The sequence below is a fragment of the uncultured Streptococcus sp. genome (genome assembly GCF_963545685.1).
In the GTDB taxonomy this organism is placed as follows: Bacteria; Bacillota; Bacilli; order Lactobacillales; family Streptococcaceae; genus Streptococcus.
Map to the genome: position 1 here is coordinate 1 of NZ_CAUUKN010000010.1, position 53,768 is coordinate 53,768.

The following is a 53,768-nucleotide window of genomic DNA, read 5'->3' on the forward strand; positions in this document are numbered from 1 at the left end:
CGTCAGTATCATTGGGGCTTGTGCCGTCTTTGTAGCCAATCTCTTCTTGAATTTTTACCTTGATATCGAGCAGTTGGAGATTGCTAAAACCAATCCGATGATAACGACCTACTATGATGCCCAGGTTTCGCTATCTTGGATGGTGGCCATGGTTAGTGGGGTTGTCTTGTCCTTGACATCTATTCTCCTCATGTGTTTTTATATTAAACAATTTGTCGATGACCACAAGGAACAATTAGGAATTTTAAAGGCTTTGGGCTACAGTAATGGCCAGTTGGCTAAACGATTTTGGGCCTTTGGGCTCAGTTTTGGAGTCGGGGCGCTTCTTGGCTATTTAGCTTCTTTTCTCATGATGGGACATTTTTATGACTTTCGTAATGAGAAGGGGATTTTGCCAGAAATCACCATTCATTTTCATTGGCAACTCTTCCTTGCTTTGGTCATGCTGCCAACGACCTTCTTTATGGTTCTTGCAGTTGGCTATGCTAGAAGACAACTACAAACGCCGGCACTTCGCTTATTGAAAAAATCTCCAACACCAATCAAGGTCAAAGGGAGAAAGAGTGCTCCTAAGAAAGAGAAATCCTTCCTAAACGAGCTGTCTTCGTCGCTGATTTGGGGGAGAAAATCGATCTTGTTTTTTGTGGTCTTTGGCTCCATGTGTTTTGCGGCCATGGTTCAATTGTCCTTTGGACTAAGGGACTACACAGATGATATCATCCAAACCATGATGATCATGATTGGCTTGATCCTTTCTTTCTCTATTCTCTTTTTGTCATTGGGGATTGTGGTCTCAGAAAGTCGCGAAACCTTGGCTCTTATGAAGGCTTTTGGCTACACCAATCGTGAATGCCAAAGTCATATTCTCGCTCCCTATCGATTCTGGGCCTATCTAGGATTTGTTCTTGGGACGGTTTATCAATATGGCATCATGGAAATTTTGATCGGTGTGATCAAAGACACGGTTCCTGAAAAGATTGAGCATGACTTTGATTGGAACGTTTGCTTTTGGACTTTGATCAGTTTTGCTGTGGTTTACGAAAGCCTCTTTTATCTATCCAACAGAAAACTCCAAAAACAAACGATTAAAGAAGTGCTCTTAGCAGAATGATTTAGTTATAATCAATCATACAGAGTCTATAATTCTAAGGAGCAAAAGATAGTACTATGAAAGAAGATCTCTTTAAGAGGTCTTTTTGTCTTATAAAAACTCTACATAAGAAACCAAAACCACTATCACAATCTTGTGATAGTTTACATCTTATTAACATTGTCCCAGAATCCTTGAATTCTCTATTCTAAAAGCGTAAGATAGACTCTGTTTTAATTTTAGTGCATTGAAACACGTCTTGTGATTATTTTCATGAATTTCAAGGCGATATGAATTTTATGAAAGAGGAGAATCAACATGTCTGATAAACAAATGAAAACCCTTGGTTGGGTAGCGACCTTCATGTCAGTTATGATGTACGTATCATACGTGCCACAAATCATGGACAATCTGTCTGGTCATAAGGGAAACTTTATCCAACCTTTGGTGGCAGCTATCAACTGTAGCCTTTGGGTTTACTATGGTCTCTTTAAAAAAGAACGTGACCTTCCCCTTGCTGCTGCAAATGCGCCAGGTATCATCTTTGGTTTAATTACAGCATTGACAGCTTTATTCTAAAATAAAGCGAATTTCATTCTATACTATTTTTCTTAACGCAGAAAACGAGAGCAGAACTAGCGACAGTCAGTGATTGTCGTTCTAGTTTTACTCTCGTTTTTTGGTTTTAGTTATTAAGAAGAGACTTGATAGTCTCTTCCATTTTTAGTGGATCTGTTTTGGAAGAAAAGCGTTCGACGACTTGTCCTTGACGGTTAATCAAAAACTTAGCAAAGTTCCACTCAATTCTGGCTCCAAGTGGTCCGGATTTTTCTTTTTTAAGCCAATCAAAAAGTGGCTCAGCTTCCTTACCATTAACCTTGATTTTGGCAAATCGAGGGAAGGTTGTATGGTAATTGAGGGTGCAAAAGGTATTAATTTCTTCAGCACTACCTGGTGCCTGACCCATAAACTGATTACATGGAAAATCAAGAATCTCGAATTCTTGGTCTTTGTATTTGTCATAGAGTTCCTGTAAGCCTTGATACTGTGGCGTCAAACCACATCCTGTCGCCGTATTAACAATTAGAACTACCTTTCCCTTATAGTCCTGGAGAGACACAGGTTGGTCAGCTTGATCTGAAACTGTAAAATCGTATAAGGATGTCATAATAAGTCTCCTTTGCTTTGTTTGAGACTATTATAGCAAAGTTAGTCAGAGAAGTGATTTTTCAGGAAGGCTAGAGATTAAATTATTTTTGTGATAGCAATTCTTTATCTTGGCGTTAAGAATTACTTATAGCTGATGGTAATAATACTATGTAAGGATATGTGCTTAAAAGAAGGTAACAATAGGTTTTAACGTGATTTGGGTTACTATATCATAAATTTTACTTATGGCTAGGGATAAAATTTCTTTATTTTTCTGATTTGTTATTCTCTGATAAGATTATGTCATTCACTTTTGAAACAGCCAAATAGAATAGGAGTTTATAGAATTTTAGGTGTGTTCATTAAGCTGTTGATATTAGGATAAAAGAAAAGGAGATTCTTATGTCAGAAAAAAGAGAGTTAGTTTTGAAAGCATTTCGTGGAGAGAGTGTTGATCGTGTTCCAGTAGGATTTTGGCATCATTTTACGACTGAAGACGAGTGGTTACATGGTTTTGAAAATCCAGGAATTATTGATAAGAATAAAGCTGGTCATAAAAAATTTATTGCAGAAGTCAAACCTGATTTTGTTAAATTGATGAGTGATGGTTTCTTTGCATATCCACAGCCTGCTTTTAAAGATTTTAAGTCAATTAGTGATTTGCAAACGATTGAACCTTTAGGTGCAAAACATCCGTGGATTTCTGCACAAGTTGAACTAGTAAAAAGTCTGATTGCTGATTTTCCTGAAGATATTGTTGCAATTTACAATATCTTCGCTCCGGTTACTTATTTTAAATGGTTAGTCGGAAAAGTTTCAGGTGGCGATGATCTTATCGCAGATTACATCGTGGAGAATCGTAAGGCGTTGAAGCATGTTTTAGATGTTATTAGCCAAGACATTGCGAGTCTTAGTCAGAGGGTGATTGAAGAAGCTGGTGCTGATGGTATTTACCTAAGTGTTCAAAGTATTCAAGACAATCGTGTTAGCGCTGAGATTTATAAAGAAATCATTGCTACAAGTGAATTAAGGGTTTTAGAAGTAGCTAATGAAGCCAAAGGCCATAATATTCTACATATTTGTGGTTACGAAGGGGCCCGTAATAACATCGAACTTTTTAAAGATTATCCTGCTCAGGTAGTTAATTGGGCGGTTGGTCCTGAAGGAATTAGTTTAGCAGAAGGACGTAATGTTTTTGGTGGCCGGACAGTCCTCGGTGGTTTTGAAAATGGTAAAGATGGTCTTTTATACAATGGAAGTAAAGAGGCCATTCAAGAAAAGGTTAAAGAGATTATTGCTGATGCTGGAAGTCATGGGTTAATCATAGGGGCTGATTGTACGTTTCCTAGTGATATTAGCCTTGAGCGTATTGCATGGGTCCGTGAAGCAGCAGTTTTATAAGAAAAGGGAGAGATTAATATGAGTAAAAAGACATGGATTATTGGTGGAGCTATTGTTGTAGCACTTATTGGAGCTACAGTTATTGGACGTAGTTTAACAGGAGATAAAAAGGGAGAATCAGACTCTGGAAAGGTGACAACACTAAAAGTTGCCCATACTCAAAACTATGTTCCTTATGATTTTGTTGATAAGGATGGGAACTCTGACGGCTATGAAGTAGCTGTTTTAAAGGAAATTGATAAAAAGCTTCCTCAGTATAAATTTGAATATACTGGAACAAGTGATGATGACCTTTTGATTGGTTTAGAGTCAGGTAAATATGATATTGGTACTAAAGGTGCTTGGTACACAGATGAACGAGCTAAAAAGTTCATCATACCAAAAGATCCAATTGGAGCAAGTATTATTGGATTTACCATTCGTAAGGATGATAAAGATAAATATAAAAATATCTCTGATTTTGCAAAACAAAATGGTCGCTTGGTGCCAATCTCACCACAAAATGCTCAGTGGAATGTTATCAAAGACTACAACGATGAGCATAAAGATCAACCAATCGAGTTAACATCTGCGGAATCTTTCCAAGTTTCAGATGCCTATGCATGGGTTTTGGAAAATCGTTATGATGCTTACTTTGATATTAAATTATCTTTTGAGAAGGCTGTGACTGATAAAGACGGTGCGTATCATCAATATGCAGATAAATTGACTTGGTTCCCTTATAAAGGAATTCCAACCTATCCACTCTTCCATCGAGATAGTAAGAACGAAGAGTTTTCAAAAGAATATACTAAGGCTATCAAGGAACTAAAAGAAGACGGTACACTTGAAAAGTTATCTAAAAAATACTTTGGTGAGGATGTCTTCTCATATGTAGATAAATAAGTAAATTGTAACGTCGTAAAAGTAGGATGTTTTGATAAGCTTCTGAAGTGAGTTTAGTTAGGAGAAAATATGGTCAATTATGACATTTCAAAAGTTTTTGGAGCATTACCTGAAGTCATAAAGGGCTTACCAATGACATTATTGGTTATCATATTAACGACTTTACTTGGGTCGTTATTAGGAGGATTAGTTGCTTGGGCAAGCCTTTCCAAGGATAAAGCTTTGGAGAATTTAGCTAAGGGATATGTTTTTATCTTACGCTGTACCCCACCTATTGTGCTATTATTCTTGGTATTTTACGGAGTTCCAGAATTTCTTAATTGGTGGTTGGGATTAGATATTAATAATTGGTCCAAATTGATATTCGTTCTTGTGACCATGGTTCTCCTATTCTCAGCAATGATTTCAGAAGTATTTAAAGCAGCTTATCAAGCAATCCCTAAAGGACAATTAGAAGCTGGGCTTAGTATTGGACTCACTTCTGAGCAAACCTTTGTAAGAATTATTGCTCCTCAAGCATTTAAGGTTGCTTTACCAAATATTACAACAGCTATACTTAATCTTATGCGTGATGCAGCTTTGGCTTATACGATTGGTTTTATTGATGTAATGGGCAAAGGGAATCTTTTGATTAGTCGCCATTTAGGAAATTATTCTTTGGAGACTTATACAGCTGTTGCCCTTGTTTATTGGGGAATAGCATTAATTCTATCGTTGATTTCTAGGATAGCAGAGCACAAATTGAGTGTAAAAGAGAGGTAAAAAATGAATATTACTTTTATTATAGATACCTTTATCAAGGCTTTATATGGTGTTCCGGTAACACTGGGAATCATGGTTGTGGCTATTCTATTGAGTTTTCTACCTGCTTTATTTCTTGCTTTGGGTCAAATTTATAAGGTACGAGGTGTTAAGACTTTTTCAATTGTTTATCTTGCGTTTATCCGTGCAACACCTCCAATTCTCTTAATTTTATTCTTTTATAGTTTATTCCCTAGTTTGTTAAATCAGTTTTTTAAAGGAATCGGGAGTCACATAGATGTCTTCAAAGTTAATCCGCTTTACTATGCTTTTATTATCTATAGCTTGATGACAACAGGAAGCTTATCTGAAATCATTCGTTCAGCATTGCTAACTGTTGATAAGGGGCAGCTAGAAGCTGCACAAGCCATAGGTTTAACAACAAGACAAGCCTATCTGAGAATCGTTTTTCCACAAGCGCTTAAAGCTGCTCTGCCAAATTTGTGTAACTTAGTTATTAATATTGTGAAAGGGACTTCACTTGTTTTTGTTATGACGATAAAAGATATTACTGCTATTGCACGAGTTGAAGCAGCTTATGGATATCAATATTTTGAATCTTATCTTGTCATCTTTATTTTATATTTAATCATTTGTGGTATCATTCAAGTTCTTTTTAATTTTGGAGAAAAAAATTGCAATTTACATAGAGGGAGTCACTATGCTAGAAGCTAAACATATATCAAAAACATTTGGAGATCGTCAGGTTCTTGTTGACGTTAATCTACAAGTGAAACAGGGAGATGTAGTTGTCATCTTGGGACCGTCAGGTTCAGGAAAAACAACTTTCTTACGTTGTCTTAATCATTTGGAGAAAGCAGATGGTGGTCAATTAACAATTGCAGGGAAGGAATACTCTTTGGATAAGTTATCAAAGAAAGATATTTTAGATATCCGAAAGAAGACGGCTTTTGTATTCCAACATTACAATTTATTTGCAAATAAGACTGCTATTGAGAACATCTTAGAAGGTTTAGTGATTGCTAGGAAAGTTCCCAAAAGTGAAGCACAGCAGATTGCTGAAGAGGCACTAAAAAAAGTTGGTCTTTTGAATTTTAAAGATTACTATCCTTCACAGCTTTCAGGAGGACAACAACAACGTATTGGTTTAGCTAGAGCAATAGCAGTTAAACCAGAAGTCATCTTGTTAGATGAGCCAACATCAGCCCTAGATCCAGAACTAGTTGGAGATGTTCTTGATGTTATGAAACAACTTGCTAATGAAGGAACAACAATGGTGGTTGTTACTCATGAGATGGGCTTTGCACGAGATGTAGCTAATCATGTCGTTTTCATGGATGGCGGTCATGTCATCGAAGAGGGGAGTCCAAAGGATATATTTTACAGACCAAAAGAAAAACGTACCCAACAATTTTTGGCACGTATTCTTTCTGATGCTAGTTACGATTTGGAATATATGATTTAAAATACTACTGTGTTAATTATGAATGAAAAAACAAAGACGAGTTTGTCTTTGTTTTTTCGTTGCTTATAGGTAGTCCACTGCAAGAATAGGAGTGTTCTTTTTAACTGGTACACGTGTTTTAAGGTGAGAATGTGTTAGAGTCCTCCTAGCCTATGATTTTGGTGTCAAAAAAACCAAGACCTTCGTCTCGGTTTCATCTCATCTTAAGACACCACATGTCCATCTTGGTCGAAGGTATAGAGTTTACCGTCGATTAGGACAGGGCGGTTAGTGTATTTTTCACCTGTTTTAGGATCGAAATAGTAGGTGTAGTTATCAACTGTGACAAAGCGTCCGAGGACTTGTTTGCCTTCAGCGTCGAAGTAGAGGACTTTGCCGTCAACTTCTTGGAAGCCGGTAACTTTCTCACCTTTGTCATTGTAGTAATAGTTGTTACCCTTATCGTAGACAATACGATTGCGATAAGCAGGTTCACCCTTGCGGTCAGCCACTACGCCATTGTCATCAGCAATGTAAGCTATATCTCCTATGACAAAACGTCCTGTTTCAAGGTTACCACTAGCTCGGAAGTAGTAATCTTTGCCATCAATGGTTTGCCAACCGGTAAGAGCAGCTCCGTCATTGCCATAGTAGCGTGTTGGGTAGAATGGATAGCGTGGAGAACCTTCATAATTGTATGATTTTGAAAAGGCCTTGCGTGTCATGATACCAGTCAATTGGTCGAATTGGTAAGTTTTGCCGTTGATTGTGACTTCTGTGCCTTTTGCTTGACGGCCATCTTCATAGAAATAGTAACTGACGCCATCAAAGGTCTTCAAGCCAGTGACTTTTTGACCATTTTCATAGAGATAACTTGTACCGTTAGGATCCGTCTGCAATTGGTCAAAGTGGATGGCTTTTTCTTTTGTCGCATCAATACCCTTAGCATCAAAATTAAAGGTCACACCACGATAAGTAAGGGCCTTGTTAGTTGTTGCAATGGCAACGTTTGTGGTTATTTTTTGGCCATTTGGTGCTGTGAAGGTCATTGGTATTGAGTCGAAGTGGTAGAGGTGTCCATTAAGAATGTCCCAGTCGTCAAAAGTTGACCATTGTGATTGGCGGACGCTACTATATTTAGACCCAAGTATCTTACCATCATATTGATAAGGGCCTTCTTTGATTTTACCGTCCGCATCTGTGACATAGACACCCTTAAGTTCATAAGCATTTTCACCAGTACGTTTGAATTCAGGATAGAGACCGTTTGTCAAGAGTTTCCCATCTGGATCAAAGAGTTGAGAGTTGACAACTCCTGTGTAGAGGGTTCCTTTAAAGGTATCGTCATCTGAATAGTCGCTACCATAGTAACGGTTGCCATCAACTTCAAACCAACCAGTCTTGAAGGCACCGTCATTGCCTGCGTAGTAGATAGTTTCAGAGAAGTCACCGTAATGGTTAGTTGATGTATCGTGATAAAAGGCGTTGCGAAGGACAGCACCAGTTTCGTTGTTGGCGAAATAGTTGTTACCACCGAAGCTGAAAAAGGCTCCTCGAACTTGTTGGCCCTTATCGTTAAAGTAGTAGAGGTCCTTGTTAATAGTTTGGAAACCAGTGACCTTTTTGCCATTAGCGTCGTAGTAGTACCATTCTTGATCGCTACCTTGCACAAATTGGTTTCGATTTGTAGTTTGGGCAGCTTTAGTAGTCGCCACACCATTATTGTCAAAGTTATAAACCGTACCGTTTAAGGTAAGTGAACGATTAACCCACTTGTCACCTGTATTTGGATCGAAGTAGTAGGTTTTGCCGTCAACAGTAACCAGTTGTCCCTTGGCTTGGACGCCAAATTCGTGGAAATAAAGGTTCTGTCCGTTAATGGTTTGGAAACCAGATACGGCTTTACCATCAGCTCCGAAGTAGTACCAAGAGTTGTCTCTGTTTACGAATTGATTTGTTACTGGATTTCCATTATCTTTATCGAAATAGTAGATATCGTTGTTGTAGTAAAGGAAGTCCCCTTTGACTTGTTGGCCATCTTCATTGAAGTAATGAAGGAAACCGTCAATAGTTTGAAAGCCGTGAAGCGCTTTACCATCTTTGCCAAAGTAATACCAGTTCCCTTTATCGTCAGAAACATAGCGATTGGTTACCATGATACCAGTCTTAGGATCAAAGTAATACTGTTGGCCATTCAGGTTTTGCACGCTTGTCTTATAGTCGGATTGGCTACGGTCTAGGAATTCGGTACGGAAACCAAATGGGTCTGAGAAGCCTTTAGTTGCCTTGTAATTGTCGAAGTAGTACCAGTTCCCCGATTTATCTGATACAAAGACATCATTAGGTTGATAGCCAGTCGCATCAAAGTAGTAAAGATTGCCATTCTCGGTGACGAAGTCATCTTTTACCATCTTGCCATCTTTGTTGAAGTAGTAATAACCAAAGTACTTATGGTTTGCATAATCAAGATATTGGCGACCTGTTACCCGACGACCATTGTCTTTATCGAAATAGTAGCTATCACCATTAATAGTAACGATTTCGTTTTTAGCTTGTCTACCATCTTCGTGGAAGTAGAGGTTAAAGCCATCAATGTTCTGAGCACCAGTGACGGGTTTGCCGTCTTTTCCGAGGTAATACCAGTTGTGGTTATTATCTTCGATAAACTGGTTGCGTTTGTTAGTTTCAGGCAGAACTGCTGTCAGACGTCCTTGTGCATCTGCATTGTAGGCTTGACCATCGATGTTGATAGAGGTATTTGTTACCTTACGTCCATTGTCCTGGTCATAGTAGAAAGATTGTCCATTTTCAGTGACAATTTCCCCCTTGGCTTGCTTCCCATCCTCGTGGAAATAAAGGTCGAAATGGTCAACGTTTTGAGCACCTGTCAGATTTTTCCCATCTTTGAGATAGTACCAGTTGCCCTTAGCGTCGCTCTTGAACTGACCACCAGAAACGATAGCAGTTTCAACAGACTCTGGTGCTTGACTGTTTACGTCAGTAGCTGTGCTAGCTGCTTCTGAAGTTGAAGTAGCAGTTCTTGTTTCGCCACTAGCCAAATTGTAAGTGCTACTTGCTTGGTCTTCTTTAAGGACTGGCTGCTTATCAGCTGTAACGGTAGCAGTTGAATCAGTTGTCTTATTGGTTGCGACTTGATCAGCTTTTGTCGTAGCGACAGTTGTTTCTGTGACGACAAGATCTGGTTCTTGGCTAACACTTTCAGGTGTGCTTGCTGAGGTGACTTGATTCGTAGCTTGCTCGTCGGCAGAGACACCAACACCAATCAATGAGGCACCGAGTGCCAAACCAGACACTGCGATAGTTACCCATTGTTTCTTCACTTTATGAAGTTTAAAATGAACTTTATTTTCCATAAAAGTTCCCCTTTTCCTTTTAATGCCACCATTCTAACATCTTTCATTAGAAGAATCAAACGCATTCATAAGATTTTCATGTTTTTTTCTAAAAATTGAAAATTCTTTCGAGATAAGGATTTTAGAAACAAAATGAATGCTAAAGAACCACTTTAGCAAGTTTCTTTTGATAGAGATGTATGTAAAATTAAAAAGCAACCACTGGGAGTCCCCATTTTTGGCATAGCATTCAACAATAAAAGTATAAAAATACAGAAAGAGGCCTTTTTAGGCCAAGAAATATGGTATAATAGTTCGGTATTTCGTAAAAAATGGAGTATAAAAATGAGTATTTTTCGTAAAAAGGATGTTGGTCTCGCTCAGACTGAGATGAAACGACATCTGACCCTTAGGGATGTAGTCCTTCTGGGAATCGGTGCCATGGTTGGGACAGGAATCTTTACGATTACTGGTACCGCGGCATCGACTCTAGCTGGTCCTGCCCTGATTATTTCGGTCTTGATTTCAGCCGTGTGTGTTGGGATGTCAGCTATTTTCTTTGCTGAGTTTGCCTCACGTTACCCATCGGCTGGTGGTGTTTATGGTTATCTCTATACTGTCTGGGGGGAGTATCCTGCCTGGATGGGTGGCTGGTTGACCATGATTGTCTTTATGAATGCTGTATCCAGTGTGGCCTCTGGTTGGGGTGCCTACCTCAAGGGACTACTGGCTAGCTTTGGTCTTAAGTTGCCTCAAGCCATCAGTGGACCTTTCAATCCCAGTCAAGGCACTTACATTGACCTCTTGCCAGTCTTGGTCTTGGTCTTGGTGACGGCTCTTCTTCTCATGAATTCTAAACAGGCTTTACGTTTGAACTCCCTCTTGGTAGTGCTCAAATTTTCAGCCTTAGCAGTCTTTATCTTAGTGGGTCTCTTCCATTTGAATCCTAGCAACTGGGCAGATTTTGCACCATTTGGCTTTGGGCAAATTTATGGAGGAAAGACAGGAATTATGGCGGGTGCTTCCCTCATGTTCTTTGGTTTCCTTGGTTTCGAGTCTATCTCTATGACAGTAGACGAGATTAAAGAGCCGCAAAAGAACGTTCCTCGAGGTATCGTTCTTGCCTTGATTATCGTGGCTTCACTTTATGCCGTGGTTTCGCTGGTCTTGACAGGAGTTGTTCACTATACCAAGTTGAATGTTGATGATGCTGTGGCTTATGCCCTTCGTTATATTGGTGTGCCTTGGGCAGCCAATTATGTATCGGTAGTTGCTATTATGACCTTGATTACCGTATGTATTTCTATGGCCTATGCCCTTAGTCGCATGGTTTATAGCTTGGCTCGTGATGGATTTCTTCCACAAACTTTCCAAAAGGTTTCAAAGACTAATAAGGTTCCACATCATGCGACGCTTTTGACAGGCGTTTTGTCAGCTATCTCAGCAGGTATCTTCTCTTTGGCCAATATGGCATCCTTGGTTAACATTGCGACCTTGGCTTACTTGGTCCTCTTGGCTATTGCCCTCATTATTCTTCGTAAGGACAAGGGTTTGCCACAGAAGGATGAGTTTAAGGTTCCATTTGTTCCTGTCTTGCCCATTATTTCAATTATCGTCTGCCTCTCCTTTATGAGTCAGTACAGTTGGCAGACATGGTTAGCCTTTGGCATAGCAGTGCTAATTGGTTCAGCTATTTATTTTTGCTACGGTTACAAACATTCTAAGTATTAAGATGAAAACGTTAGGTCTGATGATCTAGCGTTTTTTACTATAATGTAGATAAGTAAGCTAAGGGAGGTACCTAAGCTTACCAAGGAAAACATTTATGCCTTACTCAGTCGGACGGCTATTGATTTTGAAGTGATAACACAGGCTACAGTTATTGAAAGTTTCCAATATCTTGGGGACTTTTTTACTTTAAGGAAAGATTAACTTTTCTTTAAGCCTTGTCTTAGGTTTCTTGTGTTTAATAGAGTCATCACAAAAGTAAGTAAGAGGTAGAACATATGACATACAAACATACCAAACAAACACAAGAACGTTATACGATTAAGAAATCATCAAAATGGAAAACAGCAGGTTCAGTCCTGGTAGCGAGCTTAATCTTTGGTAGTTCAGTTGTCTTGAATGACAGCAAGGTTTCAGCGGATGAAGCTAACACCGGATCAACACTCTCAACCGTTACGACAGGTGAAACCACTGCTGATTTAATTGAAGAAAGTACGCAGACCGACAATACGTCAAACACTACTGAAACAAGTACTGGTACAGATACAAGTACAACAACTACGACAGCGGACACAGATTCGTCAGCAACAAGTACGACAGCAGACACAAATTCGTCAGCAACAAGTACGACAGCAGACACAAATTCGTCAACAACAAGTACGACAGCAGACACGACTGCTACATCAACAAGCAGTGAAACATCTGATCATTCAAGCACATCCTCAACTTCAGAAGCAAGTTCTTCTGAAACTGCTGAAAGCACAACTAGTGAAACGTCAGCATCTGAAATAAACAATACAGATGAAAACACTAGCTCTAATACAAGCTCAAGCACCACTGAAACCACTGCTTCCGAAACAGCTTCAGTTTTAACCAACAGTGCTTCAGACGCAGCTACTGAAACGACGACAACTGAGTCTAGCAGTACTGATTCAGAAAGTACAACGACAACGATTACCTTCAATGGGACAACTGTGGTAACAAGTGATAGCAGTACAGTTACAGTAGATGGGACTACCGTTACCATCAATCAATCAGGTTCATATACTTTGACTGGAAATGGTTCAAGTTACACCATTATTGTGGCGGGTAGCGTGACTGATCCAGTTACAATTTACTTGGATGGTGTGACCTTAACGGATTCGTCTATTACTTCCAATTCTTCAGCAGAATTGACGGTGAATGTCCTTTCAGACAGTTCTATTTCTTCAACGTCTGCTAATGCCATCGAAGCAGCAGGAGCCTTGACAATCACGAGTGGTACTGGAAGTACCCTTACCCTTTCAAGTACTGAAAAGCACGCTATCAAGGCTGACAGTGTAACGATTGACTCTGTAACACTTGATTTGACTTCTGAAGCTAAAGACGGCATCAATGCGACGACAGCTGTAACCATTAAAAATGCCACAGTCAACATCACAGCAACTGATGACGGTATTCAAGTCGAAGACGAAACAGATGTTAATAGTGGTGATTTGACGATTACCGACTCAACAGTAACTATTAATGCGACAGATAAAGGCATCACGGTTACAGATGAATTGACTGTTGAGGGGAATTCTAAAGTAACAGTCGTTGCAGGAGATGAAGGACTTGAAGGGCGTTATATTAACTTGACAGGTGGGACTGTTGATATCACTGCTGGTGATGACGGTATTAACGCAACTGAATGGACAACCAAGGACAGCGCTGATACTTCAAACTTAACCAATTCGACTTCTGATTTGGAAAATGAGGTTGGCATCAATATTGATGGTGCAACGGTAACTATTCTGGCAGATGGTGATGGTATCGACAGTAACGGGAATGTGACTGTTAAAAGCGGTTCCCTCTATGTCGCTCAGACAAGTGTAGACAATTCTGCTATCGACTATGATGGAACAGGTATTATTTCAGGTGGTACTGTATGGGCAATTGGTAACCAAGGAATGGCTCAGGCCTTTACAACAGGTTCAAGCCAATCTTACATCATGGCCAATATCTCTGGTAGTGCTGGAGATACCATCACAGTCACTGATAGCTCTGGAAATGTTGTAGCGACAACAACAGCAACAACGTCATTTGGAAATGTAGTTTTTAGTACCGAGAGCCTAACTTCGGGTGAAACTTATACCATTACGACCTCAAGTGGTTCAAGTGCAACAGCAACAGCTACTGAAGAAGGCACAAACAACGGTCCTGGTGCTGGTGGCATGGGTGGCTTCCCAGGTGGCGGTTTTGGCAATAGCTCAATGACTGATAACTTCGGAGGCTACGGCGGACCAACTAGCTATGGTGGTAGCTCTACCAATACGGGTACCGTCAACACACCGTGGGGGCAACCAGGTTCGACAAGTTCTGAAAACACGACAAGTACAAGTAGTACGACTTCAACAAGTCAGGCATCTAACACAGGACGTCCAACGCCACCAAATTTTGCTAGTCAAACAAGCAACTCAACGTCTCCAAATGTGAGTACCACAACTTCTACGACTGCAAGTAGCACAATGTCACCAACTGCAAGTGCCCCAATCTCTACGACTGCTAGTACCTCAGCAGCAACAACTAATGCTAACCAGCCAGATGCGACTACTTTAGCAACGACAGCAAGTAGCACAAGCCCATCAGGTCAAGGTTCATCAACGACTAATGCTTCAGACCCTGAAGTAACATCATTTATGTCTGAGGTAGCAGTTGCAAATCAATCAGCAGAAGTAGATCCCGCACAGGCAAGGACAGATGCGACAAGCAGTGCCCAACAACAAACTCAAGAGACAGCTGAGAAGGTGAATAAGATTTTCACTCAAAACCAAAGTTCCCAAGCGGAATCAAAAGGTCAGCTAAGAGAAGTTTCCAACCAAAAGGAAGCTACGAAATCAAGCGTTCAGACTGATTTTGCTCAAAAACAAAATACAAGCTCTAAGGCTAACCAGTCTGCTAAAAGTGCACAAAGTAGCCAAGCAAACAAATCAACTCTACCAGATACTGGTGATGTGAGCAGCTTGGGATTAGGTGCATTAGGGGCTGTAATGATGACAGCATCATTTGCACTTAAAGGAAGCAAGCATTCTCGTAAGTAATTCTAGTTAAGAACATAAAGAAAAACAGAAGCCCTCTTCAAAAAAGGAAAAGAGCTTCTGTTTATTTATTATTATTTTTTAGAAAAAGCATTTTTAAGGCCTTCAACAGCACCTTCAACGCCTTCTCTAACATCTTCGATACCGTCTTTTGCTTTTGCTACAACTTTTTCGACAGCACCTTCGATTTCAGTTTTTTTGTCGCCAGTCAGTTTACCAGCACCCTCTTTAAGAGCGCCTTTAGCTTGATTCAATTTATCTTCGATTCCCATAGTAGAACCTCCTTTTTATGATGATATCATTATAGACAATATTAAACGGTAATGCAAGTGGTTTGTTTAATAAGTAACGACATTAATGTTTCCTTTATCGTATTCAGCAATAAAGATATCCGAAACGTTTTCATATCCTAATTTTTGAAGCTCTTCATTTAACCAATCCTCCGTTTTACCAATAGTATCAAGAATTTCTGTTTGAATGACCCCATCAGTAATGATTGGGTATTTCGGATTTTCATCACCCGCACGAACCACAATCAATTGGCCGTTTTGCTCAATTACAGCACGTTTAACCTCTTTGAGTTGAAAAATTCCTTGAGAACGTAATTTTAAAGCGACATCAGAGGCTGAAAGTCCTTTAGAGCGACAAGCTTCAGGATCTAGTTGACCATGTTTGATGATGACTGTTGGCTTACCGTCAATCAAGTGTTTGATAAAGCGAATGTTTGTGTTAAGCCATTTTAGAAGTAAAATCAAAATCGTCCAAATAATCAAAATCACGAAATATTGGAGGATGGAAACGTTACTACTATAAATTGTTCCACCGATGATTCCACCAAGGACGAAGTTCTGTACTTGGTCAGTAGCTGAGCTAGGTGCTAGGTTTCCTTTACCTGTTAAATTGATAACAAAGACGAGTGAAATAAGCCCCAAAGCTAGTTTAATTGCAACAGTAAGATAAAAAGATGTCATTTTTTAACCTCCACGAGTTCAACATCAGACTTGTAAAGTTTTATTTGTTCTAGCAAGTAGCTATCGGGATCCGAACCTGCAATGGCACGGTAGTAGTTGTCTTTAACTTTTACGATAGCTCCATCAGTGGCAGCAGAAGTATTGACATAAACCTTGCTCTTATCAACGTCAAGATTTTTAGACACAACCTCGATAAAGTGAAGAGATGCTCTAAATTGGTCGTTGTTAGATTGATTGCTTTGGAAATTACTGATAGCAATTAGAACCACGGCAACTAAGGTTAAAATAGAAATAATAGAGAGTTCACGAAACTTAGTATCATGGCGTTCTTTGAAGGCTTTAAAAGCAAATACACCGGTCACTAAAATAAGTCCTGCAGTAATGGCAACCATAACCCAGTTTTGTTGGCTAATCTGACTTAGCACATAGTCATAGGAATAGAATTTCATTGAGAGATTTCCTTTCATAATATCTCTAGTATTATTATTATAGGTTAAAAAGTCTTTAAATTCAATCAGTCTATCCGAAAAATGAAGGAATGAGTAGGATTCTTAAAGGAAATTTGCTATTGAAATGACTTGCAGCCATTAAGCCAAAATCTTGTGATTTCTTTAAGGACTTTGTTGATATTTTCACAAATTATGCTTATAATTGAGGTAATTACTCGTCAAAGTCTGTTTGTGATTTGCTGATGATGAAGCTTATTGGCTGTGAGTGATTTTTGGAACATCCGCTTTAAAGTGAAACTGATTCATTTATCATGATGTGAGTAATCATCTATGTTAAGACAGAGATTTTGAGTCTATTCATTCTTATATAAGGAGTTTTTATGTCTGAACCATTGTTTTTACAATCTGTTATGCAAGAAAAAATCTGGGGTGGTACGCATTTGCGTGATGTCTTTGGCTACGACATTCCAAGCGACCATGTCGGAGAGTACTGGGCTATTTCTGCTCACCCAAATGGTGTTTCTACTATTAAGAATGGTCGTTATGCCGGTCAAACTTTAGATGTTCTTTATGCAGAGCACCGTGAGTTGTTTGGCAATCGTCAAGAACCTGTCTTCCCACTTTTGACTAAGATTTTGGATGCTAATGATTGGCTTAGTGTGCAGGTTCATCCAGATGATGCTTATGGACTTGAACATGAAGGTGAACTTGGTAAAACAGAGTGTTGGTATATCATTGCTGCTGAACCAGGTGCTGAAATTATTTATGGCCACAATGCCAAATCAAAAGAAGAACTGCGTCAGCAAATTGAAAGTAAGGATTGGGAAAATCTTATGACTAAGGTTCCAGTTAAAGCAGGTGATTTCTTCTATGTGCCAAGTGGTACCATGCATGCTATTGGTGCAGGTATCATGGTTCTTGAAACGCAACAATCTAGTGATACGACCTACCGTGTTTATGATTTTGATCGTAAAGATGATCAAGGTAACCTGCGTGAACTCCATCTTGAAAAATCTATCGATGTGCTTAGTATCGGTGAACCTGCCAACAGTCGTCCAGTCACAACAAAAGTAGATGACCTCAAATCAACGCTCTTAGTAGCAAGTGATTTCTTCGCCGTTTATAAATGGGAAATCTCAGGTAAGGCTGATTTTGAAAAGACTGCTGATTACAGTTTGTTTAGTGTACTTGACGGTCAAGGAAGCCTCTTAGTCGATGATCAAGAATACCCAATTGCAAAAGGCAGCCACTTTATTCTTCCTAGCGATGTTGAAGCATGGCAAATTGAGGGAGAGCTTGAATTGATTGTCAGTCACCCATAATTTAAGTCGTTAAACTAGACGAGATAAGAATCTTGTCTAGTTTTTTTATGCAATCAGACAGAATATTTGAAATTTTAAAAACCTTTGTGAATAAGTTTCAATTGCTTGAACTTTCAAATTAACCATGTCATACTAGTTAAGTTGACTAAAAATATTAATAAACAAGCCCTTTCCTTTTGGAAGGTCATGTCTTGTTTGTTTTAGATTGGAGTTACCTATGTTAAAAAAAGGAGGCCTTACAGCTCTTTTGCTGTTTGGTATGTTCTTTGGAGCGGGAAACCTAACCTTCCCTCCTCAGCTAGGCTTTGAATCTGGAGGTCGTTTCTGGCCAGCCATTGCCGGTTTTGTCCTATCTGGTGTCGGAATTGCAATTCTAACACTTATTATTGGGACTCTAAATCCGAAGGGGTATATTCACGAGATTTCGCAAAAAATCTCACCTAAGTTTGCCTTGTTATACTTGGCAGTGCTTTACTTGTCTATTGGACCATTCTTTGCCATTCCAAGGACAGCAGCGACAGCTTTTTCAATTGGTATTGCACCAATGGTCGGTAATAGTCATACTAGTCTATGGTTACTTGCCTTCACAGCCGTTTATTTTGCCTTGGCTTTATGGATTGCAATGAATCCTTCTAAGATTTTAGATAGTATTGGTCGAATCCTGACACCTATTTTTGCTCTATTAATCGTTATTTTGATTGTAGTTGGTGCCTTTAAATATGGTGGTCATAGCACACATACTGCAACAGAAGCTTATAAAGCCTCAGCTTTTGGTAATGGTTTCTTGGAAGGGTACAATACTTTAGATGCCTTGGCTTCGGTAGCCTTTAGTGTGGTGGCAGTTGTAACCCTCAATCAATTAGGCTTTAAATCTAAAAAAGAGTACATCTCAACCATTTGGATTGTAGGTATTCTGGTTGGATTGATGTTCTCAGGTTTATACTTAGGTCTAGCATTCTTGGGTAACCATTTCCCACTTGATACATCAACTTTGGGAGAAGGTGCCAACCTTGGAGCAGCAGTTCTATCAAGTGCAACACAGGCTATCTTTGGTCCCATGTCACAGATTTTCCTAGCAGTTATGGTAACAGTGACGTGCTTTACGACAACAGCAGGATTGATTGTGGCAACCGGTGAGTTCTTTAATAAGGCCTTCCCACAAGTTTCATACAAAACCTATGCGATTGTCTTTACTCTTATCGGATTTGCGATTGCCAATTTGGGACTTAATAATATCATTGCATTCTCAGTACCAGTACTTTTGATTCTTTACCCAATTACAATCACAATTGTTATGATTGTGATTGCTAATAAGTTTGTGGCCTTGTCTAAACCTGGTATGCAAATCACAGTTGCTGTAGTGACACTTATCGCTTTGCTTAGTGTAATTGGCAGCCAGTTCAAACTTGCAGGACTTAATGCCATCATTAACTTCCTTCCATTATCAGGAGCATCACTGCCATGGTTGATTCCTGCTATCTTGCTCATCCTCCTATCTCTCGTCTTACCAGATAAGATTAAGAGCGAAAGCTTCGAAATGGAATAAAAATGAATCCTATCACTTAATATGTGGTGGGATTTTTTTCTCTCCAAGTCACCATAAGTGCGAAATCTCTCCAAAAGCGTTACACTTAAGGCGTGGAGATGCAAGTATCTATTGAAGGGAGTGTTAAAAATGTCACATCTAAATAATCATATAATCTATCTTGCTGCTGGCTGTTTCTGGGGTGTGGAAGAGTACTTCTCTCGTGTGCCTGGTGTGCTTGATGCGGTTTCGGGTTATGCCAATGGTCGTAGTGAGACGACTCGTTATGAGCTCATCGGTCAGACTGGTCACGCTGAGACTGTTCGGGTGACCTATGATTCCGGGAAGGTTTCGTTGCGAGAGATTCTGCTACATTTTTTCCGTATCATCAATCCTCTAAGCAAAAACAAACAGGGTAATGATGTGGGAACCCAGTACCGTACGGGTGTTTATTACATGGATGAAAATGACCTACCAGTCATCAAGCAAGTTTTTCAAGAAATGTCTGAGCAATACGGTCAGCCTTTGGCGGTTGAGTTGTTGCCATTGCAACACTTTATTCCTGCCGAAGAATACCATCAGGATTATCTCAAGAAGAATCCTAACGGCTACTGTCATATCAATGTCAATCAGGCTTCAACTCCAGTCATTGATGCCAGTGCCTATCACAAGCCAAATCAAGAGGATCTTAAAGTAAGTTTGAGCCCAGAAGCCTATGCTGTGACCCAAGAAAATGGAACGGAACGAGCCTTTACGAGTCCCCTTTGGAATCAATTTGAGCCTGGCATTTATGTGGATGTTGTGACTGGTGAGCCCCTCTTTTCATCCAAGGACAAGTTTGATTCAGCCTGTGGTTGGCCAAGTTTCTCTCGCCCCATTAGTCCCGAGGTAGCCAACTACAAGGAAGATCATTCTCACAATATGGATCGTATTGAGGTCCGTAGTCGTGTGGGTGATTCTCATCTTGGGCATGTCTTTCCAGATGGGCCAAGTGACAAGGGTGGTTTGCGCTACTGTATCAATGGTGCAGCAACACGATTTGTGCCTAAAGCCGATATGGAAAAAGAAGGCTATGCCTACTTACTTGACCAAGTAGACTGATTAGTCACTAGTTTTAAGAGATTTTTTTAGTCGAATCATGTCATAACTAAAGAGGTTGGTGCCCCTTGCAACCTACCTCTTTTACATGTAAAAGAAATTAAGGAAAGCCTTTTAAAGCTAACATAAAATGTCACCTAACCGTTCAGGACAAAAAAGTGACCTTTCATTACATTTTTTTACAATTTTATCCAATTTGTTTTACGTATCAAACCAAAAAAGTAGTACACTATAGCAGTGAGGAATCTTACAAGTGTTAAAGTGTTATTTTCCCATAGATTTTGCTAGTTTTGGTGTCTGTAAACATTATTGTACTTTGTGTAATAATTAGTCTTCCCAACCTCCCAATTATGATTTTATATGTCTTAACTTACCTAATTACGACTAGCAAAAGAGTATAAGTTTCCATTAAGAAATATAACAGCACTTGTTAGATTTTGTGATAACATTCAGATAGTCCTAAGGACTATTTTATTGTGCTAAACCTTTATGACGGAGCTTATTATGGAATTGATGAATAAACTAATCATTTTAATAGCCATTTGTGTCTTGTGGTTCTGGTCTTTTCTTTTACTTCCTAAAACAGGGGAGAAAGTAGTTTATCTTTATCATTTCCTAGCTCTGTGTGGTCTAGTCATGATTTATTTTGCCCTAGTTGACCCAGCTGGTCTCTGTGATACTTTTTTTTATATTAAACATTTATGTTTTCATTAATGAAGCCAGTTTGGCAATAGGCCAGGAAAATCTGAATATAACTAATCACTCATAAAAAAGCCTTCTGTAGATTGACAACAGTTTATCTGTTTTCAATTTGTAGGAGGCTTTTTTATCTTTTATTACGGTTATGACTAGAAAAAAGCAGTCTAACTAGACTGCCTAGGGTATATTAATGATGTGATTCGTAGCGTTTGACGATTCTATTTAGTCGCCATTGGTAACAAAGACCACTGACGATAAGACTGGCAATCAGGCCAATCCAGTAACTGTAGGGGCCCAGTCCAGTAAGTTTTTCAAGTAGGAAGCCGAATGGGAAGGTAATCCCCCAGTAGCTCATTAGACCCAGATAGAAAGGGACCTTAGTATCCTTGTAGCCACGCAGAATTCCTTGAAGTGGGGCTGCAAAGACATCCGCCACTTGGAAGAAGAGGCTATAGGTCATGAAAATGGCCGTCATTCTCAAAAACTCAGGTTCGTGGCCATAGAGTTCAGCCAAATCATAGCGCAAGAAATAGAGAAAGAACAAGGTAAAACCAGCAAAACCTAAGGCTGTCAGACGACCTAGCTTGCTATAGCTCTTGACCGCATCCATGCGTTTAGCTCCAAATTCGTAAGAAATAATGATAGCCATAGCACTGGAAACACTGAGAGGAAAGGCATACATGAGGTTTGAGAAGTTCATGGCTGCCTGATGACTGGCAATGACTAGGGATGGATACTTAGCCATAACTAGACCAACACCTGAGAAGATGGCAACCTCCGCAAAGACGGTCCCCCCAATTGGAAGCCCAAGTTTCAGTGCGTCTAGTAGGGCAGTCTTATCAAGGGGTTGGATTTTTTCAATCTGGTAGGGTTTGATTTTCTTATGCTTTCTGATAACTGCGATGGAAATAAGGAGAAGGGCCCAGTAAGCCAATGAAGTTCCCAGACCCGCTCCAGATCCACCTAGCTCTGGTAGACCAGCAATGCCATAGATGAGGAGGAAATTGAAGAAACCATTTAGTGGTAGAAGCAAAAGCATGAGGTACATGGACAGGCGCGTGAGGCCAAGCGCATCAAGGAAGGAGCGAACCACGCTAAAGAGAAGAAGGGGAATAATCCCAAGGCTCAAAAAGCGTAGGTAAGCAAGGGCGACCTTTCTGACCACAGGTTCCAAACCTAGATGATTCAAAATCAAGGGTGCCCCCAGAAAAACGAGGGCAAAGAGGATTAGTGATAAACCTAAAGCCATATAAAGAAATTGATAGAAATCAGGTGCTACTCGGTCCTTGCGATCTGCCCCTAGATGGTGCCCGATAATTGGAACCAAGGCAGAGACAATACCTGTTAAGAAGGTGAAAAAAGGACTCCATAAACTCGTTGCTATGGCTACACCCGCCAAGTGTAAGGCATCGTATTGACCAGTCATGGTAGTGTCCACAAAGGTTGCCGAGAAGTTGGCAAACTGGTAGATCAGTATGGGCACAAAAATCTTGAAGAAAACAAGAAATCGCTCACGGAGAGAATGTGTTTCGTACATTCTGTTTTCCTTTCTAAATTTTTCAAATTATATAATCATTGTACAACTGTTATCCAATAAAGTCTATAATTGACGGAAAGTTTGCTCCCATTCTCTCAAATTATCGACATCCCCCATAAAAGCCAAGTAGTGGAGAACTTCTTTATGTAATGAATCTCCCATGTTTTTATCGATATATTTATAAAGGTATGCGGCTTCTAGTTCTTTAAGGTAGAGTTTTTGTAACATGAAATAGTCTGGTAATTGAATAGTTTTTAGTTCGTTTAGATAGTAATCACTATCTTCCTGATTTCCGTAAAGAATAATTTGGAAAATACACCTGCTGATAACATCTAAAGTGATTCTATCTAAATTATTTCTAGGATTTGTACCGAGAATTGACAGGAGTTCCTTAATGTAGATTTTTAGTGCGTCTTCTGTGAAGATATCCTTTACCATATCCAGTAAATCAATATCCAAAAGTGTCCATATATCAATCGAAAAGAAGTAGTTTTGAAGTTCTGTTGCAATATCTTGGTTAATTGACTGGTTTTGAAGTTTTGAAACCTGACAGGTAATACAAAGACTAATCAAATAGTCACTATAGTTATCTTCTCCTAAAATGTGAAACTTTTCTGCGACTTGCTCAAGTGCATCAAAATCTAGATTATTTGAGGCTTGATTGTATTGATTAGCAAGTTTTATGTAGGTTTTGTCCACAAGGTATTCTTGTCCGAAAAATTCATTATATTCGATTTTTAGGTGTTTTAAAAGTTTGAAAAGCGTATCATTTGAGAGTGATGTTTTGTTATTTTCAAAGTCTGAAATACTCGCTACAGATCCTGCCACTTGAGAGAGTCTCTGAATAGTGTATTTTCTCTGTTTTCGAATCTGTTTAAATTTTTGGCCTAGTTCCATATAATATTTCCTTATCGGATTTCCGAAATTTCAATAGTTGATACTGTTAATAAACTAAAATAATAGTATCAAATGGAAGGAGGTAAAAGCAATGATTATGAACAATTTTGAACTTAGAATTTTATCCGATGATTTAGATTATACTCTGAAAGGTAGAGATGATGGTTAAATTTATTAAGCTACTTCCTAAAAAGGGAATTGTACTTTATATCATTTTTGCACTTCTTTATTCGTGTCAAGGTATTGTTATACCTGTAATTATCCAGATGGCGGGTCATTTAGATAGCAGTAATAGTCGGGATTTAATAGTTTTTACAATTTCTAGTCTCTCTCTTTGGGTGGCTGTGTACGCTTTTATGTATATAGAGAATATTCTGCTTCGTTCTATTATTAGGGTATTTAATGTAAGACTATCAGAAAATATTTTAAAGAATCATGCTGTCTTTCCTAAAAACATTTCCGATTCAGAACTGTCCTCACTCTTGACACAAGACCTTGGAATTGTAAACCAGGAGTTCCTTCAATCTGTTCTTATCTCGCCTGTATGGGGCGCCTCTATTCTAGTATCTGTTATTTATTTGCTCAAACAAAATATTATTGTGGGTAGTCTTTTTACAATAGGGGCTTTTCTGATGATTTTGCCTCAGTTTATATTTAAGAGAAAATTAAAAGAGTCAGGAGAATTGCTAAGTAGTTCAAAAGAGAAGAATTTAAGAGCTATCACAGACTTTGGTAAAGGGATTGAAACAATTATTTGCAACCAAGCAGAAAAAGAGAATGTAAAGCAAACTCTCATAACCCTTGGCGAGATGGAGAAGACACAATTTAAGTATTATACACTCCAGAATTTAGTTATGTTTTGGACAGGACCTCTGAAAGCCATTGGCTTGATTGGACCGTTTGTGATTGGTCTTGTAATAAAACAAAATTCAATCACTACACTTATTGCTATGATGTCTGCATCAACATATCTTATTAACCCCTTACAACAAATTCTAGAGGCTTTTGCAAGTATTCAATCAAGTCAAGTGATAAAAGATAAATTAATGACATTTGGAAGTGAGTCAGAAATTCCTTCAAAAGGGAATCACCCACATACTTTAGAAGAAATTCAGTTAAAAAATGTCACTAAATCTTATGATAATCAAGAGATTTTTCGTGATGTTACGGTTACTTTTTCATTGTCTCAGCATAACCTTATAGTTGGTGATAGCGGTATTGGGAAAACAACACTTTTTAGGTTAATATCAGGCCAAGATAAGACATATAGTGGGAAAATCATTTTTAAAAGCATTGATGGAAGGGAGCTGACTCCAAATTTAGATAACATTGCAATTATTCATCAAAATCCCTATGTCTTTCATACAAGTGTGCGACATAATCTAACTCTTTATCAAGATTATTCTGACTCATTGCTCATTTCAACACTAAAAAAGGTTGGACTTTGGGAGGCTTGTTGTCACAAATTAGACTATGAATTAACTGGAGATAACTTCTCAGGTGGTCAAATCATAAAACTGGAGATTGCACGTGCTATTTTGAGAGGAAAGCAGGTTTTACTTGCGGATGAGATGATGGCTTCTTTAGATGAAGCAAGTTCAAAAGAAATAAGCAATGTCTTAAAACAGTTGCCTAATAGTATTATTGAAATTGCCCATCATTACAATATGGAAGATTACGATGCTGTCTATAGAATTAAAAATAAGTCAATCCTAAGAATTAAATAGCAAGAGCTACTTTCAGTAAAAGTTAGACAGATTAGTTGCTTAGTCTTTTCTTTCGATAGACAGACTTGGAACAGATTTTATCACTGAGGAAATTCTAAAAAAGACTTTATTTCAAACAAAACACCTAAGTCGAGCGACTCAGGTGTTCTTGTGTTATTTTTCTTTTTTATTATGATTCAAAATGGCATTGAGGACAATGGCAAGCAAACTTGCAACCACGATACCGTTTGAGAAGAACATTTGGAAAGCTGTTGGTAGGCTGTTGAAGAGGTTGCTATTGTTAAGACCAACCCCTGCAGCGATTGATACCGCAGCAATCAAGAAGTTGTGTTCGTTGTTGGCGAAATCAACACGCGCCAAGATTTGCATCCCTTGGATAGAAACAAAACCGAACATAACAAGCATAGCGCCACCAAGTACTGGGCTTGGGATGATTTGAGCCAAGGCACCAAACTTAGGTAGGAGTCCGAGAAGAACAAGGAATCCAGCGGCATAGTAGATTGGCAAGCGAGTCTTAATACCTGACAACTTCACAAGACCAACGTTTTGAGAGAACCCTGTGTATGGGAAGGTATTGAAGATTCCACCAAGGAGAACGGCCATACCTTCGGCACGGTAGCCGTTACGGAGGCGAGTGCTATCAATTGGGTCTTTGGTGATATCAGAGAGGGCCAAGTAAACCCCAGTTGATTCAACCATAGACACAGTAGCGATGATACACATCATGATGATTGATGATAACTCAAACTTAGGCATTCCGAAGTAGAATGGTGTTGGCACATGGACAACAGGTGCCGCAGCTACTGGTGAGAAGTCAACCAAGCCCATGCTTGCTGCGATAGCAGTACCGACAATCAAACCAATCAAGATTGAGATGGATTTGATAAATCCTTTGGTAAAAATATTAACCAAAAGGATGATAAGAACCGTGATAGCTGCAAGGAAGAGGCTTTGACCAGTTGGTTTGTCAACGTTGTTCCCCATATTTCCGATAGCGACAGGGATAAGGGTCAAACCAATAGTTGTGATGACCGATCCCGTAACGATGGAAGGGAAGAGGTTGGCAACTTTTGAAAAGACACCAGAAACAAGGATAACATAAATCCCTGAAACGATAAGGGCACCAAACATAGCACCGCTACCATGACTCTTACCAATCATAATGAGTGGAGCTACTGATTGGAAGGCAACTCCAAGCACAACTGGAAGACCAATACCGAAGTGTTTATTGAGCTGAAGTTGGAGGAAAGTTGCCACACCACACATGAAGATGTCAGTTGAAATCAAGTAGGTTAATTGATGAGCTGAATAGCCCAAAGCTCCAGCAATCATGATTGGAACCAGGATTGAGCCTGAGTACATGGCGAGTAGGTGTTGCAGTCCTAAGACAGCTGCCTGTGAGTGTTTCTCTTTATTTTGCATTAAATGTCTGCCTCCTTAAATACGACTTGACCATTTTCGAAACGATCCAAACGAGCAAGTGAAACCACTGGGTAGCCGGCTTCTTCCAAAAGAGCACGACCATCTTGGAAGGATTTCTCGATAACGATACCCACAGCTTCGACGTGTGCGCCAGCCTCTTCAATGATTTGGATCAATCCTTTGGCAGCTTGACCGTTAGCTAGGAAATCATCAACGATGAGAACCTTGTCTTCAGGAGTGAGGAACTTGCTTGCGATAGAGACAGTACTAGTCACCTGCTTAGTGAAAGAGTAAACCTCAGCAGTGAGGATACCTTCATTCATGGTGATATTTTTAGCCTTCTTAGCAAAAATCATAGGGACATCCAAGGCCTCAGCTGCATAGAGGGCTGGTGCGATACCAGATGCCTCGATAGTCACCACCTTGGTGATGCCAGCATCCTTGAACTTGTCAGCAAAGACCTTTCCAATTTCACGCATGAGCTCAAAGTCTACTTGGTGAGTTAAGAAAGAGTCAACTTTGAGGATATTTTCCCCAAGGACATTCCCATCATTGAGAATGCGGTCTTCCAATAATTTCATATTACCTCCTATAAATTGAATAACAATGCTGTGTCTTGATTTATTTCAGATTCTATTGAGACTCTTATAAAAATCAAAACAATCGAATAACAGAAAAAGGCCTGCAAAGCAAGCCTTTAAAAATCACAAAAAGACAGTGAAATCTCTCTATGACTATGTTAGCTTACTCATTGTTAGGTGTTACGGCACCTTGTAGAAACGTCACGCCCATTCGTGACATAAATAAGTAATGTTCTCATTGTTCGATGAAGCTGTCGATGGTTGATGATAAACCAACATCAACTCTATTATAATACTATATTTTCTTTGAAGACTCAAAGAATTTTTTCCATAAAAATGCACTCTTTAAAAAGTTGCAAAATTCAATCTAACATTATTGTAAAATTTTCTGAGAAAGGGGGATTCTTATGTCATTTTTGTTATAATAGTGAGAAATGAAAGAGGTTGAGTTATGCATAAGATTTTATTAGTTGAGGACGACGAGGTTATTCGTCAACAAGTCAAAAAAATACTTGAACAGTGGGGTTACGAAGTTGTTCTTGTTGAAGATTTCATGGAAGTATTATCTATTTTTGTAAAAGAAGAACCCCACTTGGTTCTTATGGATATTGGTTTACCTCTATTTAACGGTTATCACTGGTGTCAGGAAATTCGTAAGGTCTCCAAGGTGCCTATTATGTTCTTGTCCTCTAGAAATCAGGCCATGGATATCGTTATGGCAATCAATATGGGTGGAGACGACTTTGTGACTAAACCATTTGACCAAAATGTTCTCCTCGCAAAAATTCAAGGGCTTTTACGTCGTTCTTATGAGTTTGGTAAGGATCAGAGCCTCTTGGAATATAGAGGTGTGATACTGAACCTCAAAGCCATGGATTTGGTTTATCAGGGAGAAGTCGTTTCTTTGACTAAGAATGAGTTTCAGATTTTACAAGTTCTCTTCGAGCGTTCTGGTAATATCGTTAGTCGTGAAGACCTCATGAAGGAGCTTTGGAATAGTGACTTCTTTATTGATGATAACACTCTCTCTGTAAATGTGGCACGCTTACGTAAGAAGTTAGAGGCAGTCGGTTTGAATGATTTTATAGAAACCAAGAAAGGTGTCGGCTACGGGTTGCGTCATGATGGGTAAGCGTCAATTTATCAAATACTATATTAGGTCTCGTCTGCCTTTCTATCTCTTGTTTATCTTTAACGGAATCCTCTTGCTTTTGTTTGCCTTTTTATTTGAAGAGGTGGCAGATGTTCTTTATTATGCCCTGACTATCCTGACTTTTGTGACCATCATCATGGTGGCTTGGGACTTGCTTAGATCCTATCAGTCTTATAAGTTAGCTTATCTTTATGAGGAAATTACTCCCTTAAGTCCCTTGGAGTTTTACTTAGCCCAGACCTTGGAAAATACAAGAGAGAACCAGATGAATCAGACTGAGGAGGAGCGTAAGCGCTATACAGATTTGATGGACTACTACACTCTTTGGGTTCATCAAATCAAGACGCCAATAGCGGCCAGTCAATTGTTGGTTCAGGATGTCACAGATAGTAATACTAAATCTCTCTTGGAGCAAGAAATCTTCAAGATTGATGCCTACACTAATTTGGTCTTGCAGTATTTACGTCTAGAAAACTTTCATGATGATTTGCAGTTGAAACAGGTTGCCTTAGAACACTTGGTTAAAGAAGTTGTTAGAAAGTATAGTCTTTTCTTTATTCAAAAAGGCTTGACTATTAACCTAGATGACTTGGATGTTAAGGTTATTTCAGATGAAAAATGGCTTTTAGTCATCATTGAGCAGGTCTTGTCAAATAGTTTGAAGTACACAAAGAGTGGCGGTATTGACATTTACTTCAAAGATAATAGGCTTTATCTTAGAGATTCTGGGATTGGTATCAAGGATAGTGATATTTTACGGGTTTTTGAGCGAGGCTTTTCAGGTTACAATGGCCGATTGACTCAGCAGTCGTCTGGGTTAGGTCTCTATCTTTCAAAGAAAATTGCTGATCAGCTTGGACATGATATTAGTATTAGCTCCCAAGTAGGTCAAGGAACCACAGTTTCCATTCATTTTCAAAAGAAGAAGTTAGCCATTGATTGATAACTTACAAAAGTGTAAGAAATTAGACGACAAATGAAAGCAAGGGTTATGGTTTTGACCTTGCTTTTTCTATAAAATGATATCAGAAGTTAAGTAAGAGATTCCTAAAATCTCTCCCAAATCTACTAAATAAAGGAGCTTATTATGACATTACTAGATGTTCAACATGTTAAAAAAATTTATAAAACACGTTTCAAAGGAAATCAGGTTGAAGCCCTTAAAGATATCCATTTTACAGTTGAAAAGGGTGAGTATGTTGCTATTATGGGTGAGTCTGGCTCAGGAAAATCAACTTTGCTCAACATCCTTGCCATGCTTGATAAACCAACGGCAGGGCGTGTCTATCTTAACGGTCTGGATACAGCAAGCATTAAAAATAAGGATGCTTCCAGTTTCCGTCGTGAAAGATTAGGGTTTGTTTTCCAGGATTTCAATCTTTTAGATACCCTATCTGTTAAAGATAATATCTTGCTACCTTTGGTCCTTTCTCGACGCTCAGTTAAGCAAATGATGACACAAGTTGAAGCTATCAGTCGTCAACTGGGAATTCATTCCTTGCTAGAGAAGTACCCTTATGAAATTTCAGGTGGCCAAAAGCAAAGGGTCGCAGTTGCGCGTGCAATCATCACTAAACCAGAAATCCTCTTAGCAGATGAGCCAACAGGGGCCTTGGATTCAAAATCTTCAGCGGCACTCTTGGATGTCTTTGATACTATTAATGCCAGCGGTCAGACCATTCTTATGGTAACTCACTCAACAGCGGCCGCCAGTCGTGCTCAGCGTGTTTTGTTTATTAAAGATGGGATTCTTTATAATCAAATCTTTAAAGGGGATAAGTCTGAACATCAAATGTTCCAAGAAATTTCCGATACACTAACTACAATGGCAAGTGAGGTGAACTAATATGTTTCGTCTAACCAATAGACTGGCTTTGTCCAATCTCATAAAAAATCGTAAGCTTTACTATCCGTATACATTGGCAACTATTCTGGTTATTGCCATTACCTATATTTTTACATCTTTAACGCTTAATTCGCATCTGGATGACTTACCTGGGGCAGATGCTATCAAGATGGTTTTGGGGATGGGACTTGTGATTGTCGCCCTATCCTCTGGGATTATTGTTCTTTATGCCAACAGCTTTGTCATGAAAAATCGTTCAAAGGAGCTTGGTCTCTATAGTGTGCTAGGCTTGGAGAAGCGTCACCTCTTTAGTATGATTTTAAAAGAAACGATGATTATGGGTTTTGTGACTTTGCTTCTAGGTATAGGTCTAGGGGCGCTATTCGATAAACTCATTTATGCTTTTCTTCAAAGGCTTATCGGAGAAAGTACAGGTTTGGTTTCGACCTTCCAAGTAATGAGTATTCCTATTGTTCTTGTCATCTTTGCTTGTATTTTTAGTTTCTTGGTCTTGGTAAATGGTTTCCGATTACTACGGCTTAATCCCTTACAATTAACTAAAGATGGCCTTAAAGGTGAAAAAAAAGGACGTTTCCTAGTTCTTCAAACCCTTTTAGGACTTGGAACTATGGGATATGGTTACTATCTTGCTCTCTCTGTTCAGAATCCAGTGACAGCTATTATCAGTTTTTTCCTAGCTGTTTTACTGGTCATTTTAGGAACTTATCTTCTCTTCAATGCCGGGACAACAGTAGTTCTGCAACTATTGAAAAAGAAGAAAAGCTACTATTACAAGCCTAATAATATGATTTCCATTTCCAACCTAGTCTTTCGGATGAAGAAAAATGCAGTTGGACTGGCGACCATTGCTATCCTCTCAAGTATGGTTCTGGTGACGCTTGTAGGTGCTGCAAGTATCTATGCTGGAAAAGAAGACTATCTGGCAAGTGCTGCTCCACATGATTACTCAGTTACAGGAACGAATGTAGATTTAACAAGTTCACAGAAGGTTATGGATGATTTCCTATCACAGTCGGGAAATCAGGTAAATAGAAAAACGGAAGTAACTTACCTCTTCTTTGGTATCAAAGAACAAGAAAAAAACAAGCTAACCATCTTTTCTGAGAATGAAAGAAAAGTTCTACCAAAGTCAGTTTTTCTTGTCTTCTCACAAGCAACTTATAAGCAATTAACAGGTAAAGACCTCAATCTGACTTCAAATCAAGTTGGCTTATTTACTAAAAATAAAATATTGAAAGATCAAAAGAGTGTCTCTATCAATGGTCAAAACTACCAGATTCAGGAAAGCCTTAATGACTTTATTAAAGGTAAAGTACCTAATATCTTTACAACCATAGTTTCTGATTATAGCTACCTTGTCGTTCCTGATATGGATATTTTTAAAGAAAGTATCAAAGGAACAGCAACCACTCAATCTACTTATGTTGGTGTTAACGTCAAAGACCCTACACATGAAGCCAAGAAAAATTCAGATTTGTTAGACAAACTCACGGATAAAGAAATGCAACAGTTAGCTGGACAAACTACTGGTGTCCCTGGGCCTAACCTCACTGCTAATAGCAGATATGATGTAGAAGGGATGCTAAATGGCTTTGTTGGCGGAACCTTATTTATCGGTATTTTCTTATCCATCATCTTCATGCTTGGCACAGTTCTCGTGATTTACTATAAACAGATTTCCGAGGGTTATGAGGATCGTGAGCGCTTTGTTATTCTTCAAAAGATTGGCTTGGACGACCTCCAAGTCAAGCAAACCATTCGAAACCAAGTCCTTACTGTCTTCTTCCTCCCCTTGATTTTTGCCTTTATTCACTTGGCCTTTGCCTATCATATGATCAGTTTGATTGTGCGTATCATTGGAGTTCTTAATCCAAGTCTTATGTTAGTGGTTACTATCATTGTTTGTGGCGTATTCTTCCTAGCCTATATCTTGGTTTTTGCCCTAACGTCTCGTTCCTATCGTCGAATCGTATCGATGTAACTGACATAGAGTCTAGTTCAAGCTAGGCTCTATTTCTTTTATGCTATAATAGATGACAGAATTATAAATTATCGGAGAAAACACATGTCACAGACTATTGATGTCAAACGTTATGAGGAATTGGCACGTCAAAAGCAGGGGGAGCACCGAAAGTTTCTAGCACAACTCAAGAAGAAGGCCCCTAAAAATTTAGATAAGATTGTTCAGCAGGTGCACAATGAAGTCTTCCAAGAAATTGATTGTACCCAGTGTGCCAATTGCTGTAAGACGCTAGGACCAGATTTCACAGAGCAGGACATCACTCGCATTGCCAAGCATTTTCGAATGAAATTACCTGCCTTTGAGGAGATGCACTTGCAGGTAGATGAGGATGGCGACAAGGTCTTCAAGTCTATGCCTTGTCCCTTCTTAGGGCCTGATAATCTCTGTGATATTTATGATGTCCGTCCTAAGGCCTGCGCAGCCTTTCCTCACACGGATCGTAAGAAAATCTATCAGATCAATCATCTGACTATCAAAAATACGCTTTTCTGTCCAGCAGCCTACCTTTTTGTGGAAAAACTCAAGGATAGGATTTAGAAAGGAACTGTTATGAAACGATTTAATGCAGGTGTTATTACCTTACTTATCATTGCTGCCTATTTTATTGCAACAGCTTTTATTCCAGATTTGTATTTGGCTTTTAATTATAAGTTGATTTTAGCCTTGCTTTTTGTGCTTTTGAGCTGGCAATCTAAGGGGAAATTTCTCTTTTTCTTGGGGATAGCTTTTCTATCGACCTATATCCATGACCTCTTTAGATTGGACTATTCAGAATGGACACTCTTTGTAGGAATTCTTATCTTGGGGATTGCAGTGGACCGTTTGAGCAAGCCAAGTTATAAGAAAAACTTCTCTTACAAGGTTTCCAAAGAACGTGAACGAGAGGTTTTTGCTAAGAGTCTCTTTTCAGAGTCTGTTCAGGTAGTGACTTCTCAAAATCTTGAAACTGTCTATGCTAATGCCGATTTTGGGCGTTTGACTCTTGATTTGCGTCAGGCCCAGTTCATGACGGACCGTCCTCAGATTGTTGTTCAGGCCAATTTTTCTCAGGTTATCATTCGAGTGCCTAAGGATTGGCAAGTTGATACCCACGGACTTCATACCAGCCTAGCAGGAGTGAAAGGTTACGATAGTCTAGGAGAAGGAGAGTTGTCAACCACTACAGTAGCTCTAACAGGCTCAGTATCCTTTGGACAAGTCACTATCAAACATTGAAATGATGAAAGAGCGAAAGCTCTTTTTTTCTTGTAAAACCTTTTAATATAACATTGATTGCGTTTACAATTAGTGCTATACTGGTAGTGAAAATAATTAGAAAATTGCAATCATTTACTAGGAAGGACTTCTCTTATGAAACGTTTTAATGCTCAGACCTTCTTCTTGCTCATACTGGCGGCTTGTTTTATCGCTAGTGCCTTTATTCCAGACTTTTGGATTATGGTTAATTATAATCTTATTTTCTTCTCAGCTTTCTTCAGTTTTGGTATCTTGAAGAAGCGACCTCTCATCGTTTTTCTTGGTCTAGCCTTCTTATCACCCTATGTTCATGACGTGTTAAACCTTGATTTTGCACAGTGGAATCTCTTTAGCGGTATCTTTTTAATAGGTTTGGCCTTAGAGTTTCTCTATGGCAATAGGCAAAAGAAGGGTCTCACTAAAGACTATAAGGTCAATAAGAACGACCAAGAAGGACCTCATATTTCTGTTAAGACCTATATGGGAGAGGATAGGTATCGGATCTATTCTCAAGAAGTCGAAACGGTGGATATAAATCTGGCTTTTGGCGAACTTTGGCTGGATTTGAGTCAGGCTAAGTTTTCGTCAGACCGAGTGGCTGTACATGTTGATGCTAAGTTTGGTGAAGTTCATATTCGACTTCCTCATGGTTGTGTTATGGACACCACTGGAATCTCACATCCCCTATCATCTGTAAAGGTGGATCATTTTGAATCTGATTTAGAGCAAGTTGAAACGAGACTTCATCTGAGCGGAAGTCTCTTCTGTACGGAGTTGGAAGTGGAGTATTAAGGGAGTCCAATGATATCAGCTCTATTGTCAATTAGTATGGCTTCTATAAAAGAAAGGAAATCACACCTATGAGTGAAACGGTTATTCAAGTCACATCCCTTGGAAAAAGGATCAAGGGGAAGACAATTTTAGAGGATATTAGTTTTGAGATTAACCAGGGTGATTGTGTCGCCTTGATTGGCCCTAATGGGGCAGGTAAGACTGTCTTGATGTCATGTATTCTTGGCGATAAAAAGCCGAGCAGTGGTCAGGTCCTTATTGATGGTAAGGTAGGTAAGGCCAAAAATAAAATTGCGGTTCTCCTTCAGGAAAATACCATTCCAAATAGTTTGAAAGTCAGTGAGTTGATTGCCTTCTTCCAATCTATTTCTGATAACCCCTTGACCAAGCAAGAGGTTCAGAAACTCCTGCAATTTAAGGAAGACCAGTACCAGCAGTTTGCGGACAAACTCTCAGGTGGGCAAAGACGTCTTCTGGCTTTTGTCCTTTGTTTGATTGATAAACCTAAAATCCTCTTTTTGGATGAACCGACAGCGGGTATGGATACCTCTACTCGTCAGCGTTTCTGGGAGATTGTCAATGATTTGAAAAAAGCTGGCACAACTATCCTCTATTCCTCTCACTATATCGAAGAAGTGGAACACACAGCCGACCGTATCTTAGTCCTCCATCAAGGGAAACTTATCAGAGATACCACGCCATACGCGATGCGACATGAAGAGAAAGAGAAGCAGGTTACTCTGCCAGGTAGTTTTGTTAGCATTGTTCACGGACTGCCAGACATCTATGAGATTACTGAGAAGAGAGATGTCATTAGCTTCATGACCAAAGATATCGATAAGGTATGGCAAAGTCTTGAAGGTTCGGGGTGTGGAATTTCTGATATTGAAATTCAAAATAAAACACTTTTGGATAGCCTGTTTGATTCAACAAGGGAGGACAAGTCATGAAAGCATTATTAAAAATAGAATGGATAAAAACGTGGCGTAGCTGGCCAGTCTTTATCATGGGAATCGGGATGCCTGTTGGCTTTTTCCTCCTTTTCTCAAGTATTGTCTCAACACCTACTCCAGAAGCCCAAAAAGAGTTTTTGCTGTCTTATATGTTAACCATGACTGGCTTTTCCATGTCTAGTTTTGGATTGTTCACTTTTCCCTATATGTTGCAAGAGGATCAAACGGAGCATTGGCTGACCTATATCGAGCATTCCAAAATCAGCATTTCGGCTTATTATCTATCTAAGATCTTTCGTGTTTTGCTGAATTTTATGGTTGCTATCATTGTGACCTTTTGTGTGGGAGCTTTTGTTCGAGATGTAGAGATGCCATTCTTTAGATGGCTAGGATCAGGTGCTCTCTTACTCTTGTCCAGTCTCCTCTTTCTAGCATTTGGTTTACTTATTGCTCAGATTAAATCTCAACAAATCATGTCTGTGGTTGCAAATATCACCTACCTTGGCCTAGCTATCGTGGGTGGGTCATGGATGCCTATTTCCATGTTCCCTAAGTGGGTTCAGAGCATCTCTGAGTGGACACCTGTCTATCATGTCAATGAGTTGGTCGTTAATTTTGCAAAGGACGGGACATTTTCATGGAAATCACTCTTATTTATTTTGACTTATACTGTAGTAGCAACAGGGCTTGCACTCTTTATTAAGTCTCATAGAGAAAGTGATTGAGGTTAGGGAAAAATAATGGATATTTGGCAGAAAATGTATGAACAGACTCAAGCCTTGTATCAGCCCCAGGAAGTCTCAGACTTTATCTATGCTAATCATGTCGTGGCTGCGGTGGAGGCTGAAGATGGACAAATCTTCACAGGCTTTTGTATGGAAGGAACTTGTGGTGTTTTCCATCTTTGTGCCGAAAGGGCGACCCTTTTCAATATGTATCAAGAAACTGGTCAGACCAAGGTAAAACGTATTATCGCCTTTCGTGACCAGCCACCTCATGGTGGACCCTCTGGCATGCCTTGTGGGGCTTGTCGAGAATTATTAATGGAACTCCATCCTGACAATCGTTACTTGGAGTTCATGGTTGATTATGAGACACGTCAGACCATCACTTTGGGGGAATTGTTACCACTGTGGTGGGGAGAAGAACGGGCTCAGCAATTTGAAGAGAAGTCGGAAGACGAGGCTTAAGTGTGATAGAAATCTCTAAACTCTCGCGATTCAAGTGCGAGGGTTTATTTTTTGAAGTAAATTTCAGAAAATTCCAAACACGCCTTGAAATTCAAAGTGAAAGTGCTATACTATATCGTGAAAATAGAAAGAAGGTTTCACTATGGAGTCACTTGTATCTTTTAGTAAATGGCTCAGCAAATGGTTTACTGTAGCTGTTATTCTCTGGGCTGTTTTTAACTACGCCCTTCCAGCAACAAGTAGTTGGGTCATTCCCAATATAGCTTACTTGCTTGGTTTGATTCTCTTTGGTATGGGGCTTACTTTGACCACTGAGGATTTCAAGCGTATTGCTAGGCATCCAATTCCGGTTGTTCTTGGGACAGTTGCCCACTATGTCATCATGCCTAGTTTGGCTTGGCTGCTTTGTATGATTTTCCATCTTAAGGGTGCGACGGCAGCAGGTGTTATCCTAGTTGGGTCTTGTCCGAGCGGAACTTCATCTAGTGTCATGGCCTTTCTTTCAGGTGGGGATGTCGCCTTGGATGTTTCTATTGAAACCCTTTCAACTCTTTTGGCACCAATTATGATTCCAACGCTCTTGTCCTTCTTGGCTGGTCAATATGTCAGTGTGCCTGCACAAAACCTTTTCCTTAGCACCTTGCGTATCGTTGTTGTTCCTATTATTTTGGGTGTGGTTATCCACTCTATTTTTGGTAAGAAAATCGATGTCATCATTAAGATTATGCCTTTGATTTCACAGGTTGCTATCCTCTTGATTGTTGGGGCGGTTGTTTCTGCCAACCATGCCAATATTTTCACAGCAGCGACAGCTCTTGTCATTCCGGTCGTCATTCTCCACAATCTTTGTGGTTATGCCCTTGGTTTTGGATTTTCAAAACTCCTTGGTTTGGAAGAACCTCAACAAAAAGCCATTACCTTCGAAGTGGGTATGCAAGACTCAAGTTTGGGGGCAACGCTTGCCATGAAATATTTCGCGCCACAAGCTGCTATCCCATCAACTATCTTTAGTATTTGGCACAATATCTCAGGTTCTATCCTTTCATCATGGTGGAAGAACCATTCGAAAAATAGTCATTAAGATAAATGAAAAGCTGACCTTGGGTTGGCTTTTTTTCTTGCCTTTACGTCACATGACAAATGTCATGTCATGTCATGACATCTGGTGCTAAAAAGAGAGTGACTAAAAAGATATACTTTAGTCATAACTTAGAAATAATAAAAAAACGAAAGAGGTCATCTCATGAAAATCAAAACATCTTACCTTATCTACGCTGTTATCGGAACTGTCTTTGCTGGACTTAGCATGTTTACTGATATCTTTGAAAAAGGCAACTTTGAAGCTATCTTCTCAAATCTAGGCATGATTATTGGCTTGTCTATCTCAGCCTACATTCTCATCACTATGGCTAAAAGTTTTATCGACCTTGTTATTAATGAATTGAAAAACTAGGAGATTCAGCATGAAACTACTAAAAATACTGAGCATCATGCTCCTAGCGGCAATTTGGACTATCCTCTTTGCCTATGTCCTATTTCATGGTAGCAGTGATATTCTCTACAGTGTTATGGGCGTCTCAGTTGCAGCCTGTTATGTTTTTCTAGCATTCTACCAAAAGAAAGGAAGTCACAAACATGAGTGAAACGGTCCTTCAAGTCACAAATCTTGTCAAAAAGATCAAAGGTAAAACGATTTTAGATCATATTAGTTTTGAGGTGGGACAAGGTGACTGCCTTGCCTTGATTGGGCCCAACGGTGCCGGTAAGACGACCTTAATGTCCTGCATACTTGGTGATAAGAAAGCCAGTAGCGGTCAAGTCTTTATCAAGGGCAAAAAGGAAAAAGCACAAGATCAAATTGCAGTTCTCCTCCAAGAAAATACCATTCCCTCACAATTAAAGGTTAAGGAACTGATTGCTTTTTTCCAAGATATTTCTGAAAATGGATTATCTAAGGAAGAGATTCAAGCACTCTTACAATTCAAAGACGACCAGTATCAGCAGTTTGCGGACAAACTTTCAGGGGGACAAAAACGTCTTCTTGCCTTTGTCCTCTGTCTCATTGGCAAGCCTGACATTCTCTTTTTAGATGAGCCGACAGCAGGGATGGATACGACGACACGCCAACGCTTTTGGGAAATCATCAATGACCTGAAAAAGTCTGGTGTAACCATCCTCTATTCGTCCCACTATATTGAAGAAGTGGAACACACAGCTGACCGTATCTTGGTCCTCAATCAAGGGAAACTCATCAGGGATACTACACCACATGCCATGCGTAGCGAGGAAAAGGAAAAACAAGTCACTTTACCAAGTCGCTTTGCGCCAAGTCTTGATAAACTGGCAGCCATTTATGAAGTAACTGAAAAACGTGATGTTGTAACCTTTATGACTAAAGATATTGAAAGTATTTGGAGTAGTTTACAAGCTCAAGGATGTTGCATTTCTGACATTGAAATTCAAAATAAGACACTTTTAGATAGCCTATTTGATAGCACAAGGGAGGACAAGTAATGCAAGCACTACTTAAAATCGAATGGATAAAAACATGGCGCAATTGGCCTGTCTTTATCATGTCTATCGGGATGCCCGTCGGATTTTTCCTCTTGTATTCAGGTATGGAAATGAGTCCTGACCCAGCGTCACAAAAAGATTTTATCTTGTCCTATATGTTGACCATGACAGGATTCTCTATGTCCAGCTTTGGTTTCTTTACCTTTCCCTATATGCTTAGAGAGGACCAAACGGAACATTGGCTAACCTATATCGAACATTCAAAAATCAGTATTCAGGCCTATTACCTCTCTAAAATCTTCCGTGTTCTTATGAACTTTATGGTAGCTATCCTAGTGACTTTCTGTGTGGGAGCTTTTGCGCGTGAAGTTGAGATGCCATTCTCACATTGGCTTGGTTCAGGTGCTCTGTTACTCTTGTCAAGCCTAGTCTTCCTATCCTTTGGCTTGCTCCTAGCTCAAATTAAGTCTCAACAAATCATGGCAATTGTCGGAAATATTGTTTTTCTTGGACTTGCTATTATCGGTGGTTCTTGGATGCCAGTAACCATGTTTCCAAAATGGGTTCAGCACATTTCTGAGTGGACACCCATCTATCATATCAATCAATTGGTGGTCAATTTTGCGAAAAAAGGGGAATTTTCATGGAAATCACTCATTTTTATCTTGGTCTATGCTACAATAGCTACAGGCTTAGCCTTTTTTATCAAATCTTACAGAGAAAGTGACCATGTTTAGAACTTACCAGAAAAATGATTTCGCTTATTTTGTTAGTCTGATTTTCCTTGTCTTCCCAGTATTGGGAGTCTTTGGTGGGTATTATCCAGTTTGGACCTTAGTTTTGACAGGACTGTTTACCATCGCTTATCTCCTTATGGTGTATTTGAAAAAAGCTTATAGCAAGTGGATTCCCTTTCTGTGGTTTTACACCCTAGCTTACATTATCTTTATGTCCATAACCTTCCAGGGGGGGATGATGTGGTTTGTTTTTTTCAACGTCAATCTTCTCGTTTGGCGCTTTGAGGATAGCATTTCATCATATCGCTTCTTATCCTTTCTAGCGACACTCTTGATTTTGACGTCATCATCCTTCCTATTGACAGACGATTTGAGCACCCACCTCATGTCTATGGCTATTATCATCTTTTCTTTGGGAATGTACTATTTTCAAAACCGTATGTGTCAGGAGAGAAAGATGGAAGAAGCCCTTGCGGAGAAGAATCGTACCATCAATATCCTGTCCGCTGAAAATGAACGCAATCGTATAGGTCGTGATTTGCACGATACCTTAGGACACACCTTTGCCATGATGAGTCTCAAAACCGAGTTGGCTCTAAAACAGATGGACAAGGAGCAGTATGAAGCTGCTAGAAAGAATCTGGAAGAATTGAACCAGATTAGCCGTGATTCCATGTACGAGGTGCGTGAGATTGTCAATCAGCTCAAGTACCGAACGGTAGCTGAGGAGTTGCTAGAACTTGAGCGGCTCTTTGACCTATCGGATATCGTCTTGACCGTGGACAGCAGTCTTGACTTAGACAGCCTGTCACCAGTTACTCAGTCTACCTTATCTATGGTACTTCGTGAACTGGCCAATAATGTCATCAAACATAGCCAGGCTGATAGCTGTCAGATTCGTCTAAGTCGTCATTATGGGATTGTTTTAGAGTTTGAGGATGATGGTTGTGGCTTTGAAGAAGTCACAGGACAAGAGCTACACAGTATCAGAGAGCGCCTCAGTTTGGTAGATGGAGACTTGGAAATTGTGTCTCAATCGGATCCAACAATCATTCGTGTGCATTTGAAAGAGGGAGGAAAAGCATGAAATTATTAGTCGCCGAAGACCAGTCAATGTTGAGGGATGCCCTCTGCCAACTCCTCATGCTGGAGGACGATGTCGAAGAAGTCCATGCGGCCAGTGATGGTCAAGAAGCCATTACCCTTTTGGAAAATGAAGAGGTCGATGTGGCCATTTTAGACATTGAAATGCCGATAAAGACTGGACTTGATGTTCTTGAGTGGATCCGTGCCAATCAAAGTGAAACGAAAGTTGTTATTGTGACCACCTTCAAACGAAAAGGCTATTTTAAACGAGCCCTCGCAGCCCACGTAGATGCCTACGTGCTCAAAGAACGGTCCATCAGTGACCTCATGGCGACCATCCATAATGTCCTAGCAGGACAAAAGGAGTACTCGCCAGAGCTAGTTGAAGGTGTTGCCTTTGACAATAATCCACTCAGCCAACGCGAACAAGAAGTCTTGGCCATGGTGGCTCAAGGTTCAACCAACCAAGAAATCGCAGAAAGCCTCTTTCTCTCAAACGGAACTGTCCGAAATTACATGACAGCCATCCTGACCAAACTCGATGCAGGCAACCGAACAGAAGCCGTCCGCATTGCCAAGGAAAAAGACTGGTTGGGATGAGGAGAGAGTTTATAAGAATGAAGTCACCATATGGTGGCTTTTTTGTGGCTTATAATCTATCTAAACATTTAAAAAGAGGTGGTAGTTTATGGATGAAGTGAAATATTATAGTATGTTCGAAAAGAAAGAGAAAAAGTGAGAATATGATATTACTTGAATTCAACAGTCAATAAAAATTTAGATTGAAGTAGAGGCACAATGATTAGTGTCTCTACTTTTATTAATTATGGAAGTGTTTTTGTGGTATAATATGGAAGAAGTGTAGTTTCATTATATTGAGACAAATTTTAAGAAATGAGAGTTCATCATGCGTAATGATATTCAACCAAGTCTACAAACAATAGAACAATATTTTTCTAAATCTGAATTTTATATTCCTAGCTACCAGAGACCGTATGCGTGGCAGGTAGCACAATGTGATCAGTTAATTGAAGACATCAATCAGCATATGGAAAACTTCGATAAAGATTCACAGGACAATTACTTCTTTGGAGCAGTGTTGATTGCCCAAGAGTCTGGTGAGGATCATGACGTTACACTAATTGATGGTCAACAAAGAACAACTACCTTTATGTTGTTATTAAAAGCATTGTTACTTAAAATTGAGAGTGAATTAACTAACCAACCTCAAGACGATGCAGATGGTAGACGACTTATTAAGAGACTGAACGGACTAAAAGAACAAATTGCTTCATTACTGTTTAATATGTCTGAGGATGAACTAGATGATTTTGTCGATGGGCTATCATTCCCAACTGTTGAAATGATAAAGTACATTAATGATTCCATCTCAGAAAAATACGCTTTTGACATGCAGGCTATTCTACTTGGACGCAATTTTGAAGAAATAAAACAGAATGTTCATCAAATATACCGTCGCCAAAAAGACAATCGCTATACGAACTTCTACAAAAATTTCCGATATTTTTACAATACTTGCAATGAATTGAGTGTTCTTAATTGCATAAATTTTGCTAATCATTTTATTAAAAATTGCCAAGTCATCACTATTACAAGTTTCAATACTGACCAAGCTATTAATATTTTTAACTCTTTAAACGGTACTGGTGTACCATTGACTCCAATTGAAGTCATTGTTTCCAAAACAACTGCTAGTGCTGCGGATAGAAAAACATTTGAAAATAATTGGCAGGAGATAGTAGATTGGGCAGACAAGTCAAGTCTTGATTTGAACGCATTGATGACTCATTATATTTTCACGAAGTTATCGCAACAAAATGGTACTGAGAGAAGAAATCCAGGTATACGTGCATTCTTTAATAAGAATAAGGAACTTCTTAATGATGATATTGTCTTCACAGATGATTTGAAAAAGATACTCAATACTTATTTGCTTACATCAGAAACTTCAATTGGTAGAGTAATTAGCCAACTAAATGGTAATTTAAAGCCATTTGTGAGTAGCTATCTATTTTTCCGTGATGATAAGAGATACATTGAGTACCTGATGCGAATTGGTATCTTAATTGAATTGTCTGAGTTATCGTATAGCCATGGATTGTTCAAAGGCTTTCTTGAGGAAATCAATTTGATGTATAGTCAAGTCGATGCGTTCTCAACAGAGTCATTGATTGATAAGGTTAGAGAGCATATACGTTTAAATTTTGAATATGAAAATGTTAAACAAACACTTTTAGAGAGTGGAGTCTCAAATGCTCTTATTTATGTGAATGAGTACCTTTTTGCATCCGAACATGATATGAATCTAAAGCTTGACGGAAATATAGACATCGAACATGTTATGCCAAAAAGTGGGATTAATAGAGACCACATCATGCATGATATAGGTGTCAATGATTCGGATGAATTTCGTGAATATGCTGAAAAGTTAGGTAACAAGATTCTACTTGAATCAGAAATAAATCGTGGTATTGGAGATGCCTGGTTTAGAACTAAGAAGGAAAATCATATCTCTAAAGGTAATGGATATATTGGTAGTAAGTTTCCAATAGCTCAGTCTCTCGTGACGTATACCAAAGATACTTGGACTAAAGAGGATATTGATTTAGCTACAGAGAAAGCAGCAAAACGAATAGCAGATTTTGTATTTGAATTGTGATTTTTAGTTTTAGTTATATTTAGAGAAGATAATAATTTGGATTGCTGATACAACGGATCTACTAGGAATGCAGAGTTGAAATATAGTTTCTTTGAATTCCTTGGTATATTTTTTAGTCATAAAGTGAAATAAAGTATCCTCTTAGCTTCGAATACAAGACATATTATGATATACTTATATCAAGGTTAAGGAATGAGGTTTCTCCCCTCGCTCTTAAACTAAAAATAGTCATTGTTTTTCTATTTTGCAAAATCACCGAATGTTAATCAGCTGTACTGCTGAAAATTACGGCTCTTTGTCAACTGTAGTGGGTTGATGAAAAGTTACAATCTGGAGAGGACCAAATTGGTCCTCTCCTTTTTGATGTTCAAAGCAATGAGAATTCTAGTTTTAAAGTTGTCAAAGTTCCGGAAGCCAAAAGCATTTCGCTTGATGACTTTGATGAGGTTATTGGTAGCCTCTAGTTTTGCGTTTGAGTAGGGAAGTTCCAGTGCATTCATGATCTTGTCCTTATCTTTCAAAAAGGTCTTAAAAACAGTTTGAAAAATAGGATTTACAGAAGAAATTGTTTCTTCAATAAGACTAAAGAAATGGTCAGCCTGTTTCTCTTGAAAATGAAATAGTAACAGTTGATAGAGCTCATAGTGCTCTCTAAGTTCTTGAGAGTAGGCAAGTATCTTTTCTAGAATCTCTTTATTGGTCAAATGTGACCGAAAAATTGGTCGATAAAAACGTTTATCACTGAGTTTACGGCTATCCTGTTGAATGAGTTTCCAGTAACGTTTCATTGCTTTATATTCGTGAGATTTCCTATTAAATTGATTCATGACTTGGATGCGAAGACGATTCATAGCACGACTTAGATGTTGTACAATGTGAAAGCGATCCAAGACGATTTTAGCGTTTGGAAATAGTTTTCTGGCAATATCATAGTAAGGACTAAACATATCCATGGTAATGACTTTTACTCGACTTCTCACCTGTCTAGAATAACGAAGGAAATGATTGCGAATAGTTGCTTGAGTCCGTCCATCTAGGATAGCTACGATCTTTCTTGTATCGTAGTCCTGTGCAATAAAGCTCATCTTACCTTTCTTGAAGCTGTACTCATCCCAGCTCATGTGTTCTGGAAGGTGGTTAAGATCAGATTTGAACTCGAACTCTTTCAATTTACGGATGACTGTCGAAGTAGAGACCGATAAACTTTCGGCAATAGCAGTCATAGGGACTTTCTCGATTAATTTTTGAGTGATTTTCTGGTTGACGATCGTTGAGATTTGGTGGTTCTTTTTGACTAAGGAAGTTTCTGCGACAGCCATTTTTCCGCATACTTTACAGCGAAAACGGCGTTTTCTTAATCGAATAAGAGTTTTGTAGCCCGCACACTCTAGATAGGGAATTTTAGATTCTTTTTGGAAGTCATATTTAGCCATTTGTCCTTGACAATCGAGACACTTAGGAGCAGGATAATCTAGCTTAGCGATGATTTCTTTATGAGTTCCAGCATCCAGATAATCCAAGATTATGATGTTCTTGTCTTTAATTCCGAGTATGTTTGTGATAAAATTTAATTGTTCCATAAGATTCTTTCTAATGAGGGTTTGGTCACTTTTTCATTATAGGTCTTATGGGGCTTTTTTCTACAACAAAATCGGCTCCATAATTCCTATGGTGGTTTTACCCACTACAGAAATTATAGAGCCAAAATTACCGAATCTTGAGATGACCAAATCGGTCTTCTCTTTTTTGTTTTTTCAAGTATCAAAACTATTTTTTCTTTTGCGAGAATAACACTTGGTTTCCTTTTTTAACTGCTTTATAATAGAGTCATACTGATGCCTTCTGTTGTGAGAAAGAAGGCAGATTTTAGGAGATAAGAAATCGTGTTTGAATGTTTAGGAGCAGCTTCTAGGCTTTATCGTACCAGTTGTTTTTACGGCTTACTATCCTGCCAGTTATTTCTTGCAGGGCAAGGATGGGCTCTTTTACATCGGTGGTTTGATTCTGATTTCTCTTGCTTTCTTTGTTATTTCCCTCAAACTCTGAGATAGGAGATTGGATGCCTACGAAAGTGCTGGATTGTAAGAGGGAGAGTAAAACTAAAATCAAGAAAGGAACTTATGATGTTTACAATCGAAGAAATCAAGGATGAAGATCAAAAAATGGCAGTTGTCGCTGAGGTTTTAAAGGATTTGCCAGAATGGTTTGGAATACCAGAAAGCACGCAAGCCTACATCGAAGGAGCCAAGGACTTGCAAGTGTGGGCCGCCTTTCAGGAGAGTAACTTGCTTGGCTTTGTGAGCTTGTCCTATTCTAGTGAAGATTGTGCAGAGATTGATTGTCTCGGTGTAAAAAAAGCTCATCAAGGTAGAGGAATTGGGAGTCAATTGCTTGCTACTTTAGAAAGTGAAGCACGCAAAAACGTTGATTATTTACAAGTGAAAACAGTAGCAGAAGGCTCTAATAAAGATTATGATCGAACAAATGTCTTTTATCGAAGTGTTGGTTTTAAAAAATTAGAGATTTTTCCACAACTTTGGGGGTCTCAAAATCCTTGTCAGATTTTGATAAAGAAAATCGTTTAAAACTTCCTGACAAAAAATTGAGAGTGCCATACTATAAAAGTGTTAGCCAATTTAGCTCAGTTGGTAGAGCAAGGCACTCGTAAAGTCTAGGTTATAGGTAGATAAACGACTGAGGATTTGAAAAAATAGATATGTAGAAGATAACCGTTAAGTCTTATTCTTAGCGGTTTTTTATATTGTTTAATAGCGCTGATATTTCATTAATGATGTTTGACTTTGTGATGTTGCTAGTGCTTTAAGTTGATTGCTACTATTTTTGATGGTGTGAATGTTCTGATAATGTACCCCAGCTAACTACGAAAGTTTTTTGACTCTATGTTTTTAACGCTTATTAAAAAATAAATTAATGTAGGTTAATTTTTCTTGACTTAAATTTTTTAAATGATATACTATTTTTCTGGAGAGCTAACAATTATATATAAATGTACTACTCTATTTCCTAGATAATACTTATACTCGATGAAAATCAAAGAGCAAACTAGAAAACTATCCGCAGGTTGCTCAAAGCACTGCTTTGAGGTTGTAGATAGAACTGACGAAGTCAGTAACCATACATACGCTAAGACGACGTTGACGCGGTTTGAAGCGATCTTCGAAGAGTATTAGTAAAACTTTTTATAACAAATGCTAGCAAAGTTAAAGTTTACTATCTATTGGAAGTTAAATAAATATGTAAGGAATTAAAATGAAAAAAAGTACAGTATTGTCATTAACCACAGCTGCAGTTATTTTAGCAGCATATGTCCCTAATGAGGTAATCCTAGCAGATACACCTAGTTCTGAAGATTCTTTAAAAATATCTGATAAAGAAACAGTAATAGGTAAACAAAACGAAAACAAAGAAAAACTTGAAGATATTCATAATGTTATAGAAACTTCAAAGGATACTGAAGAAAAGAAAACAACAATTATTGAGGAAAAAGAAGTTGTTAGTAAAAATCCTGTGATAGACAATAACACTAGCAATGAAGAAGCAAAAATCAAAGAAGAAAATTCCAATATTGAGGAAAAAGAAGTTGTTAGTAAAAATCCTGTGATAGACAATAACACTAGCAATGAAGAAGCAAAAATCAAAGAAGAAAATTCCAATCAATCCCAAGGAGATAAAGCGGACTCGTCTGCAAGTAAAGACCCAGAAAGTCCCAAAAAAGAGGATAAACTTGTCTATATTGCTGAATTTAAAGATAAAGAATCTGGAGAAAAAGCAATCAAGGAACTATCAAATCTTAAGAATACAAAAGTTTTATATACTTATGATAGAATTTTTAACGGTAGCGCTATTGAAACAACCAAAGATACTCTGGACATAATTAAACTAATAGAAGGTATTTCATCGGTTGAAAGGTCACAAAAAGTCCAACCTATGATGAATCATGCTAGAAAAGAAATTGGAGTTGAAGAGGCAATCGATTACCTAAAATCTATCAATGCTCCATTTGGTAAAAATTTTGATGGTAGAGGTATGGTCATTTCAAATATCGATACGGGGACAGATTATAGGCATAAGGCCATGAGGATTGATGATGATGCTAAAGACTCAATGAGATTTAAAAAAGAAGACTTAAAAGGTACTGATAAAAATTTCTGGTTGAGTGATAAAATCCCTCATGCTTTCAATTATTATAATGGTGGTAAAATTACTGTAGAAAAAGCTGATGATGGAAGCGATTATTTTGATCCACATGGGATGCATATTGCAGGGATTCTTGCGGGAAATGATACTGAAAAAGATATTAAAAACTTTAACGGAATAGATGGAATTGCTCCTAATGCACAGATTTTCTCTTATAAAATGTACTCTGACGCAGGATCTGGCTTCGCAGGAGATGAAACAATGTTTCATGCTATTGAAGATTCGATCAAACACAATGTCGATGTTGTTTCGATATCATCTGGCTTTACAGGAACAGGTCTTGTAGGTGAGAAATATTGGCAAGCTATTAGAGCATTAAGAAAAGCAGGCATTCCAATGGTTGTAGCTACGGGTAACTATGCGACTTCTGCTTCAAGTTCTTCATGGGATTTAGTGGCAAATAATAATCTGAAAATGACCGACACTGGAAATGTAACACGAACTGCAGCACATGAAGATGCGATAGCAGTCGCATCTGCTAAAAATCAAACAGTTGAGTTTGATAAAGTTAACATAGGTGGAGAAAGTTTTAAATACAGAAATATAGGTGCCTTTTTCGATAAGAATAAAATCATAACAAATGAAGATGGATCAAAAGCTTCTAGTAAATTAAAATTTGTATATATAGGCAAGGGGCAAGACAAAGATTTGATAGGATTGGATCTTAGAGGCAAAATTGCAGTAATGGATAGAATTTATACAAAGGAGTTAAAAAATGCTTTTAAACGTGCAACGGATAAGGGTGCACGTGGCATTATGGTTGTAAATACTGTAAATTACTACAATAGAGATAATTGGACAGAGCTTCCAGCTATGGGATATGAGGAGGATGAAGGAACTACTAGTCAAGTTTTTTCAATTTCAGGAGATGATGGTGTAAAGTTATGGAACATGATTAACCCTGATAAAAAAACTGAGGTTAAAAGGAATAATAAAGAAGATTTTAAAGATAAATTGGAGCAATACTATCCAATTGATATGGCAAGCTATAATTCTAATAAACCGAATGTAGGTGACGAAAAAGAGATTGACTTTAAGTTTGCACCTGACACAGACAAAGAACTGTATAAAGAAGAGATCATCGTTCCAGCAGGGTCCACATCTTGGGGACCACGAATAGATTTACTTTTAAAACCAGATGTTTCAGCACCCGGTAAAAATATTAAATCCACTCTCAATGTCATTAATGGGAAATCAACTTATGGTTATATGTCAGGGACTAGTATGGCAACTCCAATCGTGGCAGCTTCTACTGTTTTGATTAGACCAAAATTAAAGGAAATGCTTGAAAGACCTGTGTTGAAAAATCTTAAGGGAGATGACAAAATAGATCTTACAAGTCTTACAAAAATAGCCCTACAAAATACTGCACGCCCTATGATGGATGCAACTTCTTGGAAAGAAAAAAGTCAATACTTTGCATCACCTAGACAACAGGGAGCAGGGCTAATTAATGTTGCCAATGCTTTGAGAAATGAAGTCGTAGCTACTTTTAAAAACACGGATTCTAAAGGTTTGGTAAACTCTTATGGTTCTATTTCTCTTAAAGAAATAAAAGGAGATAAAAAATATTTTACAATTAAGCTTCACAATACATCAAACAGACCTTTAACCTTTAAAGTTTCAGCATCTGCTATAACTACAGATGCTCTAACTGACAGACTCAAACTGGATGAAACATACAAAGATGAAAAATCTCCAGATGGTAAGCAAATTGTTCCAGAAATCCACCCAGAAAAAATCAAAGGAGCAAATATTACATTTGAGCATGACACTTTCACTATAGGTCCAAATTCTAGCTTTGATTTAAATGCGGTTATAAATGTTGGGGAGGCTAAAAACAAAAATAAATTTGTAGAATCATTTATTCATTTTGAGTCAGTGGAAGAAATGGAAGCTCTGAACTCCAACGGGAAGAAAATAAACTTCCAACCTTCTTTATCGATGCCTCTAATGGGATTTGCTGGGAATTGGAACCACGAACCAATCCTTGATAAATGGGCCTGGGAAGAAGGTTCAAAATCAAAAACAATGGAAGGTTATGATGATGATGGCAAACCGAAAATTCCAGGAACCTTAAATAAGGGGATTGGTGGAGAAGGTATAGATAAATTTAATCCAGCAGGAGTTATACAAAATAGAAAAGATAAAAATACAACATCCCTAGATCAAAATCCAGAATTGTTTGCTTTCAATAACGAAGGGATCAACGCACCATCATCAAGTGGTTCTAATATTGCTAAAATTTATCCTTTAGATTCAAATGGAAATCCTCAAGATGCTCAACTTGGGAGAGGATTAACACCTTCTCCACTTGTATTAAGAAGTGCAGAAGAAGGATTGATTTCAATAGTAAATACAAATAAAGAGGGAGAAAATCAAAGAGACTTAAAAGTCATTTCGAGAGAACACTTTATTAGAGGAATTTTAAACTCTAAGAGAAATGATGCAAAGGGAATCAAATCTTCTAAGCTAAAAGTTTGGAGCGACTTGAAATGGGATGGACTCATCTATAACCCTAGAGGTAGAGAAGAAAATGCACCAGAAAGCAAGGATACCAAAGATCCTGCTACTAAGATAAGAGGACAATTTGAACCGATTGCAGAAGGTCAATATTTCTATAAATTTAAATATAGATTAACTAAAGATTACCCATGGCAGGTTTCCTATATTCCTGTAAAAATTGATAATACAGCCCCTAAGATTGTTTCGGTTGATTTTTCAAATCCTGAAAAAATTAAGTTGATTACAAAGGATACTTATCACAAGGTAAAAGATCAATACAAGAATGAAACCTTATTTGCGAGAGATCAAAAAGAACATCCTGAAAAATTTGACGAGATTGCAAACGAAGTTTGGTATGCAGGCGCCGCTCTGGTTAATGAAGATGGAGAGGTTGAGAAAAATCTTGAAGTAACTTATGCAGGTGAGGGTCAAGGAAGAAATAGGAAACTAGACAAAGACGGAAATACTATTTATGAAATTAATGGTGCAGGAGATTTAAGAGGAAAAATCATTGAAGTCATTGCATTAGATGGATCTAGCAATTTCACAAAGATTCATAGAATTAAATTTGCTGATCATGCTGATGAAAAGGGGATGATTTCCTATTATCTAGTAGATCCTGATCAAGATTCATCTAAATACCAAAAGCTTGGCGAGATTTCCGAATCTAAATTTAAAAATTTAGAAAATAGAAAAGAGGATAGTCTTAAAAAAGATACAACTGAGGAAGAAAATCATCAAGAAAATGAAGAGTCTATCGAAGAAAAATCAAGCTTGACTATTCATAAAACTATTTCAACAATTAGAGATTTTGAAAGTAAAGACTTAAAGAAACTCATTAAAAAGAAATTTAGAGAAGTTGATGACTTTACAAGTGAAACTGGTAAGAGAACAGAGGAATACGATTATAAATACGATGATAAGGGAAATATCATTGCTTATGACGATGGTAGTGCCTTACAATATGAAACTGAAAAACTTGACGAAATCAAATCAAAAATTTATGGTGTTCTAAGCCCGTCTAAAGATGGACACTTTGAAATTCTTGGAAAGATAAGTAATGTTTCTAAAAATGCCAAGGTATATTACGGCAATAACTATAGATCTGTAGAAATCAAAACGACTAAGTATGATTCCCACTCAAAAACGATGACATTTGATTTATACGCTAATATTAATGATATTGTGGATGGATTAGCTTTTGCAGGAGATATGAGATTCTTTGTTAAAGATGATGATCAGATAAAAGCTGAAACTAAAATTAGAATGCCTGAAAAAAATAAGGAAACTAAAACAGAATATCCCTATACATCAAGTTATGGGAATGTAATAGAATTAGGAGAAGGTGATCTTTCAAAGAACAAACCAAACAATTTAACGGAAATGGAATCTGGTAAAATCTATTCTGATTCAGAAAAACAACAATATCTGTTAAAGGATAACATCATTCTAAGAAAAGGCTATGCACTAAAAGTGACTACCTATAATCCTGGAAAAACGGATATGTTAGAAGGAAATGGAGTTTATAGCCAGGAAGATATAGCAAAAATACAAAAGGCCAATCCTAATCTAAGAGTCCTATCAGAAAAAATAATTTATGCTGATAGTAGAAATGTTGAAGATGGAAGAAGTACTCAATCAGTATTAATGTCGGCTTTGGATGGCTTTAACATTGTAAAATATCAAGTGTTTACCTTTAAAATGAATGATAAAGGGGAGGCAATCGATAAAGATGGAAATCTTGTAACAGATTCTTCTAAACTGGTATTATTTGGTAAAGATGATAAAGAGTATCATGGGGAGGATGAGTCCAACGTAGAAGCTATAAAAGAAGATGGCTCTATGTTATTTATTGATGCAAAACCAGTAAATCTTTCAATGGACAAGAACTACTTTAATCCATCTAAATCTAATAAAATTTATGTACGAAATCCAGAATTTTATTTAAGAGGTAAGATTTCTGATAAGGGTGGTTTTAACTGGGAGTTGAGAGTTAATGAATCGGTTGTAGATAATTATTTAATCTACGGAGATTTACACATTGATAACACTAGAGATTTTAATATTAAGCTTAATGTTAAAGACGGTGACATCATGGACTGGGGAATGAAAGACTATAAAGCAAACGGATTCCCAGATAAGGTAACAGATATGGATGGAAATGTTTATCTTCAAACTGGCTATAGCGATTTGAATGCGAAAGCGGTTGGAGTACACTATCAATTTTTATATGATAATGTTAAACCAGAAGTAAACATTGATCCTAAGGGAAATACTAGTATTGAATATGCTGACGGAAAATCTGTAGTCTTTAATATCAATGATAAAAGAAATAATGGATTCGATGGTGAGATTCAAGACAAACATATTTATGTAAATGGAAAAGAATATAAATCATTTGATGATATTAAACAACTAACAGATAAGACACTAAACATTAAGATTGTTGTAAAAGATTTTGCAAGAAATACAACCGTAAAAGAATTCATTTTAAACAAAGATACGGGAGAGGTAAGCGAACTAAAACCTCATACGGTAACTGTGACCATTCAAAATGGAAAAGAAATGAGTTCAACGATAGTGTCGGAAGAAGATTTCATTTTACCTGTCTATAAGGGTGAATTAGAAAAAGGATATCAATTTGATGGCTGGGAAATTTCTGGTGTCGAAGGGAAAAAAGATGCTGGCTATGTTATTAATGTATCAAAAGATACTCTTATAAAACCTGTATTCAAGAAAATAGAGGAGAAAAAGGAGGAGGAAAATAAACCTACTTTTGATGTATCGAAAAAGAAAGATAACGTGCAAGAAAATCATAGTCACTTAGATGAAAATTACAAAAAGGAGGATTTACAAAGAGAAAATCATTCACACAAATCTGATTCAACTAAGGATGTCACAGCTAAAGTTCCTGATGAAAATGATAAAAACTTTGAAAATAAGAAGGAAGTTTATCTTAATGAACCAGAGAACATAGATAATAAATATACCAATATTGATAGTAAATCAACTACTAACAATGATAGGTTGCCAAAAACCGGAACAGTTAGCGAAGTCTTCATGTCATTAGTTGCCGGAATAATGTTTACTGTAGGTGCATTTCTTGGATTGAAGAAAAAAGATTAAGATTAAGACAAAAGCTATAGATGAAACAATTTTGTGAAAATAGCCATTTATAACTCAATTATTTAGTTTACTTTACTATTGATACTCTTTTTGGATTTATTAATGTACTTAGTTTCGACAACTAATGAATTGATTGAAAGGGTTAGTATTGACAATATTGGTCATATTAATTAGAAAATAGAGTCTATCAAAATTTAAAGGCTAATAGAGGTGATGAGACAATTTCAAGGAATTAAGTAGCGTTTGGTTGCTTAATTCCTTTTTATTATGTGACTATTAGTCCGTTTCGCTCCGAAGGTGCGAAACAAATAAACCACCCGCTATTGATATGCCCCCTGTCAAGTAGACAGGTTAAATATGGCTCTTTTCTACCATTTGTCAACTCTATCAAGGCTTTAAGTAAAAAAAGAGATAAGACAGTAGCTATTCTGAGGTTACTGTCTTATTTTTAACCCTTTTTGATCCATAAATGGGCATGCTAAAAAAACACCTCATCTGGTATTTTTTGAAACAAGGTGTTACAATAATACGGCATAGACAGCCTTATCGATTTTGGGTCAAAGAGTAATCGTAAAGTTTGTTATGCGTAATG

General features: G+C 38.2%; 43 protein-coding genes, 1 pseudogene and 1 riboswitch. Of the genes and pseudogenes, 34 read left to right on the plus strand and 10 right to left on the minus strand.

The features are described from left to right. Both RWZ99_RS03300 and RWZ99_RS03305 read left to right on the plus strand, forming a co-directional pair. The coding region (locus RWZ99_RS03300) for an FtsX-like permease family protein (RefSeq protein WP_314676325.1) at window positions 1-1,111 on the plus strand (1,111 nt) is incomplete at its 5' end. Window positions 1,112-1,408: 297 nt separating this feature from the next. Then, window positions 1,409-1,669, plus strand: a complete 261-nt coding sequence (locus RWZ99_RS03305) for a SemiSWEET family transporter (RefSeq protein ID WP_002888017.1) — start codon at window positions 1,409-1,411, stop codon at window positions 1,667-1,669. A gap of 106 nt (window positions 1,670-1,775) precedes the next feature. Here RWZ99_RS03305 and RWZ99_RS03310 read toward each other — a convergent pair whose 3' ends face one another. Next, window positions 1,776-2,258 carry a glutathione peroxidase gene (locus RWZ99_RS03310; protein WP_314676327.1) on the minus strand — a complete coding sequence of 161 codons (483 nt, stop codon included), beginning with the start codon at window positions 2,256-2,258 and terminating at the stop codon, window positions 1,776-1,778. A gap of 383 nt (window positions 2,259-2,641) precedes the next feature. Here RWZ99_RS03310 and RWZ99_RS03315 point away from each other — a divergent pair, with 383 nt between their 5' ends. The 5 genes from RWZ99_RS03315 to RWZ99_RS03335 all read left to right on the plus strand — a co-directional run bounded on the left by RWZ99_RS03315 (window position 2,642) and on the right by RWZ99_RS03335 (window position 6,752). Further along, a complete protein-coding gene (locus RWZ99_RS03315; protein ID WP_314676328.1) occupies window positions 2,642-3,640 on the plus strand; it encodes a uroporphyrinogen decarboxylase family protein in 999 nt (332 codons plus the stop codon). Between the two features lie 18 nt (window positions 3,641-3,658). Next, complete coding sequence (locus RWZ99_RS03320) at window positions 3,659-4,525, plus strand: transporter substrate-binding domain-containing protein (protein ID WP_314676329.1); 867 nt, start codon at window positions 3,659-3,661, stop codon at window positions 4,523-4,525. 69 nt (window positions 4,526-4,594) lie between these two features. After that, window positions 4,595-5,287 (plus strand): amino acid ABC transporter permease, encoded by a 693-nt coding sequence (locus tag RWZ99_RS03325; RefSeq protein ID WP_314676330.1) that lies wholly within the window; start codon window positions 4,595-4,597, stop codon window positions 5,285-5,287. Between the two features lie 3 nt (window positions 5,288-5,290). Next, entirely contained in the window at window positions 5,291-6,001 is a 711-nt protein-coding gene (locus RWZ99_RS03330) for an amino acid ABC transporter permease (protein ID WP_314676331.1), read from the plus strand. Continuing rightward, the gene (locus RWZ99_RS03335; RefSeq protein ID WP_314676332.1) at window positions 5,988-6,752 is read left to right on the plus strand and encodes an amino acid ABC transporter ATP-binding protein; all 765 of its coding nucleotides are present in this window, start codon (window positions 5,988-5,990) and stop codon (window positions 6,750-6,752) included. Before RWZ99_RS03330 ends, RWZ99_RS03335 begins: the two co-directional genes overlap by 14 nt. Window positions 6,753-6,955: 203 nt before the next feature. On the opposite strand, the gene RWZ99_RS03340 is transcribed toward RWZ99_RS03335, so the two are convergent. Next, entirely contained in the window at window positions 6,956-10,105 is a 3,150-nt protein-coding gene (locus tag RWZ99_RS03340; protein ID WP_314676333.1) for a KxYKxGKxW signal peptide domain-containing protein, read from the minus strand. 324 nt (window positions 10,106-10,429) lie between these two features. On the opposite strand from RWZ99_RS03340, the gene RWZ99_RS03345 reads away from it, so the two are divergent. Both RWZ99_RS03345 and RWZ99_RS03350 read left to right on the plus strand, forming a co-directional pair. Then, the gene (locus RWZ99_RS03345) at window positions 10,430-11,815 is read left to right on the plus strand and encodes an amino acid permease (protein WP_314676334.1); all 1,386 of its coding nucleotides are present in this window, start codon (window positions 10,430-10,432) and stop codon (window positions 11,813-11,815) included. 275 nt (window positions 11,816-12,090) lie between these two features. Continuing rightward, window positions 12,091-14,871 carry a carbohydrate-binding domain-containing protein gene (locus RWZ99_RS03350; RefSeq protein ID WP_314676335.1) on the plus strand — a complete coding sequence of 927 codons (2,781 nt, stop codon included), beginning with the start codon at window positions 12,091-12,093 and terminating at the stop codon, window positions 14,869-14,871. Window positions 14,872-14,942: 71 nt separating this feature from the next. On the opposite strand, the gene RWZ99_RS03355 is transcribed toward RWZ99_RS03350, so the two are convergent. From RWZ99_RS03355 to RWZ99_RS03365, 3 genes are all read right to left on the minus strand, one after another. Beyond that, the gene (locus tag RWZ99_RS03355; protein ID WP_314676336.1) at window positions 14,943-15,140 is read right to left on the minus strand and encodes a CsbD family protein; all 198 of its coding nucleotides are present in this window, start codon (window positions 15,138-15,140) and stop codon (window positions 14,943-14,945) included. Window positions 15,141-15,206: 66 nt separating this feature from the next. Further along, window positions 15,207-15,839, minus strand: a complete 633-nt coding sequence (locus RWZ99_RS03360; RefSeq protein ID WP_314676337.1) for a DUF421 domain-containing protein — start codon at window positions 15,837-15,839, stop codon at window positions 15,207-15,209. Further along, window positions 15,836-16,288 carry a DUF3290 family protein gene (locus tag RWZ99_RS03365; RefSeq protein ID WP_148512570.1) on the minus strand — a complete coding sequence of 151 codons (453 nt, stop codon included), beginning with the start codon at window positions 16,286-16,288 and terminating at the stop codon, window positions 15,836-15,838. The genes RWZ99_RS03360 and RWZ99_RS03365 overlap by 4 nt, the downstream gene beginning before the upstream one ends. Before the next feature lie 380 nt (window positions 16,289-16,668). Here RWZ99_RS03365 and manA point away from each other — a divergent pair, with 380 nt between their 5' ends. The 3 genes from manA to msrB all read left to right on the plus strand — a co-directional run bounded on the left by manA (window position 16,669) and on the right by msrB (window position 20,236). Beyond that, window positions 16,669-17,610 (plus strand): mannose-6-phosphate isomerase, class I, encoded by a 942-nt coding sequence (gene manA, locus RWZ99_RS03370; RefSeq protein WP_021143948.1) that lies wholly within the window; start codon window positions 16,669-16,671, stop codon window positions 17,608-17,610. 217 nt (window positions 17,611-17,827) lie between these two features. Next, complete coding sequence (brnQ, locus tag RWZ99_RS03375) at window positions 17,828-19,156, plus strand: branched-chain amino acid transport system II carrier protein (protein ID WP_314676339.1); 1,329 nt, start codon at window positions 17,828-17,830, stop codon at window positions 19,154-19,156. Between the two features lie 129 nt (window positions 19,157-19,285). Next, window positions 19,286-20,236, plus strand: coding sequence for a peptide-methionine (R)-S-oxide reductase MsrB (msrB, locus tag RWZ99_RS03380; protein ID WP_314676341.1), 951 nt, complete (start codon window positions 19,286-19,288; stop codon window positions 20,234-20,236). An 883-nt stretch (window positions 20,237-21,119) separates the two neighbouring features. On the opposite strand, the gene RWZ99_RS03385 is transcribed toward msrB, so the two are convergent. Further along, window positions 21,120-22,469, minus strand: a complete 1,350-nt coding sequence (locus RWZ99_RS03385) for an MATE family efflux transporter (RefSeq protein WP_314676342.1) — start codon at window positions 22,467-22,469, stop codon at window positions 21,120-21,122. A 63-nt stretch (window positions 22,470-22,532) separates the two neighbouring features. Then, the gene (locus tag RWZ99_RS03390) at window positions 22,533-23,366 is read right to left on the minus strand and encodes a helix-turn-helix domain-containing protein (protein WP_314676343.1); all 834 of its coding nucleotides are present in this window, start codon (window positions 23,364-23,366) and stop codon (window positions 22,533-22,535) included. Between the two features lie 161 nt (window positions 23,367-23,527). Between RWZ99_RS03390 and RWZ99_RS03395 the strand changes: the two genes are divergently transcribed. Further along, window positions 23,528-25,093 carry an ABC transporter ATP-binding protein gene (locus RWZ99_RS03395; protein ID WP_314676344.1) on the plus strand — a complete coding sequence of 522 codons (1,566 nt, stop codon included), beginning with the start codon at window positions 23,528-23,530 and terminating at the stop codon, window positions 25,091-25,093. Between the two features lie 153 nt (window positions 25,094-25,246). Here the strand turns inward: RWZ99_RS03395 and RWZ99_RS03400 are convergent, their stop codons facing one another. Then, complete coding sequence (locus RWZ99_RS03400; protein ID WP_314676345.1) at window positions 25,247-26,515, minus strand: nucleobase:cation symporter-2 family protein; 1,269 nt, start codon at window positions 26,513-26,515, stop codon at window positions 25,247-25,249. Then, window positions 26,515-27,096: a xanthine phosphoribosyltransferase gene (locus RWZ99_RS03405; RefSeq protein WP_314676346.1), complete on the minus strand. Its 582-nt coding sequence runs from the start codon at window positions 27,094-27,096 to the stop codon at window positions 26,515-26,517. Before RWZ99_RS03405 ends, RWZ99_RS03400 begins: the two co-directional genes overlap by 1 nt. 150 nt (window positions 27,097-27,246) lie before the next feature. Then, a riboswitch (purine riboswitch) is annotated at window positions 27,247-27,342 on the minus strand. 205 nt (window positions 27,343-27,547) lie between these two features. Between RWZ99_RS03405 and RWZ99_RS03410 the strand changes: the two genes are divergently transcribed. The 18 genes from RWZ99_RS03410 (at window position 27,548) to RWZ99_RS03495 (ending at window position 43,327) form a co-directional block, all read left to right on the plus strand. Then, complete coding sequence (locus RWZ99_RS03410) at window positions 27,548-28,228, plus strand: response regulator transcription factor (protein ID WP_314676348.1); 681 nt, start codon at window positions 27,548-27,550, stop codon at window positions 28,226-28,228. Next, complete coding sequence (locus RWZ99_RS03415) at window positions 28,218-29,192, plus strand: sensor histidine kinase (RefSeq protein ID WP_314676349.1); 975 nt, start codon at window positions 28,218-28,220, stop codon at window positions 29,190-29,192. Before RWZ99_RS03410 ends, RWZ99_RS03415 begins: the two co-directional genes overlap by 11 nt. 144 nt (window positions 29,193-29,336) lie before the next feature. Next, complete coding sequence (locus RWZ99_RS03420; RefSeq protein WP_314676351.1) at window positions 29,337-30,095, plus strand: ABC transporter ATP-binding protein; 759 nt, start codon at window positions 29,337-29,339, stop codon at window positions 30,093-30,095. Window position 30,096: 1 nt separating this feature from the next. Continuing rightward, window positions 30,097-32,097, plus strand: a complete 2,001-nt coding sequence (locus tag RWZ99_RS03425) for an ABC transporter permease (protein ID WP_314676353.1) — start codon at window positions 30,097-30,099, stop codon at window positions 32,095-32,097. An 84-nt stretch (window positions 32,098-32,181) separates the two neighbouring features. Continuing rightward, the gene (locus RWZ99_RS03430) at window positions 32,182-32,676 is read left to right on the plus strand and encodes a YkgJ family cysteine cluster protein (RefSeq protein ID WP_314676354.1); all 495 of its coding nucleotides are present in this window, start codon (window positions 32,182-32,184) and stop codon (window positions 32,674-32,676) included. 12 nt (window positions 32,677-32,688) lie between these two features. Further along, on the plus strand, window positions 32,689-33,354 hold the full coding sequence (locus tag RWZ99_RS03435; protein ID WP_314676355.1) for a hypothetical protein: 666 nt from the start codon (window positions 32,689-32,691) through the stop codon (window positions 33,352-33,354). A 135-nt stretch (window positions 33,355-33,489) separates the two neighbouring features. Further along, on the plus strand, window positions 33,490-34,167 hold the full coding sequence (locus tag RWZ99_RS03440; protein WP_314676356.1) for a hypothetical protein: 678 nt from the start codon (window positions 33,490-33,492) through the stop codon (window positions 34,165-34,167). 68 nt (window positions 34,168-34,235) lie between these two features. Next, window positions 34,236-35,117 (plus strand): ABC transporter ATP-binding protein, encoded by an 882-nt coding sequence (locus RWZ99_RS03445; RefSeq protein ID WP_314676357.1) that lies wholly within the window; start codon window positions 34,236-34,238, stop codon window positions 35,115-35,117. Beyond that, the gene (locus RWZ99_RS03450) at window positions 35,114-35,845 is read left to right on the plus strand and encodes an ABC transporter permease (RefSeq protein ID WP_314676358.1); all 732 of its coding nucleotides are present in this window, start codon (window positions 35,114-35,116) and stop codon (window positions 35,843-35,845) included. Before RWZ99_RS03445 ends, RWZ99_RS03450 begins: the two co-directional genes overlap by 4 nt. Window positions 35,846-35,860: 15 nt before the next feature. Continuing rightward, complete coding sequence (locus RWZ99_RS03455) at window positions 35,861-36,310, plus strand: cytidine deaminase (protein WP_314676360.1); 450 nt, start codon at window positions 35,861-35,863, stop codon at window positions 36,308-36,310. 142 nt (window positions 36,311-36,452) lie between these two features. Beyond that, on the plus strand, window positions 36,453-37,391 hold the full coding sequence (locus tag RWZ99_RS03460; RefSeq protein WP_314676361.1) for a bile acid:sodium symporter family protein: 939 nt from the start codon (window positions 36,453-36,455) through the stop codon (window positions 37,389-37,391). Between the two features lie 162 nt (window positions 37,392-37,553). After that, window positions 37,554-37,763 (plus strand): hypothetical protein, encoded by a 210-nt coding sequence (locus RWZ99_RS03465; protein WP_004182317.1) that lies wholly within the window; start codon window positions 37,554-37,556, stop codon window positions 37,761-37,763. A gap of 10 nt (window positions 37,764-37,773) precedes the next feature. Then, a complete protein-coding gene (locus tag RWZ99_RS03470) occupies window positions 37,774-37,953 on the plus strand; it encodes a hypothetical protein (RefSeq protein WP_037610444.1) in 180 nt (59 codons plus the stop codon). Further along, complete coding sequence (locus tag RWZ99_RS03475; RefSeq protein ID WP_314676364.1) at window positions 37,946-38,824, plus strand: ABC transporter ATP-binding protein; 879 nt, start codon at window positions 37,946-37,948, stop codon at window positions 38,822-38,824. Before RWZ99_RS03470 ends, RWZ99_RS03475 begins: the two co-directional genes overlap by 8 nt. Continuing rightward, on the plus strand, window positions 38,824-39,561 hold the full coding sequence (locus tag RWZ99_RS03480; protein ID WP_314676366.1) for an ABC transporter permease: 738 nt from the start codon (window positions 38,824-38,826) through the stop codon (window positions 39,559-39,561). Before RWZ99_RS03475 ends, RWZ99_RS03480 begins: the two co-directional genes overlap by 1 nt. Then, on the plus strand, window positions 39,554-40,648 hold the full coding sequence (locus RWZ99_RS03485) for a sensor histidine kinase (RefSeq protein ID WP_314676369.1): 1,095 nt from the start codon (window positions 39,554-39,556) through the stop codon (window positions 40,646-40,648). The genes RWZ99_RS03480 and RWZ99_RS03485 overlap by 8 nt, the downstream gene beginning before the upstream one ends. Next, window positions 40,645-41,247 (plus strand): response regulator transcription factor, encoded by a 603-nt coding sequence (locus tag RWZ99_RS03490; protein ID WP_314676371.1) that lies wholly within the window; start codon window positions 40,645-40,647, stop codon window positions 41,245-41,247. Before RWZ99_RS03485 ends, RWZ99_RS03490 begins: the two co-directional genes overlap by 4 nt. Before the next feature lie 307 nt (window positions 41,248-41,554). After that, window positions 41,555-43,327, plus strand: coding sequence for a DUF262 domain-containing HNH endonuclease family protein (locus RWZ99_RS03495; protein WP_314676374.1), 1,773 nt, complete (start codon window positions 41,555-41,557; stop codon window positions 43,325-43,327). A 323-nt stretch (window positions 43,328-43,650) separates the two neighbouring features. Here RWZ99_RS03495 and RWZ99_RS03500 read toward each other — a convergent pair whose 3' ends face one another. Then, on the minus strand, window positions 43,651-44,907 hold the full coding sequence (locus RWZ99_RS03500; RefSeq protein ID WP_314676375.1) for an ISL3 family transposase: 1,257 nt from the start codon (window positions 44,905-44,907) through the stop codon (window positions 43,651-43,653). A gap of 325 nt (window positions 44,908-45,232) precedes the next feature. Here RWZ99_RS03500 and RWZ99_RS03505 point away from each other — a divergent pair. The 3 genes and pseudogenes from RWZ99_RS03505 to RWZ99_RS03515 form a co-directional block, all read left to right on the plus strand. After that, window positions 45,233-45,373: pseudogene (locus tag RWZ99_RS03505) on the plus strand (ABC-2 family transporter protein); the annotation flags it as partial. 77 nt (window positions 45,374-45,450) lie between these two features. Further along, window positions 45,451-45,912, plus strand: a complete 462-nt coding sequence (locus RWZ99_RS03510) for an N-acetyltransferase (protein ID WP_314676379.1) — start codon at window positions 45,451-45,453, stop codon at window positions 45,910-45,912. A gap of 685 nt (window positions 45,913-46,597) precedes the next feature. After that, window positions 46,598-53,176: a S8 family serine peptidase gene (locus tag RWZ99_RS03515; RefSeq protein WP_314676377.1), complete on the plus strand. Its 6,579-nt coding sequence runs from the start codon at window positions 46,598-46,600 to the stop codon at window positions 53,174-53,176. The last annotated feature ends 592 nt before the right edge of the window (window positions 53,177-53,768 follow it).

What these genes read in the sequence shown, in the direction of transcription:
- RWZ99_RS03420 (WP_314676351.1), top strand. Translation starts at nt 29,337, where the DNA reads ATGACATTACTAGATGTTCAACATGTTAAAAAAATTTATAAAACACGT.
- RWZ99_RS03345 (WP_314676334.1), top strand. Translation starts at nt 10,430, where the DNA reads ATGAGTATTTTTCGTAAAAAGGATGTTGGTCTCGCTCAGACTGAGATG.
- RWZ99_RS03480 (WP_314676366.1), top strand. Translation starts at nt 38,824, where the DNA reads ATGCAAGCACTACTTAAAATCGAATGGATAAAAACATGGCGCAATTGG.
- RWZ99_RS03455 (WP_314676360.1), top strand. Translation starts at nt 35,861, where the DNA reads ATGGATATTTGGCAGAAAATGTATGAACAGACTCAAGCCTTGTATCAG.
- RWZ99_RS03405 (WP_314676346.1), bottom strand. Translation starts at nt 27,096, where the DNA reads ATGAAATTATTGGAAGACCGCATTCTCAATGATGGGAATGTCCTTGGG.
- manA (WP_021143948.1), top strand. Translation starts at nt 16,669, where the DNA reads ATGTCTGAACCATTGTTTTTACAATCTGTTATGCAAGAAAAAATCTGG.
- RWZ99_RS03325 (WP_314676330.1), top strand. Translation starts at nt 4,595, where the DNA reads ATGGTCAATTATGACATTTCAAAAGTTTTTGGAGCATTACCTGAAGTC.
- RWZ99_RS03460 (WP_314676361.1), top strand. Translation starts at nt 36,453, where the DNA reads ATGGAGTCACTTGTATCTTTTAGTAAATGGCTCAGCAAATGGTTTACT.
- msrB (WP_314676341.1), top strand. Translation starts at nt 19,286, where the DNA reads ATGTCACATCTAAATAATCATATAATCTATCTTGCTGCTGGCTGTTTC.
- RWZ99_RS03440 (WP_314676356.1), top strand. Translation starts at nt 33,490, where the DNA reads ATGAAACGTTTTAATGCTCAGACCTTCTTCTTGCTCATACTGGCGGCT.
- RWZ99_RS03330 (WP_314676331.1), top strand. Translation starts at nt 5,291, where the DNA reads ATGAATATTACTTTTATTATAGATACCTTTATCAAGGCTTTATATGGT.
- RWZ99_RS03320 (WP_314676329.1), top strand. Translation starts at nt 3,659, where the DNA reads ATGAGTAAAAAGACATGGATTATTGGTGGAGCTATTGTTGTAGCACTT.
- RWZ99_RS03315 (WP_314676328.1), top strand. Translation starts at nt 2,642, where the DNA reads ATGTCAGAAAAAAGAGAGTTAGTTTTGAAAGCATTTCGTGGAGAGAGT.
- RWZ99_RS03355 (WP_314676336.1), bottom strand. Translation starts at nt 15,140, where the DNA reads ATGGGAATCGAAGATAAATTGAATCAAGCTAAAGGCGCTCTTAAAGAG.
- RWZ99_RS03500 (WP_314676375.1), bottom strand. Translation starts at nt 44,907, where the DNA reads ATGGAACAATTAAATTTTATCACAAACATACTCGGAATTAAAGACAAG.
- RWZ99_RS03435 (WP_314676355.1), top strand. Translation starts at nt 32,689, where the DNA reads ATGAAACGATTTAATGCAGGTGTTATTACCTTACTTATCATTGCTGCC.
- RWZ99_RS03310 (WP_314676327.1), bottom strand. Translation starts at nt 2,258, where the DNA reads ATGACATCCTTATACGATTTTACAGTTTCAGATCAAGCTGACCAACCT.
- RWZ99_RS03360 (WP_314676337.1), bottom strand. Translation starts at nt 15,839, where the DNA reads ATGACATCTTTTTATCTTACTGTTGCAATTAAACTAGCTTTGGGGCTT.
- RWZ99_RS03450 (WP_314676358.1), top strand. Translation starts at nt 35,114, where the DNA reads ATGAAAGCATTATTAAAAATAGAATGGATAAAAACGTGGCGTAGCTGG.
- RWZ99_RS03470 (WP_037610444.1), top strand. Translation starts at nt 37,774, where the DNA reads ATGAAACTACTAAAAATACTGAGCATCATGCTCCTAGCGGCAATTTGG.
- RWZ99_RS03340 (WP_314676333.1), bottom strand. Translation starts at nt 10,105, where the DNA reads ATGGAAAATAAAGTTCATTTTAAACTTCATAAAGTGAAGAAACAATGG.
- RWZ99_RS03305 (WP_002888017.1), top strand. Translation starts at nt 1,409, where the DNA reads ATGTCTGATAAACAAATGAAAACCCTTGGTTGGGTAGCGACCTTCATG.
- RWZ99_RS03410 (WP_314676348.1), top strand. Translation starts at nt 27,548, where the DNA reads ATGCATAAGATTTTATTAGTTGAGGACGACGAGGTTATTCGTCAACAA.
- RWZ99_RS03390 (WP_314676343.1), bottom strand. Translation starts at nt 23,366, where the DNA reads ATGGAACTAGGCCAAAAATTTAAACAGATTCGAAAACAGAGAAAATAC.
- RWZ99_RS03425 (WP_314676353.1), top strand. Translation starts at nt 30,097, where the DNA reads ATGTTTCGTCTAACCAATAGACTGGCTTTGTCCAATCTCATAAAAAAT.
- RWZ99_RS03445 (WP_314676357.1), top strand. Translation starts at nt 34,236, where the DNA reads ATGAGTGAAACGGTTATTCAAGTCACATCCCTTGGAAAAAGGATCAAG.
- brnQ (WP_314676339.1), top strand. Translation starts at nt 17,828, where the DNA reads ATGTTAAAAAAAGGAGGCCTTACAGCTCTTTTGCTGTTTGGTATGTTC.
- RWZ99_RS03490 (WP_314676371.1), top strand. Translation starts at nt 40,645, where the DNA reads ATGAAATTATTAGTCGCCGAAGACCAGTCAATGTTGAGGGATGCCCTC.
- RWZ99_RS03385 (WP_314676342.1), bottom strand. Translation starts at nt 22,469, where the DNA reads ATGTACGAAACACATTCTCTCCGTGAGCGATTTCTTGTTTTCTTCAAG.
- RWZ99_RS03495 (WP_314676374.1), top strand. Translation starts at nt 41,555, where the DNA reads ATGCGTAATGATATTCAACCAAGTCTACAAACAATAGAACAATATTTT.
- RWZ99_RS03465 (WP_004182317.1), top strand. Translation starts at nt 37,554, where the DNA reads ATGAAAATCAAAACATCTTACCTTATCTACGCTGTTATCGGAACTGTC.
- RWZ99_RS03335 (WP_314676332.1), top strand. Translation starts at nt 5,988, where the DNA reads ATGCTAGAAGCTAAACATATATCAAAAACATTTGGAGATCGTCAGGTT.
- RWZ99_RS03415 (WP_314676349.1), top strand. Translation starts at nt 28,218, where the DNA reads ATGATGGGTAAGCGTCAATTTATCAAATACTATATTAGGTCTCGTCTG.
- RWZ99_RS03350 (WP_314676335.1), top strand. Translation starts at nt 12,091, where the DNA reads ATGACATACAAACATACCAAACAAACACAAGAACGTTATACGATTAAG.
- RWZ99_RS03485 (WP_314676369.1), top strand. Translation starts at nt 39,554, where the DNA reads ATGTTTAGAACTTACCAGAAAAATGATTTCGCTTATTTTGTTAGTCTG.
- RWZ99_RS03510 (WP_314676379.1), top strand. Translation starts at nt 45,451, where the DNA reads ATGTTTACAATCGAAGAAATCAAGGATGAAGATCAAAAAATGGCAGTT.
- RWZ99_RS03430 (WP_314676354.1), top strand. Translation starts at nt 32,182, where the DNA reads ATGTCACAGACTATTGATGTCAAACGTTATGAGGAATTGGCACGTCAA.
- RWZ99_RS03475 (WP_314676364.1), top strand. Translation starts at nt 37,946, where the DNA reads ATGAGTGAAACGGTCCTTCAAGTCACAAATCTTGTCAAAAAGATCAAA.
- RWZ99_RS03365 (WP_148512570.1), bottom strand. Translation starts at nt 16,288, where the DNA reads ATGAAATTCTATTCCTATGACTATGTGCTAAGTCAGATTAGCCAACAA.
- RWZ99_RS03395 (WP_314676344.1), top strand. Translation starts at nt 23,528, where the DNA reads ATGGTTAAATTTATTAAGCTACTTCCTAAAAAGGGAATTGTACTTTAT.
- RWZ99_RS03515 (WP_314676377.1), top strand. Translation starts at nt 46,598, where the DNA reads ATGAAAAAAAGTACAGTATTGTCATTAACCACAGCTGCAGTTATTTTA.
- RWZ99_RS03400 (WP_314676345.1), bottom strand. Translation starts at nt 26,515, where the DNA reads ATGCAAAATAAAGAGAAACACTCACAGGCAGCTGTCTTAGGACTGCAA.